General features: G+C 63.1%; 52 protein-coding genes and 1 tRNA gene (1 of these 53 cut by a window edge). 24 read left to right on the top strand and 29 right to left on the bottom strand.

The annotated features are described in order from the left end of the window. Nucleotides 1–2 precede the first annotated feature (2 nt). Genes E8E95_RS23180 through E8E95_RS23170 form a run of 3 tightly spaced genes read left to right on the top strand, consistent with a single transcriptional unit; the run spans nt 3 to nt 1612 of the window. Nucleotides 3–587, top strand: a complete 585-nt coding sequence (locus tag E8E95_RS23180; protein ID WP_280354393.1) for a PilZ domain-containing protein — start codon at nt 3–5, stop codon at nt 585–587. Nucleotides 588–596: 9 nt separating this feature from the next. Next, nucleotides 597–887 carry a phosphodiesterase gene (locus tag E8E95_RS23175; protein ID WP_179059999.1) on the top strand — a complete coding sequence of 97 codons (291 nt, stop codon included), beginning with the start codon at nt 597–599 and terminating at the stop codon, nt 885–887. Nucleotides 888–889: 2 nt separating this feature from the next. Beyond that, nucleotides 890–1612, top strand: coding sequence for a glycerophosphodiester phosphodiesterase (locus tag E8E95_RS23170; RefSeq protein WP_280354199.1), 723 nt, complete (start codon nt 890–892; stop codon nt 1610–1612). A 166-nt stretch (nt 1613–1778) separates the two neighbouring features. On the opposite strand, the gene sthA is transcribed toward E8E95_RS23170, so the two are convergent. The 4 genes from sthA to E8E95_RS23150 form a co-directional block, all read right to left on the bottom strand. Next, entirely contained in the window at nt 1779–3173 is a 1395-nt protein-coding gene (gene sthA, locus E8E95_RS23165; protein WP_077525338.1) for a Si-specific NAD(P)(+) transhydrogenase, read from the bottom strand. A 219-nt stretch (nt 3174–3392) separates the two neighbouring features. After that, nucleotides 3393–4397, bottom strand: coding sequence for an FAD:protein FMN transferase (locus tag E8E95_RS23160; RefSeq protein WP_280354197.1), 1005 nt, complete (start codon nt 4395–4397; stop codon nt 3393–3395). 12 nt (nt 4398–4409) lie between these two features. After that, nucleotides 4410–5807: an amino acid permease gene (locus tag E8E95_RS23155; protein WP_280354195.1), complete on the bottom strand. Its 1398-nt coding sequence runs from the start codon at nt 5805–5807 to the stop codon at nt 4410–4412. A gap of 94 nt (nt 5808–5901) precedes the next feature. Continuing rightward, nucleotides 5902–7368: a glyceraldehyde-3-phosphate dehydrogenase gene (locus E8E95_RS23150; protein WP_280354391.1), complete on the bottom strand. Its 1467-nt coding sequence runs from the start codon at nt 7366–7368 to the stop codon at nt 5902–5904. A 135-nt stretch (nt 7369–7503) separates the two neighbouring features. Between E8E95_RS23150 and mfd the strand changes: the two genes are divergently transcribed. From mfd to E8E95_RS23135, 3 genes are read left to right on the top strand one after another with little or no spacing between them, the layout of a single operon-like run. Further along, nucleotides 7504–10944: a transcription-repair coupling factor gene (mfd, locus tag E8E95_RS23145; protein WP_280354194.1), complete on the top strand. Its 3441-nt coding sequence runs from the start codon at nt 7504–7506 to the stop codon at nt 10942–10944. 34 nt (nt 10945–10978) lie between these two features. After that, a complete protein-coding gene (locus E8E95_RS23140) occupies nt 10979–11500 on the top strand; it encodes a CsiV family protein (protein WP_280354192.1) in 522 nt (173 codons plus the stop codon). A 6-nt stretch (nt 11501–11506) separates the two neighbouring features. Further along, nucleotides 11507–14137, top strand: coding sequence for a DEAD/DEAH box helicase (locus E8E95_RS23135; RefSeq protein WP_280354191.1), 2631 nt, complete (start codon nt 11507–11509; stop codon nt 14135–14137). Nucleotides 14138–14194: 57 nt separating this feature from the next. Here the strand turns inward: E8E95_RS23135 and E8E95_RS23130 are convergent, their stop codons facing one another. From E8E95_RS23130 to E8E95_RS23115, 4 genes are read right to left on the bottom strand one after another with little or no spacing between them, the layout of a single operon-like run. Beyond that, nucleotides 14195–14932 (bottom strand): S-methyl-5'-thioinosine phosphorylase, encoded by a 738-nt coding sequence (locus E8E95_RS23130; RefSeq protein WP_280354190.1) that lies wholly within the window; start codon nt 14930–14932, stop codon nt 14195–14197. Between the two features lie 9 nt (nt 14933–14941). After that, on the bottom strand, nt 14942–15940 hold the full coding sequence (nagZ, locus tag E8E95_RS23125; protein ID WP_280354188.1) for a beta-N-acetylhexosaminidase: 999 nt from the start codon (nt 15938–15940) through the stop codon (nt 14942–14944). A gap of 9 nt (nt 15941–15949) precedes the next feature. Next, nucleotides 15950–16474 (bottom strand): L,D-transpeptidase, encoded by a 525-nt coding sequence (locus tag E8E95_RS23120; protein WP_280354186.1) that lies wholly within the window; start codon nt 16472–16474, stop codon nt 15950–15952. 44 nt (nt 16475–16518) lie between these two features. Beyond that, on the bottom strand, nt 16519–17226 hold the full coding sequence (locus tag E8E95_RS23115) for a TetR/AcrR family transcriptional regulator (protein WP_280354184.1): 708 nt from the start codon (nt 17224–17226) through the stop codon (nt 16519–16521). A 231-nt stretch (nt 17227–17457) separates the two neighbouring features. Here E8E95_RS23115 and lexA point away from each other — a divergent pair, with 231 nt between their 5' ends. Beyond that, nucleotides 17458–18069: a transcriptional repressor LexA gene (gene lexA / locus E8E95_RS23110; RefSeq protein WP_077525346.1), complete on the top strand. Its 612-nt coding sequence runs from the start codon at nt 17458–17460 to the stop codon at nt 18067–18069. 10 nt (nt 18070–18079) lie between these two features. Then, nucleotides 18080–18553 carry an SOS-induced cell division inhibitor SulA gene (gene sulA / locus E8E95_RS23105; RefSeq protein WP_077525347.1) on the top strand — a complete coding sequence of 158 codons (474 nt, stop codon included), beginning with the start codon at nt 18080–18082 and terminating at the stop codon, nt 18551–18553. A gap of 81 nt (nt 18554–18634) precedes the next feature. On the opposite strand, the gene E8E95_RS23100 is transcribed toward sulA, so the two are convergent. The 6 genes from E8E95_RS23100 to fadB all read right to left on the bottom strand — a co-directional run bounded on the left by E8E95_RS23100 (nt 18635) and on the right by fadB (nt 25989). Beyond that, nucleotides 18635–18868 (bottom strand): hypothetical protein, encoded by a 234-nt coding sequence (locus E8E95_RS23100; RefSeq protein WP_077525348.1) that lies wholly within the window; start codon nt 18866–18868, stop codon nt 18635–18637. 71 nt (nt 18869–18939) lie between these two features. Next, on the bottom strand, nt 18940–19458 hold the full coding sequence (locus E8E95_RS23095) for a DUF6586 family protein (RefSeq protein WP_280354181.1): 519 nt from the start codon (nt 19456–19458) through the stop codon (nt 18940–18942). Between the two features lie 66 nt (nt 19459–19524). Continuing rightward, nucleotides 19525–22131, bottom strand: a complete 2607-nt coding sequence (gene topA / locus E8E95_RS23090) for a type I DNA topoisomerase (RefSeq protein ID WP_280354180.1) — start codon at nt 22129–22131, stop codon at nt 19525–19527. A gap of 116 nt (nt 22132–22247) precedes the next feature. Next, nucleotides 22248–22484 carry a DUF1653 domain-containing protein gene (locus tag E8E95_RS23085; protein ID WP_280354178.1) on the bottom strand — a complete coding sequence of 79 codons (237 nt, stop codon included), beginning with the start codon at nt 22482–22484 and terminating at the stop codon, nt 22248–22250. Between the two features lie 162 nt (nt 22485–22646). Then, nucleotides 22647–23822, bottom strand: coding sequence for an acetyl-CoA C-acyltransferase FadA (gene fadA, locus E8E95_RS23080; protein WP_179060014.1), 1176 nt, complete (start codon nt 23820–23822; stop codon nt 22647–22649). Between the two features lie 19 nt (nt 23823–23841). Continuing rightward, a complete protein-coding gene (gene fadB, locus E8E95_RS23075; RefSeq protein WP_280354175.1) occupies nt 23842–25989 on the bottom strand; it encodes a fatty acid oxidation complex subunit alpha FadB in 2148 nt (715 codons plus the stop codon). Between the two features lie 471 nt (nt 25990–26460). Here fadB and E8E95_RS23070 point away from each other — a divergent pair, with 471 nt between their 5' ends. Then, nucleotides 26461–27267, top strand: coding sequence for a hypothetical protein (locus E8E95_RS23070; protein ID WP_280354173.1), 807 nt, complete (start codon nt 26461–26463; stop codon nt 27265–27267). Between the two features lie 41 nt (nt 27268–27308). Here the strand turns inward: E8E95_RS23070 and E8E95_RS23065 are convergent, their stop codons facing one another. After that, nucleotides 27309–27743 carry a hypothetical protein gene (locus tag E8E95_RS23065; RefSeq protein ID WP_280354171.1) on the bottom strand — a complete coding sequence of 145 codons (435 nt, stop codon included), beginning with the start codon at nt 27741–27743 and terminating at the stop codon, nt 27309–27311. A gap of 86 nt (nt 27744–27829) precedes the next feature. Between E8E95_RS23065 and E8E95_RS23060 the strand changes: the two genes are divergently transcribed. Beyond that, nucleotides 27830–28270: a universal stress protein gene (locus E8E95_RS23060; RefSeq protein ID WP_077525355.1), complete on the top strand. Its 441-nt coding sequence runs from the start codon at nt 27830–27832 to the stop codon at nt 28268–28270. Nucleotides 28271–28297: 27 nt separating this feature from the next. Here the strand turns inward: E8E95_RS23060 and E8E95_RS23055 are convergent, their stop codons facing one another. Continuing rightward, nucleotides 28298–28984, bottom strand: coding sequence for a hypothetical protein (locus E8E95_RS23055; RefSeq protein ID WP_280354169.1), 687 nt, complete (start codon nt 28982–28984; stop codon nt 28298–28300). Nucleotides 28985–29004: 20 nt separating this feature from the next. Continuing rightward, entirely contained in the window at nt 29005–30918 is a 1914-nt protein-coding gene (locus E8E95_RS23050) for an ATP-binding cassette domain-containing protein (RefSeq protein WP_280354167.1), read from the bottom strand. A 185-nt stretch (nt 30919–31103) separates the two neighbouring features. On the opposite strand from E8E95_RS23050, the gene E8E95_RS23045 reads away from it, so the two are divergent. Beyond that, a complete protein-coding gene (locus E8E95_RS23045) occupies nt 31104–33038 on the top strand; it encodes a transglycosylase SLT domain-containing protein (protein ID WP_280354166.1) in 1935 nt (644 codons plus the stop codon). 111 nt (nt 33039–33149) lie between these two features. On the opposite strand, the gene E8E95_RS23040 is transcribed toward E8E95_RS23045, so the two are convergent. From E8E95_RS23040 to yegS, 3 genes are all read right to left on the bottom strand, one after another. Beyond that, the gene (locus tag E8E95_RS23040) at nt 33150–33953 is read right to left on the bottom strand and encodes an MOSC domain-containing protein (protein ID WP_280354164.1); all 804 of its coding nucleotides are present in this window, start codon (nt 33951–33953) and stop codon (nt 33150–33152) included. 68 nt (nt 33954–34021) lie between these two features. After that, nucleotides 34022–34948, bottom strand: coding sequence for a chemotaxis protein CheV (locus E8E95_RS23035; protein ID WP_120651667.1), 927 nt, complete (start codon nt 34946–34948; stop codon nt 34022–34024). Nucleotides 34949–35082: 134 nt separating this feature from the next. After that, on the bottom strand, nt 35083–35982 hold the full coding sequence (gene yegS / locus E8E95_RS23030) for a lipid kinase YegS (RefSeq protein WP_280354162.1): 900 nt from the start codon (nt 35980–35982) through the stop codon (nt 35083–35085). Nucleotides 35983–36188: 206 nt separating this feature from the next. On the opposite strand from yegS, the gene E8E95_RS23025 reads away from it, so the two are divergent. Further along, nucleotides 36189–36887 carry a pirin family protein gene (locus E8E95_RS23025; protein WP_280354161.1) on the top strand — a complete coding sequence of 233 codons (699 nt, stop codon included), beginning with the start codon at nt 36189–36191 and terminating at the stop codon, nt 36885–36887. A 111-nt stretch (nt 36888–36998) separates the two neighbouring features. On the opposite strand, the gene E8E95_RS23020 is transcribed toward E8E95_RS23025, so the two are convergent. From E8E95_RS23020 to E8E95_RS23010, 3 genes are read right to left on the bottom strand one after another with little or no spacing between them, the layout of a single operon-like run. Continuing rightward, nucleotides 36999–38558 carry an FGGY-family carbohydrate kinase gene (locus E8E95_RS23020; protein WP_280354160.1) on the bottom strand — a complete coding sequence of 520 codons (1560 nt, stop codon included), beginning with the start codon at nt 38556–38558 and terminating at the stop codon, nt 36999–37001. A gap of 18 nt (nt 38559–38576) precedes the next feature. Continuing rightward, on the bottom strand, nt 38577–40151 hold the full coding sequence (locus E8E95_RS23015) for a glycerol-3-phosphate dehydrogenase/oxidase (protein ID WP_280354158.1): 1575 nt from the start codon (nt 40149–40151) through the stop codon (nt 38577–38579). Nucleotides 40152–40153: 2 nt separating this feature from the next. Beyond that, nucleotides 40154–41749, bottom strand: a complete 1596-nt coding sequence (locus tag E8E95_RS23010) for an FAD-binding oxidoreductase (protein ID WP_280354157.1) — start codon at nt 41747–41749, stop codon at nt 40154–40156. 126 nt (nt 41750–41875) lie between these two features. Here E8E95_RS23010 and E8E95_RS23005 point away from each other — a divergent pair, with 126 nt between their 5' ends. After that, nucleotides 41876–42898, top strand: a complete 1023-nt coding sequence (locus E8E95_RS23005) for an AraC family transcriptional regulator (RefSeq protein ID WP_280354155.1) — start codon at nt 41876–41878, stop codon at nt 42896–42898. A 137-nt stretch (nt 42899–43035) separates the two neighbouring features. Here E8E95_RS23005 and glp read toward each other — a convergent pair whose 3' ends face one another. Together glp and moaB are read right to left on the bottom strand one after the other, a co-directional pair. After that, the gene (glp, locus tag E8E95_RS23000) at nt 43036–44250 is read right to left on the bottom strand and encodes a gephyrin-like molybdotransferase Glp (RefSeq protein WP_280354154.1); all 1215 of its coding nucleotides are present in this window, start codon (nt 44248–44250) and stop codon (nt 43036–43038) included. Beyond that, nucleotides 44247–44786, bottom strand: a complete 540-nt coding sequence (gene moaB / locus E8E95_RS22995; RefSeq protein ID WP_179060030.1) for a molybdenum cofactor biosynthesis protein B — start codon at nt 44784–44786, stop codon at nt 44247–44249. Before moaB ends, glp begins: the two co-directional genes overlap by 4 nt. Before the next feature lie 67 nt (nt 44787–44853). Between moaB and mobA the strand changes: the two genes are divergently transcribed. From mobA to E8E95_RS22980, 3 genes are all read left to right on the top strand, one after another. After that, the gene (mobA, locus tag E8E95_RS22990) at nt 44854–45441 is read left to right on the top strand and encodes a molybdenum cofactor guanylyltransferase MobA (protein ID WP_280354153.1); all 588 of its coding nucleotides are present in this window, start codon (nt 44854–44856) and stop codon (nt 45439–45441) included. A 77-nt stretch (nt 45442–45518) separates the two neighbouring features. Further along, entirely contained in the window at nt 45519–45740 is a 222-nt protein-coding gene (locus E8E95_RS22985; RefSeq protein WP_179060032.1) for a YgdI/YgdR family lipoprotein, read from the top strand. Between the two features lie 163 nt (nt 45741–45903). Beyond that, nucleotides 45904–45980 (top strand) — tRNA-Pro (locus E8E95_RS22980). Between the two features lie 172 nt (nt 45981–46152). Here E8E95_RS22980 and E8E95_RS22975 read toward each other — a convergent pair. The 3 genes from E8E95_RS22975 to E8E95_RS22965 form a co-directional block, all read right to left on the bottom strand. Beyond that, nucleotides 46153–46389: a glutaredoxin family protein gene (locus E8E95_RS22975; protein WP_280354151.1), complete on the bottom strand. Its 237-nt coding sequence runs from the start codon at nt 46387–46389 to the stop codon at nt 46153–46155. 46 nt (nt 46390–46435) lie between these two features. Further along, nucleotides 46436–47587 (bottom strand): DUF5610 domain-containing protein, encoded by a 1152-nt coding sequence (locus E8E95_RS22970; RefSeq protein WP_280354150.1) that lies wholly within the window; start codon nt 47585–47587, stop codon nt 46436–46438. Between the two features lie 84 nt (nt 47588–47671). Then, the gene (locus tag E8E95_RS22965; RefSeq protein WP_280354148.1) at nt 47672–48229 is read right to left on the bottom strand and encodes a TetR family transcriptional regulator; all 558 of its coding nucleotides are present in this window, start codon (nt 48227–48229) and stop codon (nt 47672–47674) included. 154 nt (nt 48230–48383) lie between these two features. On the opposite strand from E8E95_RS22965, the gene E8E95_RS22960 reads away from it, so the two are divergent. From E8E95_RS22960 to E8E95_RS22950, 3 genes are all read left to right on the top strand, one after another. Next, nucleotides 48384–48977 carry a glutathione S-transferase family protein gene (locus E8E95_RS22960; RefSeq protein WP_280354147.1) on the top strand — a complete coding sequence of 198 codons (594 nt, stop codon included), beginning with the start codon at nt 48384–48386 and terminating at the stop codon, nt 48975–48977. 105 nt (nt 48978–49082) lie between these two features. Further along, nucleotides 49083–49949 (top strand): MBL fold metallo-hydrolase, encoded by an 867-nt coding sequence (locus E8E95_RS22955; protein WP_280354146.1) that lies wholly within the window; start codon nt 49083–49085, stop codon nt 49947–49949. A gap of 107 nt (nt 49950–50056) precedes the next feature. Continuing rightward, nucleotides 50057–51325, top strand: coding sequence for an OprD family porin (locus E8E95_RS22950; protein ID WP_280354143.1), 1269 nt, complete (start codon nt 50057–50059; stop codon nt 51323–51325). Nucleotides 51326–51434: 109 nt separating this feature from the next. Here E8E95_RS22950 and E8E95_RS22945 read toward each other — a convergent pair whose 3' ends face one another. Continuing rightward, a complete protein-coding gene (locus tag E8E95_RS22945; protein ID WP_280354141.1) occupies nt 51435–52643 on the bottom strand; it encodes an ammonium transporter in 1209 nt (402 codons plus the stop codon). A 356-nt stretch (nt 52644–52999) separates the two neighbouring features. On the opposite strand from E8E95_RS22945, the gene E8E95_RS22940 reads away from it, so the two are divergent. The 5 genes from E8E95_RS22940 to E8E95_RS22920 all read left to right on the top strand — a co-directional run. Further along, complete coding sequence (locus tag E8E95_RS22940; RefSeq protein ID WP_179060039.1) at nt 53000–53314, top strand: DUF883 family protein; 315 nt, start codon at nt 53000–53002, stop codon at nt 53312–53314. 2 nt (nt 53315–53316) lie between these two features. After that, the gene (locus tag E8E95_RS22935; protein ID WP_280354139.1) at nt 53317–53706 is read left to right on the top strand and encodes a phage holin family protein; all 390 of its coding nucleotides are present in this window, start codon (nt 53317–53319) and stop codon (nt 53704–53706) included. Further along, the gene (locus E8E95_RS22930) at nt 53703–54020 is read left to right on the top strand and encodes a hypothetical protein (protein WP_179060041.1); all 318 of its coding nucleotides are present in this window, start codon (nt 53703–53705) and stop codon (nt 54018–54020) included. The genes E8E95_RS22935 and E8E95_RS22930 overlap by 4 nt, the downstream gene beginning before the upstream one ends. A 121-nt stretch (nt 54021–54141) precedes the next feature. Continuing rightward, nucleotides 54142–55314 (top strand): EAL domain-containing protein, encoded by a 1173-nt coding sequence (locus E8E95_RS22925; protein WP_280354136.1) that lies wholly within the window; start codon nt 54142–54144, stop codon nt 55312–55314. A 61-nt stretch (nt 55315–55375) separates the two neighbouring features. Then, a protein-coding gene (locus E8E95_RS22920) for a deoxyguanosinetriphosphate triphosphohydrolase (protein WP_280354135.1) crosses the window boundary here: on the top strand, nt 55376–55428 show its 5' portion. 1279 nt of this gene lie beyond the right edge of the window; the window shows 53 of its 1332 coding nt (coding positions 1–53); the start codon lies at nt 55376–55378; its stop codon lies off the right edge, out of view.

The following is a 55428-nucleotide window of genomic DNA, read 5'->3' as shown; positions in this document are numbered from 1 at the left end:
CCATGTCGACACGAGACGCGGATGACCGCCGCGAATACTACCGCATCGAAGATACGATCGCACTGGAATTTCGCCCGCTGAAACAGGGCGAAACAGCTGATGAAAGCGGCGCGGACAGTGGCTCCCAACTGTTCGGACTGCTTAGCGAATTGCATCTGATGGACTTCGAATCGCAGCACCTGCTGCGGCATATCCATGAGCGCGATCGAACCCTGGCGAACTACCTCAAGGTCATCAACAAGCGCATCGACCTGCTTGGCCAGGCGCTTGCGCAGAGCTTGCTGCGCGACATCGGCCCGGCACGCCAGATCACCCTGTCCGAGGGCGGCCTCGGCTTCACCAGCGACCAGCCCATCGAAATCGGCACCCACCTGGCGATCAAGATGGTGTTGATGCCGCAGGCGCTTGGCCTTTTGCTGAGCGCCATCGTCATCCACAGCCAGGTCCGCGATGACGGCCGGTTCGATATCGGCACGGAATTCGACGCCTTGACCGACGCCCAGCGCCAGTTGCTGGCGCGCCACATACTGCAGAAGCAGGCCCAGCAGCGACGCCAGGCCCGTGAACGCGCCTCTCCTTCCACCTGAGAAACCCGCATGAAGCGTCCCGGACTGCTGCTGACCTGCCTCCTCCTTGCACTGCCCGTAGGCGCGGAAACCATAGAGATTCCTGTTGGCGAGCAAGGCGACCTGGGTCTTCGGCTGCCCGTGCGCGGGGAAAGCCAACGCGCGGTACTGGAACGCTTCGGCCTTCCCGATAAGGAACATCCCGCAGTAGGCAAGCCACCGATCAGTCGCTGGGACTACCGGGAATTCTCGGTCTATTTCGAAAGCGGACAGGTCATCGACAGCGTTCGCCACCATCAACCCAGAGCACCAAGGGAATAAACGTGACCCTGATCTACGGCCATCGAGGCGCCAAGGGCGAATGCCCGGAAAATACCTTGGCCAGCTTCAAGCACTGTCTTTCACATGGCGTGAAGCGTTGCGAGCTGGACCTGCATCTCTCCCGTGACGGCGAGCTGATGGTAATCCACGACCCCAGCCTGAAGCGCACAACCGGCCGCCGGGGCAAGGTGGCGGAACACGACGCCGGGGAGCTGGAGGGATATGACGCCCGCCTGGGCGGACCCGGCTGGCACCAGCCCTGCCCCATCCCACGCCTGGCGAGCCTGTTCGAACACTGCGACTTCGATCACTGGCAACTCGAAGTGAAGAGCGCTTCGCGGGTTCGCGCAGCGCGGACCGTGCTGGCGATCCAGGAGCTGGCTGAACGCCACGGCCTGCTGGACAAGGTGACCGTCACCTCCAGCTCCCGTGAGGTCCTGCGTGCCCTCAACCGGCTGACACCGAATCTGTCGCGCGGGCTGGTGGCGGAATACGCCTGGCTCGACCCGCTGAAAGTAGCCAAGCACCACGGCTGCAATCTGCTGGCCCTGAACTGGACGCTCTGTACCCCGGAGCGCCTGCTGAAAGCACAGAAGGAAGGCCTGCACGTGTCGGTCTGGACAGTCAATGAGCCAGCCCTGATGCGGCGTCTTGCCGACTTTGGCGTAGACAGCATCATCACCGACTTCCCTGGCCTGGCCAGCACCTCCATTGGGAGGCGGTGATTCCCGCCACGGCCTCATTCGCCACCATGAAAAAAACCGGCCACAAGGGCCGGTTTTTTCTTTTAGGCGTCGCCTGATCAGAAGCTCTCCCGGTTCGGCCAGCGCCATAGGCGCGTGTCGCCGAGAGGGTCCTCCCCGGCCGGTTCAGGCGCCCGGCCGGTGCCGCTCAAAAAAGCCGGTTGAGACCGTCGAACGCCGCCACGCGATAGGCTTCTGCCATGGTCGGGTAGTTGAAGGTGGTGTTGATAAAGTACTTGATCGAGTTCGCCTCACCCTTCTGGTTCATGATCGCCTGACCGATGTGGACGATCTCCGAGGCCTGATAGCCGAAGCAGTGGACGCCGAGAATTTCCAGGGTCTCGCGGTGGAACAGAATCTTCAGCATGCCCACCGGCTCATGGGAAATCTGCGCGCGCGCCATGCCCTTGAAGAAGGCCTTGCCCACTTCGTAGGGGATCTTCGCCTGGGTCAGCTCGCGCTCGTTCTTGCCGATGGAGCTGATCTCCGGAATGGTGTAGATGCCGGTCGGCACGTCATCGACGAAGCGCCAGCTGTCGTTCTCCACCGCACTTCCGGCGGCCGAGCGGCCCTGGTCGGCGGCGGCACTGGCCAGGCTTGGCCAGCCGATCACATCACCGGCCGCGAAGATGTTGCTGACTTCGGTGCGGTAGTACTGGTCGACGTTGATCTGGCCACGGCTGTTGACCTTGATGCCGATGTTCTCCAGCCCCAGCTTGTCGGTATTGCCGGTACGGCCGTTGCACCACAGCAGGCAGTCGGCCTTGATCTTCTTGCCGGACTTGAGGTGCAGGATCACGCCGTTCTCCAGACCCTCGATGCGCTCGTACTCTTCGTTATGGCGAATCAGCACGTTGTTGTTGCGCAGGTGGTAGCTGAGGGCGTCGGAGATTTCGTCGTCGAGGAAGCTGAGCAGCTGGTCGCGGTTATCGATCAGGTCGACCAGCACGCCCAGGCCGCTGAAGATCGAGGCGTACTCGGAACCGATCACGCCAGCTCCGTAGATGATGATGCGGCGCGGCGTGTGGGTCAGGCTGAGGATGGTGTCGCTGTCGTAGATTCGCGGATGGTTGAAGTCGACGTCCGCGGGACGATAGGGGCGCGAGCCGGTGGCGACGATGACCTGCTTGGCCACCAGTTTCTCCACCACGCCGCTGGCGCACACCACTTCCACGGTCTGCTCGTCATGGAAGCTGGCGGTACCGAAGAACACGTCGACACGGTTACGGGCATAGAAGCCGGTGCGTGACGCGACCTGCTTGGAAATTACCCGCTCGGCGCTCTTCAGCACGTCGGGGAAGGAGAACCAGCGCGGCTCGCCGATCTGGCGGAACAGCGGGTTGGTGTTGTACTGCATGATCTGCCGAACGGAATGACGCAGTGCCTTGGACGGGATCGTCCCCAGGTGGGTGCAGTTGCCGCCGACCAGGGGACGGTTGTCTACCACCGCCACCTTGCGTCCTGCCTTGGCGGCGTTCATTGCCGCGCCCTCCCCCGCCGGGCCCGAACCCAGCACCACTACGTCGTAGTTGTAGACAGCCATGCTTACTCCTCATAACGGGCCGGGGCGCCCTCTGGCGCCCCCGGCAAGGTCCGCGGCAGTCGACACCGCGGAAATCGGAACCTGTTTCGGCGGTCCTGGACGGGACCTTGAACTGGCGTGCAGCTTAGTCCAGCCGCCTGGCGCTGCACATTAGCGCTTGGTCGCGTCGTAGGCGAGAGTTGAATCCACTACATCACACGCGCGGCACACTTCCGGGACTCAGTCGCCCTCTTGGTCGAACAGCTCGCGGAAGCGGCTACTGCCATGACTGCGAAAACCCTGGTCTTCGCGAATCACGAAAAACGCCGCGATGCCATGGCGTTCAGCGTAGACCCGGCCCGCCTCCGGCCCCAGCACCAGCAGCAAGGTGGACAAACCGTCCGCCCTCAGCACCGACTCATCCACCACGGTTACCGCCGCGAGGTTGTGGCTGATCGGCGCTCCCGTGGCCGGATCGAGGGTGTGCGAGTAGCGCCTGCCGTCCTTCTCAAAATAGTTGCGATAGTCGCCCGATGTGGAAACGCCGAGCCCATCGAGCTGGATGATCCTTTGCGCCACCTGACGATCATCTCGCGGCGCTTCGATAGCGATGCGCCAGGGCGAACCATCGGGCTTGCGCCCCACAGCCTTCAACTCACCGGTTATTTCCACCAGTGCACTGCCAACTCCCAGTTCACCGAGGCGCGTCACCACGCGATCAACCGCATAGCCGGCAGCGATGCTGTTGAAGTCCAGTTGCACTGGCGCGTCCTTGCACAGCTCCTGGCCACGAATCGACAGGTGCTGGTGGCCAATCTCGGCTTTCGCAGCGGCGATGGCTTCGGCGCTGGGTACCTGATCGCCGCGGGACTGCGGGCCGAAGCCCCAGAGATCGAGCAGCGGTTCCACCGTCATGTCGAAGGCACCACCGCTGTCCTTCGACAGGTCGCTCGCAAATGACACCAGTTCCAGCATCGGACCCGGCAGCGCCGTACAACTGCCGGCTGGCAAGGCATTGAAGCGCACCACTTCGGAATCGGCGCGGTAGGTGGACATCTGGCTGTCGACTTCCGCCAGGATGCCTTCCACCTCGCGGCGGACCTGCTCCACCGAGGGGCCGGACGCGCTGCGCACGTACCTGACGGAGTAGCTGCTGCCCATGGTAGGGCCGCCGAATTGCTCCAGGCGATCGCCACACCCGGCCAGCAGGACGCTGGCCGAGAGCAGCACGATGAGCCTAGTCATCGAAATCAAGCGTCAGAGGGCGGTGACCCGCGAGGCAGAGCGCTTGAAGTAGTAGCAGACACCGATCAGTGCCAGCCAGAACGGAATGGCGTACACCGAAACATTGATGCCCGGAATCATCAGCATCACGCCGAGGATCAGCGCCACAAAGGCCAGGCACAGGTAGTTGCCTACCGGGTACCAAAGGGCCTTGAAGAACGGCTGGATACCCTGGGATTGCATGGACTTGCGGAACTTCAGGTGCGACAGGCTGATCATCGCCCAGTTGATCACCAGCGCCGCCACCACCAGGGCCATCAGCAGCTCCAGCGCTTTCTGCGGGGCCAGATAGTTGACCACCACGCAGAGGAGCGTGATCAGGGCCGAGACCCCGATAGCCAGAACCGGCACGCCGCGGTCGTCGACCTTCATCAGCGCTTTGGGCGCATCGCCTTGCTCGGCCAGGCCGTAGAGCATCCGGCTGTTGCAGTACACGCCGCTGTTGTAGACGGAGAGCGCTGCCGTCAGCACCACGAAATTGAGGATGTGCGCTGCAGTGTCGCTACCGATCAGCGAGAAGATCTGCACGAAGGGGCTACCACTGTAGGGATCGCCAGCGGCGCCCAGGGTTTCCAGCAGCTTGTCCCACGGATAGAGCATCAGCAGCACGCTGAGGGCGCCGATGTAGAAGATCAGGATGCGGTAGATCACCTGGTTGATGGCCTTGGGAATCACCTTCTTCGGCTCGCTGGCCTCGGCGGCGGTAATACCTATCAGCTCCAGGCCGCCGAACGAGAACATGATGATGGCCAGCACCATCACCAGACCTTCGATGCCGTTGGGGAAGAAGCCGCCGTGGCTCCAGAGGTTGTCCACCGCCGCCTGGGGCCCGCCCTCACCGCTGACCAGCAGGTAGATACCCAGGATGATCATGCCGATGATGGCGACGACCTTGATCAGCGCGAACCAGAACTCTGCTTCACCGAATACTTTCACGTTGGCCAGGTTGATCAGGTTGATCAACACGAAGAACACTGCGGCCGACACCCAGGTCGGCACTTCCGGCCACCAGAACTGGATGTACTTGCCCACTGCGGTCAGCTCTGCCATGCCCACCAGGACGTAGAGCACCCAGTAGTTCCAGCCGGCGAGGAAGCCCGCGTAGCCGCCCCAGTACTTGTGGGCGAAGTGGCTGAAGGAACCGGCGACCGGCTCCTCGACGATCATCTCGCCCAGCTGGCGCATGATCAGGAAAGCAAAGAACCCGGCAATGGCGTAGCCGAGAATCATCGATGGCCCCGCCGACTTGAGCACCCCGGCCGAGCCCAGGAACAGGCCGGTGCCGATGGCGCCGCCCAGCGCGATAAGCTGGATGTGGCGGTTTTTCAGGCCCCTTTTGAGCGGCCCTTGGTGAAGGTGGTGTCCTTCCATCTGGGTAATCCCCAAGCGATTCTTGTTATCCGATTACAGACCCAATAAATGAAAAACGGGAGCCCGAGAGCTCCCGTTTTTCAATTTCATACGCTTAGCGCGGGAAAGACGGCGGGTTGACCCCTGCCATGTCTTCCATCACGCGAACCACCTGGCAGCTGTAACCGAATTCGTTGTCGTACCAGACGTACAGGACAACGCGGTTGTCATTGCAGATGGTGGCCTCGGCGTCTACCACGCCGGCATGGCGGGAGCCGACGAAGTCGGTGGAGACCACTTCCTGGGAAGAGACGAAGTCGATCTGCTTCTGCAGGTCAGAGTGCATGGCCATCTGGCGCAGGTACTCGTTGATTTCTTCGCGGTTGGTGGCCTTTTCCAGGTTCAGGTTCAGGATGGCCATGGAGACGTTCGGCGTCGGAACGCGGATCGCGTTGCCGGTCAGCTTGCCCTTCAGAACCGGCAGAGCCTTGGCGGCGGCGGTAGCGGCGCCAGTCTCGGTGATCACCATGTTCAACGGCGCGGCGCGACCACGACGGCTGCCCTTGTGGAAGTTGTCGATCAGGTTCTGGTCGTTGGTGAACGAGTGAACGGTTTCGACGTGGCCGTTGACGATGCCGTACTGGTCGTTGACAGCCTTCAGCACCGGCACGATGGCGTTGGTGGTGCAGGAAGCGGCCGAAACGATCCGGTCGTCAGCGGTGATCTCGCCATGGTTGATGCCGTGAACGATGTTCTTCAGGGCACCCTTGCCAGGAGCGGTCAGGATCACGCGGTCGATGCCGGCGCACTTCAGGTGCTGGCCCAGGCCATCGGCATCACGCCACTTGCCGGTGTTGTCGACCAGCAGGGCGTTCTTGATGCCGTACTGGGTGTAGTCGATCGATGCCGGGTCGTTGGAGTAGATCACCTGGATCAGGTTGCCGTTGGCGGTGATGGTGTTGTTGGCTTCATCGATGGTGATGGTGCCGTCGAACGGGCCATGCACGGAGTCGCGGCGCAGCAGGCTGGCACGCTTGACCAGGTCGTTGTCGGCACCCTTGCGGACAACGATGGCGCGCAGGCGCAGGCCGTCGCCGCCACCGGTCTTCTCGATCAGGATGCGAGCCAGCAGGCGGCCGATACGACCGAAGCCGTACAGGACCACGTCGGTGCCTTCACGGGCGCCGCCGTTCTGCTTGCCAACCACGTCGGCCAGTTCGTCCTTGGTGAACTGCTCGATGCTGCGGCCGTTACCTTCAGCCTTGAACTTGGCAACCATCTTGCCCAGGTCCACGGAAGCGCTGCCGAGCTTGAGCTCGCTCATCGCCTTGAGGATCGGGAAGGTTTCGTGAACCGAAAGCTCGGCTTCATCCGCCAGGCGGTGGCGAGCAAAACGGTGAGCCTTGAGGATGGCGATCACGGAGCGGTTGATCAGGCCACGGCCATAGATCGAAGTCACAACATTGTTGTTGCGATACAGCTGGCCAATCATCGGAATCATGGCTTCCGCGAGGGCTTCACGATCGATCCATTCACCGAGACACTGGTCGGGCTTCTGAGTCACGGGCAGTACCTTCCACATGTAGGGGATGAAAAAAGGGGCTACATTATGACGGCGCACGCAGGCGCCGGCAATCAGCAGCGGCCCCAACACTGACATCCGCTAGTCGGGATAGTTACAATCCGCCGATCTTTTTCCGACCGGAGCCTCTTGCCCGTGTCCGTATTGCGCCTCCCGCCCCTCCCCTCCGCCGCCGGCAAGCAGCATTGGGGCAACCTGCCCGGTGCCGCACTGAGCCTGGCCATTGCCGAAGCGGCCAGCGCCGGCAAGCGATTCACCCTGCTGCTGACCGCTGACAGCCAGACAGCCGAGCGACTGGAGCAGGAACTGGGTTTCTTCGCCCCGGACCTCGACGTCCTGCATTTCCCCGATTGGGAAACCCTGCCCTACGACCTCTTTTCGCCGCACCAGGACATCATTTCCCAGCGCGTCGACACCCTTTATCGGCTGCCGGGGGTCAAGCGCGGCGTATTGGTAGTCCCCATCACCACGGCCCTGCACCGCCTGGCGCCGACGCGTTTCCTGCTGGGCTCCAGCCTGGTGCTGGATGTCGGCCAGAAACTGGACGTGGAGCAGATGCGCCTGCGCCTGGAAGCGGCCGGTTATCGCTGCGTGGACACCGTCTACGAGCATGGCGAGTTCGCCGTGCGTGGCGCGCTGATCGACCTGTTCCCCATGGGCAGCGACCTGCCGTACCGCATCGACCTGTTCGATGACGAGATCGAAACCCTGCGAACCTTCGATCCGGAAACCCAGCGCTCGGTGGACAAGGTGGAGTCCATCCGCCTGCTGCCGGCGCGTGAGTTCCCGCTGGACAAGAAAGCGGTCACCGACTTCCGCGGCCGCTTCCGCGAGCGTTTCGACGTCGACTTCCGCCGCTGCCCGATCTACCAGGACCTGGCCAGCGGCATCACGCCAGCGGGCATCGAGTACTACCTGCCGCTGTTCTTCGAGGAGACCGCAACCCTCTTCGACTACCTGCCGACCGATACCCAGGTGTTCTCCCTGCCGGGCATCGAGCAAGCAGCCGAGCAGTTCTGGACCGACGTACGCAACCGTTACGAGGAACGCCGCGTCGACCCGGAACGCCCGCTGGTGCCGCCTGCCGAAGTGTTCCTGCCGGTGGAAGACTGCTTCGCCCGGCTGAAAGGTTCGCCCCGCCTGATCCTCAGCCAGGAAGACGTCGAGCCCGGCGTCGGCCGCGAGCGCTTCTCTGCCCGCGCCCTGCCTGACCTCGCGATCCAGGCCAAGGCCAGCGAACCGCTGGCAGCCCTACGGCGCTTCATCGAAGAATTCCCCGGACGGGTGCTGTTCAGCGCCGAGTCGGCCGGTCGCCGTGAAGTGCTGCTGGAAATGCTCGCACGCCTGAAACTGCGCCCGCAGGAAGTCGAGGGTTGGCCGGATTTCGTCACCAGTTCCGAGCGCCTGGCCATCACCATCGCACCACTGGATGAAGGCCTGCTGCTGGACGACCCCGGCCTTGCACTGATCGCCGAAAGTCCGCTGTTCGGCCAGCGCGTGATGCAACGCCGCCGTCGCGAACGCCGCGGCGATGCCGGCGACAACATGATCAAGAACCTGGCGGAACTCCGCGAAGGCGCACCCGTCGTGCATATCGATCACGGCGTGGGGCGCTATCTGGGACTGATCACCTTGGAAATCGAAGGTCAGGCCGCCGAGTTCCTCGCCCTGCAATACGCCGAGGAAGCCAAGCTGTACGTCCCGGTGGCCAGCCTGCACCTGATCGCGCGCTACACCGGCAGCGACGATGCCCTGGCACCGCTGCACCGCCTCGGCTCCGAAGCTTGGCAGAAAGCCAAGCGCAAGGCCGCCGAGCAGGTCCGCGACGTTGCCGCCGAGCTGCTGGACATCTATGCCCGGCGCGCGGCCCGCGAGGGTTATGCGTTCAAGGACCCGACGGTCGATTACGCGACCTTCTCAGCCGGCTTCCCCTTCGAGGAAACCCCGGACCAGCAGTCCGCCATCGAGGCCGTACTGGCCGACATGCTGGCCCCCAAGCCGATGGACCGCCTGGTTTGCGGCGACGTCGGCTTCGGCAAGACCGAAGTGGCCATGCGCGCGGCTTTCGTTGCCGTACACAGCGGCAAACAGGTCGCGGTGCTCGTGCCCACCACCCTGCTCGCCCAGCAGCACTACAACAGCTTCCGCGACCGATTCGCCGACTGGCCGGTGACCGTGGAAGTGATGAGTCGCTTCAAGTCCGCCAAGGAAGTGGAAGGCGCGGCGCAGCAGCTCTCCGAAGGCAAGATCGACATCATCATCGGCACCCATAAGCTGCTGCAGGGCGATGTGCGCTTCAAGAATCTGGGCCTGGCGATCATTGATGAGGAACACCGCTTCGGCGTGCGCCAGAAGGAGCAGCTGAAGTCCCTGCGCAGCGAAGTCGACATCCTCACGCTTACCGCCACGCCCATCCCGCGCACCCTGAACATGGCGGTGGCGGGCATGCGTGACCTGTCGATCATCGCCACGCCGCCGGCGCGTCGCCTGTCGGTGCGCACCTTCGTCATGGAGCGGCAGAAGACTGCGATCAAGGAAGCCCTGCTCCGCGAGCTGCTGCGCGGTGGCCAGGTCTACTACCTGCACAACGAGGTGGCGACCATCGAGAAATGCGCCGCGGAACTGGCTGAGCTGGTACCGGAGGCACGCATCGCCGTCGGCCACGGACAGATGCGCGAGCGCGAACTCGAACAGGTGATGAGCGACTTCTACCACAAGCGTTTCAACGTGCTGGTGGCGTCCACCATCATCGAAACCGGTATCGACGTGCCCAGCGCCAACACGATCGTCATCGAGCGCGCCGACAAGTTCGGCCTGGCCCAGCTACACCAGTTGCGCGGCCGTGTTGGCCGTAGCCACCACCAGGCGTATGCCTACCTGCTGACACCACCCCGCAAGCAGATGACGCCAGACGCCGAGAAACGCCTGGAAGCCATCTCCAACGCCCAGGACCTGGGCGCCGGCTTCGTCCTCGCGACCCACGACCTGGAAATCCGTGGCGCCGGCGAACTGCTTGGCGACGGCCAGAGCGGGCAAATTCAGGCCGTCGGCTTCACCCTCTACATGGAAATGCTCGAACGTGCCGTGAAGGCGATCCGCAAGGGTGAGCAGCCCAACCTGGAGCAGCCACTGGGTGGCGGACCTGAAATCAACCTGCGCGTGCCGGCGCTGATCCCCGAGGACTACCTGCCGGACGTGCATGCACGCCTGATTCTCTACAAGCGCATTGCCTCGGCAGCCGACGAAGACGGACTGAAGGAACTGCAGGTGGAGATGATCGACCGCTTCGGCCTGCTGCCCGACCCCACCAAACATCTGGTGCGCCAGACCCTGCTCAAGCTGCAGGCGGAAAAGCTCGGCATCAAGAAAGTCGATGCCGGTCCGCAAGGCGGCCGCATCGAGTTCGATGCCACCACCAGTGTCGATCCGCTCGTGCTGATCAAACTGATCCAGGGCCAGCCCAAGCGCTACAAGTTCGAAGGTGCCACCCTGTTCAAGTTCCAGGTGCCCATGGAGCGCCCGGAAGAACGTTTCAACACCCTTGAAGCCCTGTTCGAACGCCTGACCCCGCAGTAGTCTGCGGAATGATTGCCCCTATAAGGAACAACCCATGCGTGCCATCCGTAACTTCGCCCTGTTGCTCGCCCTGCTGGCTCCGGCTGCCTTCGCCGACGGCCTCTACTCGGTGGAGATGATCATCTTCCGCCAGGCCGGCGACCCCATCCCCACCAGCCAGCCGGCTCCGGACGACTGGGCGGCAGGCAGCCCGTCCATCGCCGGCAGCGAGCGCGGCACCGCACTGGATGGCGAAGCAGCCAAGCTCAACCCCAATGCGGGCTACGAGGTGCTGCTGCACAAGGCCTGGTCGCAGAACCTGTCCGCCATGGAAAACAAGGTTTCGGTCACTTCCGGCGAGCAGCAGCTGGGGCATTTCCCGGTCGAAGGCACCCTGGCCCTCACCCTCGATCGCAGCGTCGACGCCCAGGCCGACTTCTGGATCAACCAGTTCGACGGCAGCGGCCTCATCAGCAGCAGCGAGCGCCTGCGCCAGGGCACCCGCCTGAAGAATGGCGAGCTCACCTACCTCGACCACGGCAACCTGGGCATCCTGATCCGCATCAGCCCGCTCTAAGGCGCCATGAGTGCCCTGCTCGACCAACTGAGGCAACTGGATTGGCGCCTGGATTTCGATCCAGGCGCGCTTTCCCGTGGCCTCAAATACTCCACGGAAGACCGCATCCGGCTGCTCAGCCTTAGCGACAAGGCCATCGAAACCAGTTGCGAAGGCTCCGAAGGCCACTTCTACACCCAGCGAATCCGCCTCGCCCCCAAAGGCCTGGGGGTGGTCGGCAATTGCAGCTGCCCGGTGAACTACAACTGCAAGCACTGCGTCGCCGCCATCATCGTTCTGCTGGCGCAGCCCGCCGACGGTTGGCAGCCACCGCCTCCGCCAGCCGAGCGCCTGGTGGACGACCTGCAACCCATTCCACACCTGATTCTCGGCAGTCACGCGCAGAGCCAGTACGACCTGCGCAGCGGGCGCATGGTCGGTAGCCAGCAGCATCGCGCCGGACTGGTGTTCGACTACGGCGGCGCCCATACCCACGGCAAGATGGCGAAACCGGAGCGATTGCATCACCGCAGCAATGGCGAACGACTGGCCATTGCGCGCCACCCGAAAGCAGAACAGACCCTGCGTGACACCCTGCGCCAGCACGGTTTCAAGGAAGCCTTGCGGCAGAGCCTGGCGCTGCCCGCCAACAGCGCGGAGATGTTCGAGCTGCCCGGCGACGAGCAATGGCTGCACTTCATGCGGGAGCAATTGCCGGCGCTACGCGAGCAGGGCTGGCAAATCGATATTCGTCCGGGCTTCCAGTTCGATCTATCCCAGGTCGAAGGCTGGTATGCCGAAGTGGAAGAAGCGCCCGGCCGTGAATGGTTCGACCTGGAACTGGGCATCGTCGTCGAAGGCCGCCGCATCAGCCTGCTTCCAGTGCTGCTACGCCTGATCCAGCGCAACCCCGAACTGCTCGATCCGCAAAACCTGCAGCGCCGCAAAGACGACGAACAACTACGCCTGCAACTGGATGCCACCCGCGCGGCGGATGGTCGCCCCCTGCAAGTGATGCTGCCCTTCGCCCGCCTCAAGCCGGTGCTGACGACCCTGGGCGAGCTCTACCAGCGGGACCAGGACCCGGCCCAGAGCCTGCGCCTGGCACGCCCCGATGCAGCCCGCCTGAGTCAGCTCGAAGGGCTGGACCTGCATTGGCAAGGTGGTGAAGAACTGCGCGACCTTGCACGCAAGCTGCGCGACAGCAGCACGGCTCCCAGCAGCCCGCCGAAGGGCCTCAATGCCGAGCTGCGCCATTACCAGCTGGAAGGCCTGGCCTGGTTGCAAACCCTCCGCGAAGTGGGAGCTGGCGGCATCCTCGGCGACGACATGGGCCTGGGCAAGACCCTGCAGACTCTCGCCCATCTGCTGCTGGAAAAGGAAGCTGGACGACTCGACCGACCGGCCCTGGTGGTCATGCCCACGAGCCTGATCCCCAACTGGCTGGACGAAGCGGCACGCTTCGCGCCGGACCTGCGCGTCCTCGCCTTGCATGGTCCGGGTCGGAAAAAGGCCTTCGCACGGATGGCCGAGCATGATCTGTTGCTGACCACCTACGCCCTGCTACCACGCGACCTGGAACAGTTCGCCCAGTTGCCGCTGCACGCCCTGATCCTCGACGAAGCGCAGTACATCAAGAACCACGCCAGCAAGGCCGCCCAAGCCGCACGCCAACTGGAAGCACGGCAGCGCCTGTGCCTTACCGGCACGCCACTGGAAAATCACCTGGGCGAGCTCTGGTCGCTGTTCCACTTCCTCATGCCCGGCTGGCTGGGCGACAGCCAGGGCTTCCTGCGCAATTACCGGACGCCCATCGAGAAGCATGGCGACGCCACCCGCCTGGCACACCTCAACGCCCGCCTCAAGCCGTTCCTGTTGCGCCGCAGCAAGGAAGCGGTGGCCACCGAGCTACCCGCCAAAAGCGAGATCACCCAGTGGGTCGAGCTCAGCGACCGCCAACGCGACCTCTACGAAACCGTGCGCCTGGCCATGGACCACAAGGTCCGGGACGAGATCGATCGCAAAGGCCTGGCCCGCAGCCAGATCGTCATACTCGAAGCCCTGCTGAAGCTGCGCCAGGTGTGCTGCGACGCGCGCCTGATCGAGGAAAGCGGTTCACGCTCGCGCGGCAGCAGCTCGGGCAAGCTCGACAGCCTGATGGAAATGCTTGAGGAGTTGATTGCTGAAGGCCGCAAGGTGCTGCTGTTCTCGCAGTTCACCAGCATGCTGTCGCTGATCGAGGACGAGCTGCACAAGCGCTCGATCGAATACGTGCAGATCACCGGCGACACGCGCGACCGCAGGACACCGGTCCAGCGCTTCCAGAATGGCGAAGTTCCGCTGTTCCTGATCAGCCTGAAAGCGGGCGGCACCGGCCTGAACCTCACCGCCGCCGACACGGTGATCCACTACGATCCCTGGTGGAATCCAGCGGTGGAGCGCCAGGCGACCGACCGCGCCTATCGCATCGGCCAGGACAAGCCCGTGTTCGTCTATCGGATGATTTCGCGCGGAACGGTGGAAGAGAAGATCCAGCTGCTGCAAGCGCAGAAAGCCGCGCTCGCACGCGGGATTCTCGACGGCCGTGAAAAGGAAGGCTGGCGGTTGGCGGAAGAGGACATCGACGCCCTCTTCGCCCCTTTGCCCCGCTTCGCCTGAACCGGGGCACCGCAGGCAGGCATCACATCGAGATGCCTGCCTGCGGAAAGCGACGCGTCAGGCTTTCAGCACGTGGGCCAGGACACTGCGGACCTTGCCGATACCTTCGGCCAGCGCCGCTTCGATCTCGGCCATGGTAATGATGCCGTCGGATTTTCCGGCGGCTGGATTGACCACCAGCGACAGGCACGCATAAGGCAGGTTCAACTCGCGAGCGAGCGCCGCTTCAGGCATGCCGGTCATGCCGACGATGTCGCAGCCATCGCGTTCGAGACGGTTGATTTCGGCAACGGTTTCCAGGCGTGGCCCCTGGGTGCAGCCGTATACACCGAAGTCGCTGTGCGGGTAGTCGCAGGCATTCAGGGCGGCAAGCAGCTGGCCACGCAGCGCTTCGTCGTACGGGTGGCTGAAATCGATGTGGGTGACGTGGTCCAGGTCGCCCTCGAAGAAAGTGCCAATGCGGCCCTGGGTGTAATCGATCACCTGATGCGGCACCACCAGATGTCCGCTGCCCATGGCAGGGTGAATGCCACCCACCGCGTTCACCGCGATCACCGCCTCGGCGCCGGAATGTTTGAGGGCCCAGAGGTTGGCCCGGTAGTTCACCTGATGCGGAGGAATGCGATGCGGATGGCCATGGCGCGCCAGGAACAACACATCGTGCCCAGCGTACTCACCATGAACGATACCGGCCGAAGGCGAGCCGTAAGGCGTATCAGGGTGAAGCAGCGCTTTCATGCTCAGGCCCTCGAGCTGGGTCAGGCCTGTACCACCGATGATGGCGTAGACGGTCATGTCGGTTCCTCAATCGATCAATTGGGCTTCACGCAAGGCTGCAGTCGCCTGCAACCAGCGGGGGTCCTGGCGGTATTCGGTACCGGGGAACGCGCGGCGGCGCATGCGCGCGAGGCTGGCGGGCGGAGTTGCGCCCAGGCGCTGCAAGCGCTCCAGGGCCAGCTCGGCAGCGGCGCGGTCATTGCACACCAACCCCATGTCGCAACCAGCCGTCAGCGCAGCTTCGATACGCTCGGCGGCATCGCCCACCACATGAGCACCGGCCATGGACAGGTCATCGCTGAAGATGACGCCGGAGAATTTCAGTTCGCCACGCAGAATGTCCTGCAACCAGCGCCGAGAGAAACCGGCCGGCTGGCTATCCACCTGCGGGTAGATGACATGGGCCGGCATCACGCCGTCCAGTTCGGCTGCCAGGCTTGCGAAGGGAATCAGATCGCTCGTGCGAATCTGCTCCAGACTGCGCTCGTCGGTAGGAATCGCAACATGGGAGTCGGCCTCGGCCCAGCCATGCCCCGGAAAATGCTTGCCAGTAGCAGCCATGCCGGCCTGGCGCAGTCCACGAATGAACGCCCCCGCCAATCGAGCGGCGCGCTGGGGATCACCTTCGAACGCGCGACTGCCCACCACGGCACTGCGCTGGTGGTCGAGATCGAGGACGGGGGCAAAGCTGATATCCAGCCCTACTGCCAGCACTTCGGTCGCCATCAACCAGCCGCACTGCTCGGCCAACTGCTCGGCGTTATCGTTGTCGGCCAATGCCCGCATCGCGGGAAGGCGCAGGAAACCCTGTCGCAGGCGTTGTACGCGGCCGCCTTCCTGATCGACAGCCAGGATCAGGTCCGGACGAACGGCACGAATGGACGCACAAAGCTCACGCACCTGGCGCGGGCTTTCGATGTTGCGGGCAAAGATGATCAGGCCGGCAACTTCCGGCTGACGAAGGATCTGCCGATCCTCAGCGGTCAGCCAGGTGCCGCCGATATCCAGCATCAGGGAACCTTGCATTAAAAATCCTTAAGAGAGTTGCGTCGCCGCCCAATCCGGGCAGGGCGCTTCGTCAATGCGTACCGCACAGTGGACGGGTACTCGATCGAAGAGTTCCAGCACATCCGTATTGCGCAGACGAATGCACCCGTGAGAACGGGGAACGCCCATGGGCTCGGTGTCGGGCGTACCGTGCAGGTAGATATAGCGGCGGAAGCTGTCCACGCTGCCGAGGCGATTGCGGCCGGGCTCTCGTCCGCTGAGCCAGAGGATGCGGCTCAGGATCCAGTCCCGTCCCGGAAAGCGCTCGTGCAGCTCGGCGTTCCAGACCTCACCCGTCCAGCGTCGACCACGCAGCACCGCCCCCTGGGGCAAGGCGGCGCCAATCTTCGCGCGAACCTGGTGCAAGCCACGGGGCGTGCAATTGGAGCCGTTGGTTTCACCTGCACCGTTGAGCGCGGTGGAGACAGACATGCGCAGCACCAACTGCCCCTCGGCAAAGCCGTAGAGCTGTTGGTCAGCGATGGAGATATGCAGAAGATCGAGGTTTTGCATGGGCCGCAAGCTTAGCTGATCAGCCCGCTCGCGCCCATAGGGGATTAAGCCTTGGCGGGAGACGCCGCGGCCTTGTTGCGCGGCTTCAGCATGGCGCTCGCCAGTACCTCATCGGTCACGCCAGTCTCGGCACGCATGCCGGCTGCCAGGAATGGCACCATCAGGCGCATGACCTGCTCGATCGAGGTGTTCACGCCGAAGTCGTTCTCCGCCATCGCACGCAACGCCTTGATCCCGGACATGCTGAACGCTGCGGCGCCGAGCATGAAGTGCACCCGCCAGAACAGTTCCAGCGGTGGCACCCTTGGTGCGGATTCGTTCACCAGCAGCATGTATCGACGGAAGACCTTTCCATAAACCTCTTCCAGATACTTGCGCAAGTGCCCCTGGCTCTGACTGAATGCGAGCCCGAGTAGACGCATGAAGATAGAAAGGTCGTTGCCGCTGCGAGGTTTTACCGCAAGAGCCTGCTCAACGAGCATTTCCAATAGCTCTTCGAGGCTTGCCTTGCTTTCGGCCTTGGCCTGGCGGCGATCCAGTTCACGCTCCAGACTCTGGCAGAATGGACCAAGAAAGCGCGAGAAGACCGCCTGGATCAGCGCTTTCTTCGAGCCGAAGTGATAGTTCACCGCTGCCAGATTGACCCCAGCTTTGCTGGTGATAAGGCGCAACGAAGTCTCGGCGAAGCCCTTCTCCGCGAACAGCTGTTCCGCAGCATCCAGAATGCGTTCTACGGTTTCCGACTGGGCCATGGCTCCTCCGCCTGACAAACACTTGTTTGAAACATACGTTTCAGCCGGTCAGCTTGTCAAGCCGCCTTCACCACTATCTGACGCAACGGTCATTCTCGCCGCGCAGTCACGCGATGAAGCTTTCTCGCTCTTTCCGCGCCCTCCTTCTGCCCTCTCCCAAAAAAGAAGCGTTGCCAAGGGCGAATCACTGTATATAATCCCAGCAACTGTATAAAAAAACAGAGCGCCTCCATGCTGAAACTGACGCCCCGCCAAGCCGAGATTCTCGCATTCATCAAGCGCTGCCTTGAAGACAATGGCTTCCCGCCTACCCGCGCCGAGATCGCCCAGGAACTTGGCTTCAAGTCACCCAACGCCGCTGAAGAGCACCTCAAGGCACTGGCACGCAAAGGTGCGATTGAGATGACGCCGGGCGCTTCCCGAGGCATTCGCATCCCCGGCTTCGAACCCGGCAACAGCGAAGAAGACGGCCTGCCGGTAATTGGCCGGGTCGCTGCAGGCGCGCCGATCCTCGCACAGCAGAACATCGAGGAATCTTGCCGCATCAATCCCGATTTCTTCCATCCCCGCGCCGACTACCTGCTGCGTGTTCGCGGCATGTCGATGAAAGACATCGGCATCTATGACGGAGACCTGCTCGCCGTCCATAGCACTCGTGAGGTCCGCAACGGTCAGGTGGTCGTGGCCAGGTTGGGCGAAGAAGTCACGGTCAAACGTTTCAAGCGTGAAGGCGACAGGGTCTGGCTAATTGCCGAGAACCCGGAGTTCGCCCCAATCGAAGTCAACCTGGATGAACAGGATCTGGTGATCGAAGGTTTGAGTGTCGGCGTGATCCGCCGCTAAAGGAGGCGTTATGCAGTTCCCGCAGTCGCTTGGTCGGTCGCAACTCCCCCTGTTCCACGACGCCATCCTGGCAAATCCCGTGGCGCCGTTGCTGACCGATGTGGTCGAAGAACCCAGCAAGGAAGAACCCGAAGCGTTCAGCGAACTGTCGCTACGCGGTGCAGCCGGGCATTGCCGCAGCCTGCTCGCCTCGATATTGCGGGAACTGAGCGAAGAGAAAGACGCGCGCTGGCTGACATTGATCGGCGCACCCGCGGGCCTGTCCCGCGACTGGCTGCGCGAGTCCGGCCTCAACCGCGAACGCATTCTGATTCTTCAACCACGGGGAGAACAAAGCGCTCTCGAACTGGCTTGCGAAGCCCTGCGTCTGGGCCGCAGCCATACCGTTGTGAGCTGGCTTCAATTGGGGCAACGAGCCAAACGCCAACTGGCCCAGGCAGCACGCCAGGGCGACGCGCAAAGCCTGAACATTCTTCTTGGCTAAAAAGTTACGGGCGCCTGGCGATTGCTGCGCCCATCTGACACAAGACGGTAACCGGATCAGTGGAAGATCTGGCTCCAGAGATCAGTGCAGGACGCGCGGACCATCCTGATGGTCCATCTCACCTTCAGCCAGTCGACCCGCCATCTGAACACCCACATTCAGCATGGCCTTGGCGACTTCCAGGTGATGCCCCTGAAGGAAAGCCTTGGCATCGGCGGAGAAGTCCAGCGTCACCAACGCCTCCTCGTCCTCAGCCCGGCGCAGAATGATGCGACCATCAGGCAGTTCGACTATTTCCAGAAAGGACGTAGGCATAATTTTAAATCTCCACGAAAGGCGGCCATTGTAGCAGCCAGCCGCCAGCACGCCCTAGCCCGTCGATCAAATCAGCACTCGCTCAGTGTTTCTCGGAAGCGCAATGCCAGCGATTTCAGATTCTGCCGCCACGATTCCAACACTTCGCGCGACAGTGGCATCTCTTCCTCATCTACGCTGACTGCGGTGATCAACGGTAGAGTCGGGTCGATCTTGGCCTGCTTCGGCGCCTGCGGCGGCTGGAACAATGCGCGATAGGCCGCAAGCAGTTCAGCCAGCCATGTTTCACGTTGCTGGGCCAACTCCACCAACTCAGCCAACTCGGGGCTGGGTGCGGCAGCCAGTACTTCCGGCGTCAGCAGCAACTCGACGCGCGGCGCGCCGGCCTCGGGAAGACGGTAGTAGCCGGCGATTTCATGACACAGGCCGAGCAGCGCGCCATAGAGATGGAACAACACCGCCTCGCGCTGGGACTGCACCAATGCCTGGGCATTCATCGCCCTGCTTTCTTCCACCTTGCCCCATGACTCCAGGGACAGGCCAGCGAAGAAGATCTTCTGGTTGGTGCGGGTGTAAAGCTCATGGGCCATGACGGCGCCCTCCACAGGTGACCCGGGCAGTATAAGCGCGCCCGGAACCGGGCACGCTACGGTCGGTCAGCGCTTGTCCTCGACCTTCCACTTGCCGCCATCGAAGAAAGCGCGCCAGCCGGTGGGCTTACCTTCGACCTCGGTCTGCACATATTGCTCCTTGGTCTTGCGACTGAAGCGGATCACCGCCGGGCGTCCTTCCGGGTCTTTCTTCGGCGCATCCAGCAGGTAGTGGTACTTGGCATCCAGCTCGTCCTTGTGCGGAATCAGCTCCTGCACCAAGGGTGCACGGGTTTCGCGATTCTTCGGGAACTGGCTGGCCGCCAGGAACAGCCCGGAAGCGCCATCACGCAGCACATAGATGTCGTCGACCTTCTCGCACTTCAGCTCGGGCATGCGGATCGGATCGATCTTCGGCGGAGCGGCTTCGCCGCTTTTCAGCAACTTGCGGGTGTTCTTGCAGCTGGCGTTGGTGCAACCGAAGAACTTGCCGAACCGGCCCGTCTTGAGCTGCATCTCACTACCGCACTTATCGCACTCCAGGCTCGGACCTTCGTAGCCCTTGATGCGGTACTGGCCCTGCTCGATCTCGTAACCGGAGCAATCCGGGTTGTTGCCGCAGATGTGCAGTTTGCGGGTTTCATCCAGCAGGTAGGCATCCATCGCAGTCGCGCAGATCGGGCAGCGATGCTTGCCGCGCAATACACGGGATTCCGACTCACCTTCGTCGTCCGCGGCGATTTCGTCGCCCGGGACCAGATTGATGGTGGCCTTGCAGCGCTCTTTCGGCGGCAGGCTGTAGCCCGAGCAACCGAGGAACACGCCGGTCGAGGCGGTACGGATCATCATCGGGCGACTGCACTCGCGGCAGGGAATGTCAGTCAGCGTTGGCTGATTGGCACGCATACCCTTGTCGGCGCCTTCGGCCAGTTCCAGCTTCTTCCTGAAGTCACCGTAGAATTCGTCCAGCAGGTGCTTCCAGTCGCGCTCGCCCTGGGCGACGTCGTCCAGGTGCTCCTCCATGCCGGCAGTGAAGCCATAGTCCATCAGGTTGGCGAAGCTTTCATTCAGGCGCTCGGTAACGATGTCGCCCATCTTCTCCGCGTAGAAACGACGGTTGTGCACCGTGACGTAGCCACGTTCCTGAATGGTGGAGATGATCGCCGCGTAAGTGGACGGGCGGCCAATGCCACGCTTTTCCAGCTCCTTGACCAGGCTGGCCTCGGAGTAACGCGCCGGCGGCTTGGTGAAGTGCTGGCTGGGCTCGAGATTGAGCAACTTGAGCAGTTCGCCCTCGTTCATTTCCGGCAGCACGTCGTCCTCACCGGGCTTGCTCTGCTGCGGCAGAACGCGAGTGTAACCATCGAACTTGAGAATACGGCCCTTGGCGCGCAGCTCGAACTTGCTGGCAGCGACGCTGACGCTGGTGGACAGGTACTCAGCCGGCGGCATCTGGCAAGCCACAAACTGGCGCCAGATCAGGTCGTACAGGCGCTCGGCATCACGCTCCATGCCAGACAGCTGGGTGGGACGCAGATTGACGTCGGACGGGCGAATGGCCTCGTGCGCCTCCTGGGCGCCTTCCTTGCTGGAATAGACGTTCGGCTTGGACGGCAGGTACTTCTCGCCGAACTCACCCTCGATGAAGCCACGCACCATGGTGATGGCGTCGGCCGAGAGGTTGGTCGAGTCGGTACGCATATAAGTGATGTAGCCGGCCTCGTAGAGACGCTGGGCCATCATCATGGTCTTCTTCACCCCGAAGCCCAGGCGATTGCTCGCAGCCTGCTGCAGGGTGGAGGTAATGAAGGGCGCGGACGGGCGACTGGAGGTCGGCTTGTCCTCGCGCTTGGCCACGGTGTAGCTGGAAGCCTTGAGCTTCTCCAGCGCCGCCATGGCCTGGGCTTCGTTCAGCGGCTTGAAGGCCTCGCCGTTCTCGCGCGCCACTTCGAAACGCACCTTGGCGCCCTTGGCGGTGCCGAGGTCGGCATGAACTTCCCAGTATTCTTCCGGAACGAATGCGCGAATTTCGCGCTCGCGCTCCACAACCAGCTTCACCGCTACCGACTGCACACGACCGGCCGACAGGCCGCGGGCGATCTTCTGCCAGAGCAGCGGCGAAACCATGTAGCCCACGACGCGGTCGAGGAAGCGGCGCGCCTGCTGAGCATTGACACGGTTGATGTCGAGGTCGCCGGGCTGGGAGAAGGCCTCCTGAATGGCCTTCTTGGTGATTTCGTTGAACACCACGCGCTTGTAGCGGCTGTCATCGCCGCCGATGGATTCCCGCAGGTGCCAGGCAATGGCCTCCCCTTCGCGGTCCAAGTCGGTTGCGAGATAGATGGTGTCGGCATCCTTGGCCAGGCGGCGCAGCTCGTCGATCACCTTTTCCTTGCCGGGCAGGATCTCGTACTTGGCCTTCCAGCCGTGCTCAGGGTCCACACCCATGCGTGCAACCAACTGACGCTTGGCCTTCTCCTTGGGGGACAGAGCCGGCGCTTCACCAGCAGTCTTGCCACGCTTGGCCGGCTCCTTGGCGGTACTGGCCGAACCGCTGGTGGGGAGGTCACGGATGTGGCCGATGCTCGACTTCACCACGTACTGGTTGCCCAGGTACTTGTTGATGGTCTTGGCCTTGGCCGGGGATTCCACGATGACCAGCGATTTGCCCATGGATCGGTGTGTTCCTGATTGAAGAATGTAAAAGGCGGGTGCCGCCCGTCGCGGCACCGCTATATATAGTGGCCAGCGCGACGCGGTCAAGCGCGCCCCGGCTGCCTCGATGCCCGTCAGGGCTGAGGATAGGGATTCGGCTCTGCACTCACCAAGGCGAAGCGCGCAATCTGCTCGCCATCCACCTGGACCGTTTCGGTGAACATGCTGAGCGGCCGCACCCAAAGGCCGAATTCGCCGTAGAGGGCCTGGTACACCACCAGTTCCTCCTCCGTCTCGGAATGTCGCGCAACACCGACGACACGGTACTGCTGACCCTTGTAGTGACGATAGAGACCCGGTTGCAGGCTCATGATTGCCTCACAGTGATAAATGCAGGCTATCCCGCAAAGGTTGCGCATGGTGCCGCGTGATGCGACTCGAAACCAGCCCTTGCATGAAAATTCCTGAGAAGTATCTCCACATAAAAGCAAAAACCGGGGCACTAGGCCCCGGTTTTCTCATCTTGCGTGCGCTCAGACGCGCTCGAAGATGGTGGTGATGCCCTGGCCGAGACCCACGCACATGGTGGACACGCCCAGATTACCGCCGTTCTGTTTCATCACGTTCAGCAGGGTGCCGGAGATACGGGCACCGGAGCAGCCGAACGGGTGACCCAGGGCGATGGCGCCGCCGTGCAGGTTGACCTTCTGCTCCATCTTGTCGAGGAGCTTGAGGTCCTTCAGCACCGGCAGGGCCTGGGCGGCGAAGGCTTCGTTGAGCTCGACGAAGTCGATGTCGTCCATGGTCAGGCCTGCGCGTTTCAGCGCTTTCTGGGTGGACGGCACAGGGCCGTAACCCATGATCGCCGGGTCAACGCCGGCAACCGCCATGGCGCGAACGACGGCCATCGGCTGGATACCCAGGTCCTGGGCACGCTGGGCGCTCATCACGATCATGCAGGAAGCGCCGTCGGTGATCTGCGAGGAAGTACCCGCAGTCACGGTGCCGCCTTTCGGGTTGAACGCCGGCTTCAGGCTGGCCAGGCTTTCCAGGGTGGTCTCCGGACGAATGGTTTCGTCGTAGTCGAACACCTTCAGGAAGCCGTTCTCGTCGTAGCCCTGCATCGGGATGATTTCATCCTTGAACTTGCCTTCGACGGTGGCCTTGTGGGCCAGCTGGTGCGAACGCACACCGAACTGATCCTGGGCTTCGCGGCTGATACCGTGCATCTTGCCGAGCATTTCAGCGGTCAGGCCCATCATGCCCGAGGCCTTGGCAGCGTACAGGGACATGTGCGGGTTCGGATCGACGCCGTGCATCATGCCGACGTGGCCCATGTGCTCCACGCCACCGACCACGAACACGTCGCCGTTACCGGTCTGGATGGCCTGCACGGCGGTGTGCAGGGCGCTCATGGAGGAACCGCACAGGCGGCTGACGGTCTGGCCAGCGCTGGTGTGAGGGATCTGGGTCATCAGCGACGCCATGCGTGCGATGTTCCAGCCCTGCTCCAGGGTCTGGTTCACGCAGCCCCAGATCACATCCTCGACTTCCGCCGGATCGACCTTGGTGTTGCGCTCCAGCAGCTTGCTGATCAGGTGCGCCGACATGTCCTCGGCGCGGGTATTGCGGTGCATGCCACCCTTGGAGCGACCCATCGGGGTGCGGCCGAAGTCGACAATGACTGCATCTCTAGGATTCAGGCTCATATTCTTCACTCTCGCTCAATTAGCCGAAAAACTTCTGGCCGTTCTTGGCCATTTCGCGAAGCTTGGCGGTCGGGTGGTACAGCGCGCCCAGGTCGGCGTACTTGTCGGCCAGGGCCACGAACTCGGCCACACCGATGCTGTCGATGTAGCGCAGCGCACCACCACGGAAGGGCGGGAAGCCGATGCCGTAGATCAGGCCCATATCAGCCTCGGCAGCGGTCGATACGATGCCGTCTTCCAGGCAGCGCACGGTTTCCAGGCACAGCGGGATCATCATGAAGTTGATGATGTCCTCGTCGGTCAGCTCACGCTGCTCCTTGACGATCGACTTCAGCACTTCGTAGGCAACCGGGTCAGTGACCTTCTTCGGCTTGCCGCGCTTATCGGTTTCGTAGGCGTAGAAGCCTTTGCCGTTCTTCTGACCCAGGCGGTTGGCGTCGTACATGACGTCAACGGCGGTCTTGCCTTCCACAGCCATGCGATCCGGGAAGCCTTCGGCCATTACATCGCGGCCGTGGTGGCCAGTGTCGATGCCGACTACGTCGGACAGGTACGCCGGGCCCATGGGCCAGCCGAACTTCTCCATGATCTTGTCGATGCGAACGAAGTCGACGCCGAATTCCAGCAGCTTGGCGAAACCGCCGAAGTACGGGAACAGCACGCGGTTGACCAGGAAGCCGGGGCAGTCGTTGACCACGATCGGGTTCTTGCCCATTTTCTTGGCGTAGGCAACGGTGGTGGCGACTGCCACTTCGCTGGACTTCTCGCCACGGATCACTTCAACCAGCGGCATCATGTGCACGGGGTTGAAGAAGTGCATGCCGACAAAGTTCTCCGGACGCTTCAGGGCTTGGGCCAGGTAGCTGATGGAGATGGTGGAGGTGTTGGAAGCGATGATGGCGTCTTCGCGAACATGGCCTTCCACCTCCGCCAGCACGGCGTGCTTGACCTTCGGGTTCTCAACCACGGCTTCAACAACGATGTCGACGTTGCCGAAATCGCCATAGGACATGGTCGGGCGAATCGCGTTCAGCGCTTCAGCCATCTTCTCGGGCTTCATACGGCCTTTCTCGACGCGCTTGCCGAGCAGCTTGGAAGCTTCGTTCAGACCCATCTGGATACCCTCTTCGCGGATATCCTTCATCAGGATCGGAGTGCCTTTGGAGGCGGACTGGTAGGCGATGCCGCCACCCATGATACCGGCGCCCAGAACGGCAGCCAGTTTCACGTCCTTGGCAGCTTCGTCGTACAGCTTGCCCTTTTTCTTCAGCTCCTGATCGTTCAGGAACAGGCCGATCAGGCTGGTGGCGACCGAAGTCTTGGCCAGCTTCACGAAACCGGCAGCTTCCACTTCCAGAGCCTTGTCACGACCGAAGTTCGCGGCCTTCTGGATGGTCTTGATGGCTTCGACCGGAGCCGGGTAGTTCGGGCCGGCCTGGCCAGCAACGAAGCCCTTGGCGGTTTCGAAGGCCATCATCTGCTCGATGGCATTGAGCTTCAGCTTCTCCAGCTTGGGCTGACGCTTGGCCTTGAAGTCCAGCTCGCCGGAAATGGCACGCTTGACCAGGTCCAGGGCGCCGGCCTGCAGCAGGGCGGGAGCGACAACGGCATCGACGGCGCCGACTTTCAGGGCGTCCTCGGCACGGTTCTCCTTACCGGAGGCGATCCACTCGATGGCGTTGTCGGTACCGATGAGGCGCGGCAGGCGCACGGTGCCGCCGAAGCCCGGGTAGATACCCAGCTTGACTTCCGGCAGGCCGATCTTGGCGGTGGCGCTCATCACGCGATAGTCGGCCGCCAGGCACATTTCCAGGCCGCCACCCAGGGCGATGCCGTTGATTGCGGCAACGGTGGGAACTTCGAGGTCTTCGAAGGCGCTGAAGATCTTGTTGGCTTCGAGGTTGCCGGCCACCAGCTCTTCATCAGGCAGCTGGAAGTTTTCGACGAATTCGGTGATATCGGCGCCGACGATGAACACGTCCTTGCCGCTGCTGACGATAACGCCTTTGACCGAAGCGTCGGCCTTGATGGCTGCAACTGCATCCCGCAGTTCATTCAGGGTGAGGCGGTTGAACTTGTTGACGGACTCACCCTTGAGGTCGAATTTCAGTTCGACGATACCGCCCTCAAGAGCCTTAACCGTGATGGCTTTACCTTCGTAAATCATCAACTGATCTCCACGGTTTGGGAAACTGGACTGTACGCATCGGAGCCAACCGGCGGACTCGCTTCCCGGCGCTGCCGGAGCATAGTCCCGATCGATCCGGCACACCCACCGATGCGATATTCGGGCTGTATGGCTAGAAACGTCATACAAGACAAACGCTTGATTCATACGCCCGTTTGATTTGGGTGAGCGCAGATTCAGGGAAAAGTCAGCGCTTGTCAATCGCGCAGCGTGACCGGTCGGCCACGATAAAACGGCTCTGCCACCAGCCTCGCCGCAACTCGGGCTCCACGGTCGAGACAAATTCACAAATTTGATTGCATCTCATCACGCTCACCGCGCATTGGCGGAAGAGCCGCCGGTAGGCCGCTGGCAAATTGCCTGTTCCACGGGTACATTCGTGCCACTCGATCCGCCAGGATTCGAACAAAACAACAACAATCAAGGCCAATGGCCCACGGAGTCGTACCAATGACGAGCCGCCTGCTTGCCATTCTTCTGGGTACCCTGCTCACCCTTCCCGCTTTCGCCTCTGCTCAGGCTTCCTCGGCTGACAGCCTGCTCAAGCTCCATCAGATGCGCCTCGCCGCCCAGCGCAGCCTTGGCGACTTCTATATGTACAACGGCATGGAAGGCGATCAGCGCTACGCGCGCCTGATCGACGAGTCGGTGCAGAAGGCGGATGCGCGCCTGAAGGAATTGGGCGAAATGCCCGGGGAAGCGTCGAAAGCCCTGCACGCCCAGTTGACCCAGGAATGGCAGCACTACAACAGCGAGCTGACCGGTCTGGTCACCTCACTCAAGCAACAAGGCTATACCGACCTGCAACCGGTGGCTGACCTGACCGCGCGCAACAAGCGCCTGATGGACCTCTCCAACGAGCTCTACGCCAGGATCCAGCAGGAAGGTTCGACCCAGGTTCCGTCCCTGACCCAACGCAGCCGCGACCAGAGCCTGCTGATGCAAACCATCGCGGTGGACTACGCCTCTCGCAGCGCATCCATTGGTGGCAGTTTCATTGGCAGCAACGGCGGCAAGGGCATTGATGAGCTGGCCGGCCAGTTCGCCAACCAGTTGACCAACCTGGAACAGGCCCCGCAAAACACGCCGGAGATTCGCCAGGCGCTGGATGGCATCAGCACCAAATGGCGTTACATCGAAAAATCGCTGAAGAACTACAACGAAAACAGCGTGCCGTTCCTCATCAACAAGTACTCGGACCGCATCATCGACGGTCTCGAAGACGTCTCCGCACGCTACTCCGCCGCCCAGAGCTAGACAGCAACCGGCGCGATGGCAATCACCGTCGCGCCCTCCCCTCAGGCCAGCGCCTTCAGCGTGTCGGCAATGCGCTGCAGGTCCTCCGCGGTCCCCCGCTCCCCCCAGTAGAGGGCAATCATCTGCGAGCTCGCTTCGACCTTGTAGACATCCTTCGGCAAGCCAGCCAGATGCGCCAGCACCGCTGCATCCTCGCAGGGCTCGCGCCACTGGTTCAGCCAGCTGCCTGGCTCGTTCTGCCAATAGCACCAGGCCTCGCGCCCGCGCACGCGCGGCCGATGGTACTGCGCGCAGGAATGGGGAGGCTCCTGGACCAGCCAGTGCGGCCAGTCCTGGCGCGACAGCTGCATGGCCAATCCCATTCGCCGCGCTTGCAGTCGCAGCTCCATTCGACCTCGCTGCCCCTTGGACGGCACCAGCCAGACCAATGGACTGAGCATCGCCAGAAGCAGCAACAGGACGATCCAGAGGGTCATAACGGTTATCTCCGCGCAAAAGCCTGTGTTAAACGTTTCGGAAAGCCATACTTGTGATCATGCGCAACCTTAAGGAGGAGTCACCCATGACCTACCAGCACATTCTGGTCGCCGTAGACCTGACCGATGAATGCCATCCTGTGGTGCGTCGTGCCCAGGCGCTGGCCCAGGCCAGCAATGCCAAGCTGTCGCTGGTGCATATCGTCGAACCGATGGCCATGGCCTTCGGCGGTGACGTACCCATGGACCTGTCCATGCTCCAGCAGCAGCAGTTCGAACAGGCCCGGGAGCGCCTGCAGGGCTTCGCCGGCATCTACTCCGAACTGAGCGCTGACCAGCGCCACCTGGCGTACGGCCAGCCTCGTCAGGAAATTCACCGCCTTGCAGAGGAACAGGGCTGCGACCTGATCGTTGTCGGCAGCCACGGCCGTCACGGCCTTGCCCTGCTGCTCGGCTCCACCGCCAACGACGTGCTCCACGGCGCGCCCTGTGACGTGCTCGCGGTCCGCCTGAAGAAACCTGAATAAACCGACGCGACTCCGCGGGCGGAGGCTTCAGTCGAAGCCTTCGCCCGCGCTCATCACCAGCGGTCGAATCTTCTGCAACTGGGTTTCCAGCGAATAGGTCATGCTGGATGCCATGGAGAAGAAGGTCAGGAAAGCCTTGAGGTTGGAGTCCCCTTCGCAGGTATCGTGGATACGCTGCCAGAAGGCCTGGTTCACCAACTGCAATTGCTGGAACAGCCGCACCAGCCCCTTCAGTTCCCAGTCCGCATGACGCCCTTCCCGAAGGTTGAAATACTGCCGCGCGAGGTAAAGCGAAACCGCCCGCAGGATGAACTCCTGATTGCTGGCGAATGGCAGGTGCTGCTGCGCCATCGGCTTGAGCTTGCCCAGGACCGGGCAGGCGCTGGTAGCCATGATGACCCCCAGCAGGGCGCGCAGCCCCTCCTCCAACCCGACAACCTTGGCGTATTCACGATCCGGCGTACGCACCCAGACCTGCACCTTCTTGAAGGCCGGCAATCCCTGGAAGTCCTCGATCACCCGGTGCAGGTCCACCGCAGCCGGGCAATGACTGTGGGTCTCCCGGCGTAGCGGGCAGTTGCTGCACTGTTGGTGTTCCAGACGCGTCCACTTCGGCGCGCCAGTAGCGAGCTCCTGGTCGTACTCACGATCCAGCTCGATGCGATAGCTGAACTCATGCACGTCATCCAGGCTGATGCGGTATTCGATGGCCATGGGCTCTCCGGCTCACTTCCTCAACTGTCTTCCAGTTCCGCCCAGCGTTCGATCAGGCGGTCCAGTTCCTTCTGCAAGCCATCCAGCCGTTCCAGCACCACGCGAGTCTGCTCCGGCGGGCGCTGATAGAAGGCCGGGTCGGAAATCTCTTCCTGCAACTTCGCCTGCTCGGCCTCCAGGGCTTCGATCTGCCCCGGAATCGCTTCCAGTTCGCGCTGAAGCTTATAGCTCAGCTTCTGTTTCGGAGCTTCGGCTACCGCCGCCTTGGCCACCGGCGCAGGCTCGGCAGCCTTGGGTGTCTCGGCCTTGGCCTCGCGACCTTCGCCAACGCCCAGCAGGCGCGGCGAACCACCCTGGCGCAGCCAGTCCTGATAACCGCCGACGTACTCGCGCACGCGGCCATTACCTTCGAACACCAGGGTGCTGGTGACCACGTTGTCGAGGAATGCCCGATCGTGACTGACCATCAGCACGGTGCCAGGGAAGCTCAGCAGCACCTCTTCAAGCAGCTCCAGGGTTTCCACGTCCAGGTCGTTGGTCGGTTCGTCCAGCACCAACAGGTTGGCCGGCTTGCTGAACAGCTTCGCCAGCAACAGGCGTGCCCGTTCTCCTCCGGATAGCGCCTTCACTGGAGTGCGAGCACGCTGCGGACTGAACAGGAAGTCACCGAGATAGCTCAGCACGTGACGGTTCTGGCCGTCGATGGTGATGAAATCGCGACCTTCGGCGAGGTTGTCGATAACAGTCTTTTCCAGATCGAGCTGGTGACGCAGCTGGTCGAAATACGCCACTTCGAGGCGAGTGCCGGCCTCGATGCTGCCACTGGTGGGTTGCAAGTCGCCGAGCAGCAGTTTGAGCAGGGTGGTCTTGCCGGTCCCGTTGGCACCCAACAGGCCGATCCGGTCGGAGCGCTGCAGCACCAGGTTGAAATCGTGGATCAGCGCGTCGCCACCCGGATGGGCGAAACCAACGTTCTCGGCCACGATCACCTGCTTGCCGGATTTTTCAGCCGATTCCAGCTGGAAACTGGCCTTGCCCTGGCGCTCGCGACGTTCGGCGCGCTCGACACGCATTGCCTTGAGCGCACGGACACGGCCTTCGTTACGGGTACGACGGGCCTTGATGCCCTGGCGAATCCAAACCTCTTCCTGCGCCAGGCGCTTGTCGAATAGCGCGTTGGCGGTTTCTTCCGCAGCCAGCTGCTGCTCCTTGTGAACCAGGAAGCTTGCGTAATCACCGTTCCAGTCAATCAGGTGACCGCGATCCAGTTCGAGGATGCGCGTGGCCAGGTTCTGCAGGAAGGAACGGTCGTGGGTGATGAACAGCACCGCGCCGTTGAAGCCCAGCAGAGCCTCTTCCAGCCAGGCAATCGCGCCGATATCAAGATGGTTGGTGGGCTCGTCGAGCAGCAGCAGATCGGGCTCGGCCACCAGCGCCTGGGCCAGCAATACGCGGCGACGCCAGCCACCGGAAAGCTCGGCCAGGGTCTTGTCCGCCGGCAACTGCAAGCGACTCAGGGTACTGTCCACCAACTGCTGCAAACGCCAGCCGTCGCGGGCCTCGAGTTCCTGCTGGACGTGGGCCAGCTTGGTCAGGTCGGCCTCGGACTGGATGTGCAAGCTGAGGTGATGATATTCAGCCAGCAGCGCACCAACGCCAGCCAGACCTTCGGCGACCACGTCGAACACGGTGCGGTCGTCGGCAAGCGGCAGTTCCTGGGGCAATTCGCCGATCTTCAATGCGGGTGCACGCCAGATTTCGCCGTCATCGGCGAACTGGTCGCCCTTGACCAGACGCAGCAGGCTGGACTTGCCGGTGCCGTTGCGGCCGATGATGCACACGCGCTCGCCACGGGCGATCTGCCAGGACACCTGATCCAGCAGCGGCATGGCGCCGTAGGCAAGAGATACGTCGGTGAACTTGAGCAGCGTCATGTGGGGCCTCCGGGATAAGGGCGCGCATTCTACCCGACTTGCCACACCGTCTCTCGGGCATTTTTTACCGCTGGTTTCCCCTGCTGGCGCAATGCTTTAACCGGCTCGTCGCAGAAGCTAAGCTAGGCGCTATTCGATGTCCCGAAACGGGGCATTCATAACGATATATCTGCCTCGGAAGTGTCATGCGCGGTCGTCTGCTCAGCCTGTTTTCCTGTTTGCTCCTGTCTACGGTCGGCCTGCAAAGCGCTCAGGCCGCCTCGGCTTCCCTCACACAACAACGACTGATGTACGACGAGGCCAAGCGCGCCCTGGCCAAGGGCGATTCCGGCCCCTACCAGCGTTATGCCAATGCGCTGCGCGATTACCCGCTGGAGCCGTACCTGGCCTATGACGAGCTGACCGCCCGTCTGAAATGGGCAAGCAACGACGAAATCGAGAAATTCCTCGCCGAACACGGCGACCTTCCCCAGGCTGGCTGGATGAAGTTGCGCTGGTTGCGCTGGCTGGCCGAGCGCGGCGAATGGCAGACCTTCGTCAACTACTACGATCCCAAGCTCAACTTCACCGAATTGGACTGCCTGTTCGGCCAGTACCAGCTCAAGCACGGCATGAAGAAGGAAGGCTACGCCACCGCCAAGAAGCTCTGGCTGGTAGGCAAATCCCAACCCGAGGCGTGTGATGTGCTGTTCGGCATGTGGAGCGCCGAAGGACAACTGACCGAGGAGTTGCGCTGGAAGCGCGCCAAGCTGGCGGCTGAAGCGCGCAATTACGGCCTGGCCAACCACCTGGTGAAAACCATGCCGCGCCTGGGCACCCAGGGCAAACTGATGGTGGAAGTGGCGCAGAAGCCGCAGATATTGAGCCAGACCGGGCGCTTCGTCCCCGCCGATCGCCACACCGCCGATGCGGCCGGCCTCGGCTTGCGCCGCCTGGCACGCCAGGACCCGGAGAAAGCGCTGAGCCTGCTGGAGGTCTATACGGCCCGCCTGCCTTTCTCCAAGGACGAGAAGGTCGCCATCGCCCGCGAAATCGGCCTGACCCTGGCCAAGCGTTTCGATTCACGCGCCCTGAAGGTCATGGCCCAGTACGACCCCGAGCTGCGTGACAACACCGTCAGCGAATGGCGCGCGCGCCTGCTACTGCGCCTGGGTCGCTGGGATGACGCCTACCAACTGACCCGGCAGATGCCCGAAGACCTGGCCAAGACCAACCGCTGGCGCTATTGGCAGGCCCGCACTCTGCAACTGGCGCAGCCCCAGAGCCAGCAACCGGTTCCGCTGTACCAGCCGGTGGCCCGCGAACGCGACTTCTACGGCTTCATGGCCGCCGACCGTATCCAGGCGCCCTATCAGTTGAACAACAAACCTCTGGCCATTGATCCGAAGGTCATGCAGAAGGTGCGCAACACCGCCGGCATCCGCCGTGCGCTGGAGTTCCATGATCGCGGCGAGATCGTCAACGGTCGCCGCGAGTGGTACCACGTCAGCCGCCTGTTCGACCGCGATGAGATGGTGGCCCAGGCCAAGATCGCCTACGACCTGCAATGGTACTTCCCGGCTATCCGCACCATCAGCCAGGCGCAGTACTGGGATGACCTGGATATCCGTTTCCCGATGGCCCACCGCTCGGCTCTCACTCAGCAGGCGAAGATTCGTGGCCTGCATTCCAGCTGGGTGTTCGCCATCACTCGCCAGGAAAGCGCCTTCATGGCCGACGCACGCTCCGGTGTCGGCGCCATGGGCCTGATGCAGTTGATGCCCGGTACGGCCAAGGAAACCGCACGCAAGTTCGGCATTCCTCTGGGCTCTCCGAAGCAGGCGTTCAACCCCGACGTCAACATCCAGCTCGGCGCCGCCTACCTGAGCCAGGTTCACGGCCAGTTCAACGGCAACCGCGTGCTCGCTTCGGCCGCTTACAACGCGGGCCCGGGTCGCGTGCGCCAGTGGCTGAAGGGTGCTGACCACCTGTCCTACGATGTCTGGGTGGAATCCATTCCCTTCGACGAAACCCGCCAGTACGTGCAGAACGTGTTGTCCTACTCGGTGATCTACGGGCACAAGCTGAACGCCCCGCAGCCCCTTGTGGACTGGCACGAGCGGTATTTCGACGATCAGTAAGAAACAGAAAAGGGCGCCCGTTGGCGCCCTTTTTCATAATGGTCGCGGAGGGTGTCTGAAGTCAGCTCGTAGGGTGGGCTTCAGCCCACCAACACACCCTGCACCGATCCGCTACTCCAGCACTTCGACTTCCATCCCCACTTCCAGCACGCCTGCGCTGCGGTTGATCAGGTTCTGTCCGAAGTAAACCTCGCCTTCCCGCTCGCGGTAGGTCTTGAGAGTGGTCAACGGCTCGCGGTCGGAGCTGCGTTCGCCGGTAGCCGGATCGATGGTGGTCAGGATGCAGCGGCTGCAGCCCTTGGCCACGCTGAACTCGATGCCGCCGATGCGGATGCGCTTCCAGCCGTCCTCGGCATAAGCCTCACTGCCCTCCACCACCAGGTTCGGACGGAAGCGCAGCATTTCCAGAGGCCGCCCTACCCGCTTACTGAGGTCATCCAGCGAAGCCTGGCCGATCAGCAGCAGCGGATAACCGTCGGCAAAGCCCACCTTCTCTTCCGGCAGCAAGCTGCCGGGAATGTCCCGCGCACGATGATCCGGCACATGGACCAGGCGGCAGGCCTTGCCGAGGAAACCGCTGAGCCATTCCGCCGCCACGTCGCCGGCGTCCGGCACATGCATCGGTGCGCCCCAGACGAAGGTGCCGCGCAGGTTGGCGTCGGGCTCCGGCAGCGACACCTCCAGGGTGGGCAGGCCTGCGGCACTCAAGGTCAGACCACCGGCGTCGTTCCAGCGCGCCGAGAGTTGGGACATCTGGGAAAAGGCGCGCTGGGTCAGGAATCGGCCGTTTTCCGCATCCACCAGCATCCAGCGCCGGTCACCTGCCAGGCCCAGGCCATCCAGCCGGGCTTGTTGCAGGGGTTCGCCAATGGCGGATTTCATGGGGAAACGATAGAGGGACGAGAGACGCAACATGGCCAGCTTCCTGATCGGCGTTCGAGCGAAGTGCCCGTTATACGCAGCCGGCCCCGCTCACCTCAAGCTCATTGATCTCGCTTGAGGCGGTCCATCACCACGTCCACCAGCCTGTCGGGCTGGAATTTGGAGAGGAAGTTGTCGCAGCCGACTTTCTTCACCATGGCGTCGTTGAAGCTGCCGGACAGCGACGTGTGCATCACCACGTAGAGGTCGCGCAGACGCGGGTCGTTGCGAATTTCGGTGGTCAGTCGATAGCCGTCCATTTCCGGCATTTCCGCATCGGTGAAGATCATCAGCAGCTTCTCGGTCATGTCTTCACCGCTATCCGCCCAGGCCTTGAGCATCTTCAATGCCTTCAGGCCATCGCTGGCCATGTGCATGCGCATGCCGAGCTGCGAAAGGGTCTCCCGCAACTGCGTCAGGGCCACACTGGAATCGTCCACCAGCAGCACCTCGCGCCCCACGGCCATCTGCAGCAACGGATTGCCCAGGCGATCAGCGGATACCCGGGTGCTCATCGGCACGATCTCCGCCAGTACTTTTTCCACGTCTATGACTTCGACGATCTGCTCGTCCACCTTGGTGATGGCCGTCAGGTAATGCTGGCGGCCCGCGCCACCGGGCGGCGGCATGATGGACTCCCAGTTGAGATTGAGAATGCGATCCACGCCGCCGACCAGGAATGCCTGCACCGAGCGGTTGTACTCGGTGACGATGATGGTGCTGCGCTCGTCCGGCACCAGCGGACGCATGCCGATGGCCTGGGACAGGTCGATTACCGGCAGCGTCTGACCCCGCAGATTGACCACGCCGCACACGAAGGGATGGCGCTGCGGGATCAGCGTCATCTTGGGCAGTTGAAGAACTTCCTGCACCTTGAACACGTTGATGGCGAACAGCTGACGACCACTGAGGCGGAACATCAGGATTTCCAGGCGGTTTTCACCCACCAGTTGGGTGCGTTGATCGACGGTGTCGAGAATGCCGGCCATGGAACTTCCTCTGCTGCGAATGCGGTGTGGGCAGGACTGCCATGGCAGCGTTTCGGCAAAGCGCCGAAAAACTGAAGACATGGCACTGCGCCATCATGCCGCAGCCAACCCTATGACGCCAGCACGCCCAGGGCTCAGCCTGGCAGCAGCAGTGGAGAGTCTTCGGGAAGATGCAATCGCAGCGCCCCCACCCGTGCGGAGACGCGCAAGCGCGAGCTTTCCAGCGGTTCGCCATCGAGGTTAAGGTCCAGCCCTTCCGCAGCTTCCACTTCTACCCACGGCAGGCGCGCGCTCACGGAAACCGCCTCCAGACCGAGGATGCCGCCGGACAGCAGTGTCGTCAGGGTGCCCACCACATCCTGGGGAGCCGGGATGATGCAGAGGTCCAGCAACCCATCGTTCAGCACCGCCTGCGGACACAGCGGATGGCCGCCGCCGGCCTGCCGCCCATTGCCGATACCGAGCGCCAGGAATTCGCCCTCCCAGAAGAAATCCGGCCCGCGAAAACTACCCATGGCCGAATGCACTTCGGCGAAATGGGTAAGGCCGGTAAGGAAATAGGCAGCCCCACCGAGCACCTTCTTCAGGTCTTCGGAGGTGTTGGCCGTGATCTTCGAGCCGAATCCCCCCGTCACCATGTTGAGGAACAGGTGTCCGCCGGCATCGCCCAGGTCGATCGCACGCGGCGCCACATCCAGCAGAGCCAGTGCTTCGCGGGGTTCAAGGGGTACTCCAGCGGCACGCGCGAAATCGTTGGCCGTGCCCAAGGGCAACAGCGCCAGGCTGGCATCGCTATCCGCCTGGACCATGGCTTCCGCCACCTCGCGCAAAGTGCCGTCACCGCCACCGGCGATCAGCGTCCGATAGCCCGCTGCCAACGCCTCCCCCACCAGTCGGCGAGCATCACCCGCTTCCCAGGTGACGCGCACGGCCAACTCCCACCCGTCCTCCCGGCGTGCTTCCACCGCCGTTCTAACGTCGTCGTTGGTTGCCTGTTTGCCGTGCAGGATCAGCAAGGCTTTGCGCTCGCCCATATCACCTCCATCGATCAGGAATGGCCGGAGTATAGGACCGCAAGACTTCGACAATGACGCCCGCGCCGATTGTTCCAACGTCAAACCAATCGAGTATTTAGATATCAATTGCGGAAAAATTGCGCTTTTGCACAGTTATATGATGATTGATCATGCCACCCATTCCTCCGGAGAACTCCCTCCGCGAGCAGACTGGAGAACTGAACATGATCGAAGTACGCCCCTTCGCTGAACTGGGTGGAGCCCACCACGGCTGGCTCAATGCCCGTCATCACTTTTCCTTCGCCAGCTATTACGACAGCCAGCGGATGAACTGGGGCCAACTGCGGGTATGGAACGACGACGAGATCGCTCCCCACAGTGGCTTCCCGCCGCATCCGCACCAGGACATGGAAATCATCACCTACGTCCGCGAGGGTGCCATCACCCATAAGGACAACCTCGGCAACCAGGGCCGCACCGAAGCCGGTGACGTGCAAGTGATGAGCGCCGGCACGGGCATCGCCCACAGCGAGTACAACCTGGAAGATGAAACCACCAAGATCTTCCAGATCTGGATCATGCCTACCGAGTACGGTGCTGCGCCGTCCTGGGGCGCCCGTCCCTTCCCCAAGGGAGAGCGTGCAGGCAGCTTCGTCACCCTGGCGAGCGGGATCGATGAAGGCACCGACGCCCTGCACATCCGCGCCAACGCACGACTCGTCGCCGCGACCCTGAAGGCAGGACAAAGCGCCGAGTACCGCCTGGAGAAAGGCCGCAAGGCCTACCTGGTGGCAGCCAAGGGCAAATACGAGGTGAACGGCGTTGCTGCCGAAGCCCGCGACGGCGTGGCGGTGCACGATGTGGAAGTGCTCAGCTTCACCGCCAGCGAGGACAGCGAAATCGTCCTGGTGGATGTGGCCTGATCTGCCATCGATGGGTACACAGCACGTTGTGGGAGCGAATTCATTCGCGATGGAACTCGCCGGGGGCTGCGATGCAGCCCTTTCGCGAATGAGTTCGCTCCTACAGATTTGCTACGCCGGGTAGCCGGTGATGTCCCGAATCTTGCGGTACAACGGCCGCAACTGCTTGTACATCCCTTGGTAAACCTCGCGGTATAGCCGGTCATAGGTCCGCTGTGCCTGCGGGTCCGGCTGGAACACCTGACCTACCCGCGTCATGGCGCCAATGGCCGTCGGAAAGTCCGGGTGCAAGCCCAGGCCCACCGCGCAGTCGATCGCCGCACCGAGCCCCGAAGTTTCGTAGACGTGCGGCCGCTCAGCCGGCAGACCGAAGATGTCGGCGGTCAGTTGCATGGCGGCATCGCTCTGGGAACCGCCGCCGGAAACCCGCAATCGCGTAATGTGAGTGCCGGAACGTTTCTCGATCTGCTCCTTGCCCTGGCGGAGGGCATACGCAAGACCTTCGAGAATGGCGCGATAGATATGCGCGCGGGTATGAACATCGCCGAAGCCAATGATCGATCCCTTCGCCTCCAGACCCGGCTCGCGGATGCCCGGCGACCAGTAGGGCTGTAGCATCAACCCCATAGAACCGGGCGGCACGCTGTTGACCAGCTCGTCGAAAAGCGCCTCCGGCTCAACCCCCAGCTCCTTTGCCCGCTGCATTTCACGCAGGCCGAACTCCTGCTTGAACCAACTGACCATCCAGAAGCCCCGGTAGATCATCACTTCGGTGTTGAAGTGATCGGGAATCGCCGCCGGATAGGGCGGAATCAGCGGGATGGTTTCCAGGTACTTGCGTCGCGTGGTGTTGATCGTCGCGGTCGTGCCATAGGACAGACAGGCCATGCTTGGCTCCACCCCGCCGGCACCAATCACTTCACAGGCCTTGTCGGCACCCGCGGCAATCAGCGGCAGACCTTCCGGGATTCCAGTATGGCGGCTGGCCTCGGCGGTGATGCTTCCCAAGCGCTCGCCGGGCTTGAAGAGTTCCGGCAACTGCTCGCGGCGCACCGGCATGGACTGCCATTTCCAGTCACGCGGCGCGGCCCACTGCAGGCGCTTGTAATCGAATGGCAGATAGGCGACCTGGCACGCCACCGAATCGACGAAGCGGCCACACAGCCGGTGACTGAGGAAGCCTGACAGCAGCAGCACCTTGTGCGTTCTCGACCAGAGTTCCGGCTGGTTCTGCGCCACCCAGTTGGCCTCCGCCTGGGCACGGAAATAGTCCACTGTGCCCTCCAGACCGATCGCCTTGAACAGCCATCCCCAGGGCCCCTTGATCCGCCCCTCCACCTCGGCCTGACGCTGGTCGAGCCAGAGAATGGCCGGGCGCAATGGCTTGCCCTGTTCGTCGACATTAATGACGGTGCCGCGCTGGGTGGTCAGGGACACACCGCGAATCAGACTGCGGTCGATGTCCACTGACGCCCACAATAGCCGGCAAGCTTCACCCAGGCTGTTCCAGTAGTAGTCAGGGTCCTGTTCGGCCCAGCCAGGCTGGCTGGAGTAATAGGCTTCCAGCGGCACCTTGCCCTTGCCCACCAGGTTGCCTTGCAGGTCGAACAGCAGGGCGCGAACGCTCTGGGTGCCGTTGTCGATGGCCAGCAGATAACTCTTTTCGCTCACGATGCGTCCTTGTTCTTGTTATTCCGGCAAGCTGTAGCAGTGTCGCCAGAGCGCCAGGTAGGCCGCCTCTTCCTCTGCCCAGCGGGAATCGCCCCACCCCAGCAGCGGCTGGCACAGCGAGCGAATGCGCGGCAGCTCCGCGCGGGCCCCTTCCGGCAGCAACAGACCGAGGCGCGTCCGACGCAGCAACAGATCATCCAGATGCAGGACCAATTCGCCCTCCGCCGCCCAGGCCAGTTCGGCCCAAAGCGTATTGCTGCTTCCGACGCGCCCGTTGCCAAGCTTCACGGCCCAGCGCGCCACTTCGGCAGCACTTCGCCCATGCCGCCCCACCAGACGCAGACGCTGGGCGGGCGAAAGGTTCGTAGCGTCCGGAGCTGCGCAGGGCCGAAACACCAGGTCATCGCCCTCCTCCACAGTCCGGTCGACGAAGCCTGCGCAGGCATGCAGCACCTCCAGGGCCAGCAGACGGAAAGTGGTCAGCTTGCCGCCGGCCAGGGTGACGCAGCCGGGCTCCGTCCAGAGGACGTGCTCGCGCTTCTCATCCGAGGGTTTCAACCGCGCCTCGCCATCGCTCACCACCGGCCGGACCCCCGCCCAGGTGGACAGCACATCGCAACGGCCAATCTGGGCTGCGGGGAATTGCAGGGCGCAGGCATCCAGCAGGTAGCTGACTTCCGCCTCGGTGATGCGCGCGTCCCGATCCAGGTCCTCTCGGTGGTCAAGGTCGGTGGTGCCAATCACGGTCGCCCCTTCCCAGGGGAAGACGAAGACCGGCCGACCGTCGGTGGGATGCATGAAACTAATCGCGTGAGCCAGCGGCAGACGCCAGGCCGGAAGCAGGAGATGACTGCCGCGCAGCGGGCGAATGTGTTCCGTGCCCTGTGCAGCGCGCAGACGATCGGCCCAGGCACCCGTGGCCTGGGCCACCGCACGGCTGCGGAACGTGAAGCGCTCGCCAGTCTCCAGGTCCTCGGCTTCCAGGCCGGTCACCCTGCCCTGGTCCCGCCGCAAACTCACCACACGCACGCCGTTCAGGGCCTCGCCACCTTCGGCGCGAGCCTCGCCCAGCACTCGCATCACCAGACGGGCATCGTCGGTGACGGCATCGAAGAAACGGGTGCCACCCTGTAAGCCACCTTCGGCCAGGCCAGGCACCAGATAGCGCAGTTGCTGCAGCGGGTAGTAAAAGTGATTGCGGTGCCCGGCGAGCGCGTCGTACACCGCCAGCAGGCCGCCGAAGATCCGCGGCCCTGGAAAACCGCCGCGGTGCGGCATGACGAAACTCAACGGTTCCACCAGTCCTGGCGCTTCGGCCAGCAGACGCTGGCGTTCACGCACCGAGGCGCGGGTAAGGCCGAACTGGCCCTTGGCGATGTAGCGCAAACCGCCGTGGACCATCTTCGAGGACCGGCTCGACGTTCCCCAGGCGAAGTCCCGCTGCTCCAGCAGCAGGCATTTCCAGCCACGCCTGGCCGCTTCCCGCAGGATGCCGGCACCACAAATGCCGCCGCCGACCACGATCAGATCCCACTCGCGGCTGGCCAGTTCGGGCAAGGCAGCGGCGCGCCAACCGGCGTTCCAGGCACCCATGTTCAATCCTCGAGCAGAACGCCGGGAGCGAGACGCCCCTCGGGGTCGAAGTGCTGCGCCAGACTACGCAGCACAGACATGCCCAGAGGCCCTTTCTCCACCGGCAACCAGGGGGCGTGGTCGCGGCCAACGCCATGTTGATGGCTGATGGTGCCGCGATTCTGCGCGATCACTTCGCTGGCAACGCGTTTGAGTTTGCTCCAGCGCGCCAGGGCCTCGGCGTAACTCGCACCGGGACGATAGACGTAGGTGGTGTAGATGCTCGATCCCTCGCCATAGACATGGGACAGGTGCGTGAACACGTGGACGCGCTCGCCTTCATCCGCCAGCCCGGTGCGCAGGCTGGCCTCGATCTTGCCGAGCAGGCTGTCGACATTGACCCAGTCGGTAGCGGTCTCCAACGTGTCCACCACATAGCCCGCGCTCCACAGCGCGTGGCGCAGATAGGGGAAACGGAAGCGGTTGTGCTCCCACTTCTTGCCCAGCAGAGTACCGGTGAAGACCCCGCCGAATCCCTTCAACAGGCGCCGGGCCTGCTTCAGCGACGCGGCGTTCTGCGCGCGGTTGCCGGTCACGCCGAAGGTCAGCATGCATTTGCCGGCGCCGGCGCCACGCAGGGCCAGGTACTTTTCCAGCAGCGCGATCTGTCCCGGATGGCCAGCTAGGGCCAGCTGGGTTTCCGTTTCAATAGCGTTCGACAGGCGCAACATGGACAGCGGCACCCGCGCCTGGGCAAGGCAGCGGATACCCTCGAGTGCCTGCGTCCAGTTGGGCAGGAAAACCGCGTAGAAGGATTCCTGGTCGGCCAGCGGAGTGACACGCACCCGCACTTCGGAAATCACCCCGAAGCGCCCTTCGGAGCCGAGCACAATTTCACGCAGGTCCGGCCCCGCCGCCGACGCCGGGAAGGTCGGCAGTTCCATGGGACCGGCAAAGGTCTCCAGCGTACCGCCGGCGAACAGCTGTTCGATGCGTCCATAACGCAAGGATTGCTGGCCACTGGAGCGACTGGCCACCCAGCCGCCCAGGGTGGAGAGCTCCCAGGACTGCGGGAAATGACCAAGCGTATAGCCACGGGCACGAAGCTGGCTTTCCACCTGAGGGCCGTTGGCGCCAGGGCCGAAGGTTGCGATCTGGCTTTCCTCGTCCAGCTCCAGCAAGCGATTCATGCGCGCCAGGGAAAGCGTCAGCACCGGCCGCTCGCCGGCCTGGGGGTTGATATGCCCCGCCACCGACGTGCCGCCGCCATAGGGAATCAGCACCAGATCGCGTTCAGCCGCCAGGGTCAGCAGCTCGCGGATCTGCTCCGGGGTTTCCGGGAAGGCCACGCCGTCAGGGAACAGGCCGAAATCGCCCTCGCGCATGGCCAGCCAGTCCGGCAGGCTCTGGCCACGAGCGTGGCGCACGCGGGTCTCGGCATCCAGGCTGATCAGCGGGTGCGCCGCCAGGCGCGAGGCCGGCACGCGCGCCAGTACCTGCTCAAGAGTCGCATCAGCCAGCGGCTGGCCCATGCTGATGCGTTCGGCCAGGAAGGCCGCTCCATTGGCCGGCAGTTCCACCACCGTCGCCTCATCGCCCCAGCCGTTCCAGCGTCGCATGCCGTTCTCCTTGTTCGGGTTGTTTCGAAGGTCTTGGATGGCTGCCTATACTAGCCAGCCGCCCAAAGGCGTCACTGTCGAATCGGGACAGTGGCCATCGCCAATCAGGACATAACAAGAAAACGCATGCACGCCCTCGGCTATACCTCCGTTCCCGCCCTTCTCAAGTACCTGCGCCATGCGGAACAGCTTGGTCTGGAACAGGCCACCGTTCTCGCCGCGGCCGGGCTCAGCCCCGAAGACCTTGCGGACAACGGGCGACGCCTTCCCAGTGAAGTCCACGAGCGCCTGCTGGGCCATCTGATTCGCGAGTCCGGCGATCCGCTCTTCGGCCTGCATTCAGCGCGCTATGTACAGCCCGGCTCCTGGAGCGTGCTGGGCTACATCACCATGAACTGCGCCACCCTCGGCGAAGCCATGAGTCGCATCGCGCCTTACGAGAAGCTGGTGGGTGACATGGGCGTGAGTCGCATCGAGGCCGAGGGCGACCTGGTGCGAATGATCTGGAGTTGCCGCCACCAGGACCCGGCCATCCGCCGCCACATGGTGGAAAACGTACTGGCCTCCTGGCTGCTCTATGCCCGCTGGATCGCCGACATGCAACGCTCACCAAGGGAAGTGTGGTTCGAACACGCCCAGCCCGAGGGAACCCGCATCGAAGACTACGAAGCAGTGTTCGGCTGCCCGGTCCATTTCGAACAGCCCTGCAACGCCCTGCTGGTCCCCCTTGAGTACCTCGCCGTGCCACTGCGTCAGGCCGACGCCAACCTGCTGCGCACACTGGAGGAACATGCCCTGGCACTGATGGCGGGGCTGGATGACGACGAGCCGCTTCCGCAGCGGGTCAAGAATGCGCTGCGTCTGCTGCTCAAGGACGGCCTGCCGCGCAAGGAACGGGTGGCAGAGAAATTCCATATGACCGTTCGCACCCTGCAGCGCCACCTGCAACAGGCGGGTACGAGCTACCAGCAGATTCTCGACGAACTACGCCGCGAACTGGCGGAGCACTACCTGCTGCGCAGCGACCTGCCGATCCAGGACATCGCCTGTTACCTGGGCTTCACCGAATCGCGCTCCTTCCACCGCAGCTTCAAGGCCTGGACCGGGCAGACGCCGGGGGAGTATCGGGAGGCGAAGAGGCAAGGGTGAGGCAGGAGCAAACCTGTGGGGGCGATTTCAATCGCTAAGCAGGACGCAGTCCTGCCATATGGGCTTGCATGGGGCAGCTGTGCTGCCCTTAGCGAATAAATTCGCCCCCACAAAGAGAGGCAGAATCCGCACAACCGCTAGGCCTGCAACTCACTCAACGGAATGAAGCGCAAGGTATCGCCCTCGGCCAGGGTGGTGCCTTCCAGTACTTCCACCAGCCCCTCGGCCCAGGCGGCACTGCGCAGCACACCGGAGCTCTGGTTCGGGTAGATCACCGCGCGGCCATTCTCCAGTCGCGCACGCAGGTACTCGCGACGGTTACCCGGTTTCTTCCAGGTGAAGCCGGCAGGCACCACGAACCCCAGCGGTTCCACCTCTTCGACGCCGAGGCGACGCAGCAGATAGGGCCGCGCCAGAAGGCCGAAAGTCACCAGGGTCGACGCCGGATTGCCCGGCAGGCCGATCACCGGCACCCCACGGAAATGCCCGAAGGTCAGGGGCTTGCCCGGCTTGATCGCCAGCTTCCACAGCGCCAGCTCGCCCGCTTCGCGCAGCGCTTCGCCCAGGAAGTCCGCCTCGCCTACGGAAACCCCGCCGGTGGAAAGAATCAGGTCCACCTGGCCCAGTTCGGTCAGTGCCTTGCGGGTCAGCTCCAGATCGTCAGCGAGGATGCCGGCGTCCACCACCGAGCACCCCAGGCGCTTGAGCCAGGCGATCAGCAGGCTGCGGTTGCTGTTGTAGATCTGCCCCGGCCCCAGCGGCTGGCCGGGCGGTACCAGTTCGTCGCCGGTGGAGATCACCGCCACGACGGGGCGACGGCGCACCAGCAATTCGGCGGCGCCGAGGGAGGCACACAGCCCCATCTCGATGGGGCCCAACCGCGTGCCGGCCGGCAGCACGCTATCGCCGGTACGGGTTTCCTGCCCGCGCGGGCGGACGTTCTGACCAGCCTTGAGTGGTTCGAGAAAGCGCACCCTGCCATCGGACAGGACTTCGGCGTTCTCCTGCATCTCCACCAGGTCCGCGCCTTCGGGCAGCGGTGCACCGGTGAAAATACGCGCGCAGGTGCCAGGCTTCAGCGGCTCCGGTGCGCTGCCGGCGAGAATGCGCTGGCTCACCACCAGCGGCTCGCCCTGCCAGTCGGCCAACCGCAGCGCGTAACCATCCATCGCACTGTTGTCCCACGGAGGCAGGTCGAGGCCAGCCACCAGCGGTTCGGCCAGTACACGGCCGTCGGCGTCAGCCAGCCTCACGGTCTCGCATGCGTCGATCGGGGCAGCCGCCGCCAGCGCCAGCAGACGCGCCAGTGCGTCCTCCACCGGCATCAGGCCGGGATGGTCGCAACCACTCATCCGCGGCTCTCGCAGGCATTGGCCTGGGTCAGATGCGGCACGAAATTGCAGGGACGATGACGATTGTCCAGTTGCTCGGCGAGGATGCCGTCCCAGGCGGTGCGGCAGGCATTGGTGGAGCCCGGCAGGCAGCACACGAGGGTGCCGTTGGCCAGTCCGGCCAGGGCCCGGGACTGCATGGTGGAGGTGCCGATATCCGCCACGGAAATCTGCCGGAAGTACTCACCGAAGCCATCCACCTGCTTATCCAGCAGACAGGCCACCGCTTCGGGTGTGCTGTCGCGGCCGGTGAAGCCGGTGCCGCCGGTAATGAGTACCACCTGCACGTGATCGTCGGCGATCCAGGTGGCGACCTGGGCGCGGATCTTGTACAGGTCGTCCTTCAGCAGCACGCGCGCGGCCAGATTGTGTCCGGCGGCGGTCAGGCGATCGACGAAGAGCTGGCCGGAGGTGTCGGTCTCCAGGCTGCGGGTATCACTGACGGTTAGAACGGCGATATTGAGCGGCACGAACACCGCCTCGGCCTTGTGACTCATGGCAGGCTTCCAGTTGTAGGTGTGAATGCCCGGTGTTATATCACAGCGCCGTCCCGGAGACCTTTCCATGACCGACCAGCCCCTGCCGCCCTGTTCCGTACTGCTGCTTTCCGGCGGTCGCGGCCAGCGCATGGGCGGCCGCGACAAAGGCCTGGTCGAATGGCGCGGTCGCCCCCTGATCGCCTGGCTGCACGAGCGGGTCCGCCCGCTCACCGACGACCTGATCATCTCCTGCAATCGCAACGGCGAGCGCTACGCCACCTGGGCCGACCAACTCGTGCAGGACGACAGCCCGGACTACCCGGGACCGCTGGCCGGCATCCGCGCAGGTCTGGCAGTGGCCCGCCACGAGCACCTACTGATCCTGCCCTGCGACGCCCCGCAAGTGGACGACACGCTGATCGCCAGCCTCCTCGCCGCCGCCTGCGAGCGCCCGGTCATGGTCCGTCAGGGTGAATTCTGGGAGCCGCTGTTCTGCGTCCTGCCCCGTGCCGTGCTGCCGATACTGGAAGCCGGTTGGCAGGCCGGAGAGCGCAGCCCGCAGCGCATCCTCCGGAAACTGGACCCGGTCGCGGTGGTCTGCGCGGAAGGCGATCCGCGGCTCGCCAACCTGAATACGCCCGATCTGCTGGGCCGCTCGCATCCTGGGAACTGAGTCAGATTTCTGGAACTTTGCCCGGAAGTTCTTCGTCAGAAGCTCCGTTAACCAGCGTACTCATCAAGGAGATGACGATGAACCAGCGGATAGTCCCCGCTTTCCTGCTCGCAATGGGTCTTTTCACTCTGGCCGGCTGCTCTTCGCCGACCGTGATCACCCTCAACGACGGGCGTGAAATCCAGGCCGTGGACAAACCCGATTTCGACGATGACACGGGCTTCTACGAGTTCGAACAACTGGACGGCAAGCGTGCCAAGGTGAACAAGGATCAGGTCCGCACCATCAAAGAACTTTGATTCTCGCGGCCCGCTCGCACTCTTCCAGCGAGGCGGGCCTTCACCCTCCCCAGCAATCCCGCGTCATTCTTCGCCTCCTCACCCCGCAATGCAGCGAAATTAAAAAATTTCTCGCTAACCCCTTGTAGGCCAAAAGTTTTTCTGTAGAATGCGCGCCACACAACGGAGCGTAGCGCAGCTTGGTAGCGCGTCTCGTTCGGGACGAGAAGGTCGCTGGTTCGAATCCAGTCGCTCCGACCAAATCCCGAAAAACCCGCCTAAATGGCGGGTTTTTTATTGCCTGCGATTTTTGTCAGCGGCATACGCGACGAGGATTCCAGGGTGTGGAAGCGGAACGATCAGCGTCGGTCCGCGTGGCGGGCATTACTGCCTGACGCCAAGCGGCCGGAAGCGCTACGTCAGGAAATGGCGGTCAGGACAGGAAGGAAGCCACGGCGGCTGCATCGAAGGGCCAGCCCAGTTCACCGCCGGTATCGCAACGACGCAGCACCGGAATGCGCAGGCCATAGACTTCGACCCACTCTTCGCGCTCGGCTATGTCCACCACCTCCACCAACAGGCCGCGTTCGACGAAGGGCATGAGCACGCCCTCGGCGACCTCGCAGAGGTGGCAGCCGAGGGTGCCGAAGAGTTGGCATTCAGGAAGCATGGGGACGCGCCTCGAAGATCAGCGAGGCGCGAAGTCTAGCACGCGATCAGGCGTCGGTGGACTTGCCCTGACCCTTGTCCAGCAAGGGTTGCAGGCCATCCAGCAGTCGATTGTTCAACGCCTCGGCCTTGGCCAGTTGAGCCGGATTGAAGCGCTCATCCAGGTCGAATCCACCCTTGAGCAGCTGCTTCAGCGTGTCACGGCCGTTATCGGCCAGCTCCCCGGCACTGCGCAGGGCTTCCAGCAGGCTATCGGCATAGTCCTTGAGGTTGCCATTGACCGCACTGGCCGCCTGGCCGCCCTGCTGGGCGACTGCGCCATACGCATCGGTGGCCTGCATGACCTTGGCCTGGGTGAGGTGCAAGGACATGGATGCCAGTTGCTCGCCATCCATGTCCAGCGTCATGGCACGGTCGAAAGCGCCGGCGAGGTCACCGGAGTAGAACTTGCTGGAGATGTCCTGGACCTGGCCGAGCAGGTCGCTCAGTGCGGCCTTTTCCTCGTCGTCCAGCTCGCCTTGCACCTCGATCTGCCAGGCGCCGATCTGCAGGCTGGAAGACTGGCTGCTGCCCATCAGCAGTGACGTCTTGCCATCGCTGGCCGCCGCCAGGCTGCTCCGAGAGTAGCTGGCCGATGCCTGGGCGATCGAGATGCGCAGTTTGTCGCCGTCGCGGGTCTTCACTTCCAGGTCGAAGGTTTCCGCCTGGGCCTGGAATCGCTCGCTGTAGCCGGCAACAGCCACGGTGCCACCGGGTTCGGTGGTGACCGCAGGCTGCAGATAGGACTTCTGCAACTGGCCCAGGCCGTCCTGGATACGGTCGAAGGTGTCGTCGATATCCTCGGCCACCTTGCCGCCGAGCACGCCCAGTCCATCGAGAATCTTGCGCGCGTCATCGAAGCCTTTCTGAATTCCGACGCGGGCCTGATCGAGCAGCCCCTGCAACTTGGCTGGGTCGCCGCCATTGGCCGACTCGCTGCGCAGGCGCTGGTCGATGAAGCCGAGCACTTTTTCCGCGACTTTCTCGGGAGTGTATTTGGAGGCCATGTCGCTCAGAGCGTCCGGTTCCAGCCCCAACTGCTTGCCGAGTCGACCAGCCAGGGTTTCCTGCGCATCCACCTGCTTTCGCGCCAGGGCAGCGGGCAAACCGGAAACAGCGGAACGCTGGGTGGAGGAAGCGAACGGGGCCAGGGCATTCATAGCGGGGAATCCGGAGTCGGCGGCGTCCCCTCTTTGGCGGCCGACGGCCGAAGAACTTGAGCAGCTGTCGACGAGCGGATTGCGTCAGATACCGGCGGCGCGCATCAGTTGATCAGCCGCCTCCTTGGCCTCCAGTGCCTGGTCGCTCGGTCCCTCGATGTGGGCCATGCTGATCGCCCCCTCCATCAGATACTGGAGCTGGCGGGCCAGGCGCTCGGGCTGGGCAACCTCCAGTCGTGCCAGCGCCTCACGGAAGTAGCGCTGGGTTGCCAGCTTGTAGGACGCCGCGAGGCGATGCACCGGATGGTCGCGATCATGGAATTCGCCCGCCGCATTGATGAAGGCGCAGCCGCAGAACGGCTCCTGCCTCAGCCACTCGGCCAGGCCATCGAAAACCCGCAGGATGGCTTCCCGCGGCGGCAAATGCTCGAACGCCGCAGCCATGCGCTCGGCTGCCGGTGCGAAGCGTGATTCCAGGGCGGCGATGATCAGCTCGTCCTTGGATTTGAAATGCTTGTAGAGGGTCATCTTGGCCACGCCGGACTCGGCCAGGATGCGGTCGATACCCGTGGCGTGGAAACCTTCGCGATAGAAAAGCGCGATGGCGGTGTTGACCAGTTGATCGCGTTTGCTCGATGCCATTGCTGTCTCCTGAACCGCCGCATTATGCGCACCCGGCCTGGTCGACTCAAACCGCGCGGGACGCGAGTCCGGGATGTCGCGAGCTTTGCGCTTGAAATATACAGACAGGTCTGTCTACTATCCAGCGCATTCCAACCAACGCGAGGGACTCGCCATGCAACTCCACGACTTCTATCTCTCCGGCAACTGCTACAAGGTCCGGCTGTTTCTCGGCCTGATAGCTCAACCGGCCGAACTGGTGAACGTCGACCTGCCCCGCGGCGCGCAGAAGCGTCCGGAGTTCCTGGCGCTGAATCCGCGAGGCCAGGTCCCGGTGCTGGTGGACGATGGCCAGCCGCTGGTCGACTCCCAGGCGATACTCGTCTACCTCGCGCGACGCTATGCGGATACACACTGGCATCCGCAGGACGCCTTTTCCCAGGGGCAGATCGCGGGTTGGCTAAGCCTCACCGCCAACGAAATCCATAACGGTGTGGCACGTGCGCGAGTCGGCCTGAAGTTCGGCCGGCCGGTGGACCTGGAGGACGCCCAGGCCCGTGGCCGGCAGGTTCTGGAACTGGTGAATGCCCACCTGGCCAATCGCTCCTGGCTGGTCGGCGAGCAGCCCACCATCGCCGACGTGGCGGTTTACCCCTATCTGGCGATGGCCGAAGAAGGTGGCCTGGAGCTTGCGCCCTATCCGCACCTGAACAGCTGGATCGCACGGATCCGCGCCCTGCCCGGCTACGTCGACCTGCCCCGGTTCTAAGGGCCGGACGCCAACGTGACCTTTCCATTCCACCCCGGGAGCCGCCGGCAGTGATTTCAGAAGCTGCACGCCCCTCTCGCTTCCTGCCTCGAGGACACTGATCAAATGCGCCTGCGTTCGTACTGCCTGCTCTTCCTGCTCGGCACCTTCAGCGCCATCTCCCAGGCCGATGGCCTGCGCTTCGCCCTGGTGAAGACCTCGGAAACCGAAACCCTGGACGCCTTTACCGTGGCAGACGGCAAATGGACGGAAAAGGTGAAGGCGAACCACGTGGCGGTGCTGATCCAGCATCACGCCGCTACCCTGCTGTTCGACACTGGACTCGGCCGTCAGGTGGATAGCCAGTTCACCCGCGAGATGCCCTGGTGGGACAAGCCGCTGATGCAGTACGGCGCCGTGAGTCCGGCCCGCGATCAACTGGACCGTGATGGCGTTCAGGTGGACCGCATCATCCTCAGCCATGCCCACTGGGACCACGCCTCGGCCCTGGTGGACTTTCCCGAAGTACCGGTCTGGGCGCCTTACGACGAAATCGAATTCACTGAAATCGCGACGCCGCCTGCGGTCCTGCCCAGCCAGTTCGCCCACAAGGTGAAATGGCACCCCTTCACCTTCCTGCCGGTTCCCTTCATGGGCTTCGAGGAAAGCCTCGACCTCTTTGGGGATCGCAGCCTGGTCCTGGTGCCGCTGAGTGGCCATACACCGGGTTCGGTGGGCCTGTTCGTGACCCTGGACGACGGACGGCGCTTCTTCTTCACCGGTGATACCAGCTGGCGTCTGGAAGGTTTTACCGGGCCGAAGGAGAAGTTCTGGGTCAGCCGCAGAATGGTCGACAACGATCGCGAAGCCACCCGCGCTCAACTGCAGAAGGTCCACGACCTGCTCCAGCAGGAACCCGGGCTCACCGTGGTTCCTGCCCACGATGCCGGTGTGCAGGACAAGCTCGGCTACTACCCGCAATGGGTGCAGTAGACGGCCGACCATCGTCTAACAGACAGGAAATGTAACGAAATGCTTTAGTCAAATTGTTGTAACAGGACGACCCGACCGACCTGCAATCCAACGAGGAGACAATAACAATGAGCAATACCTCGCTTGCACGAGCCGTGGCCCTGGCCGCGCTCGGCGCCAGTTTTACTCTGCCGGGCATCGCCCAGGCCGAGTTCATCAAGGACAGCAAGGCCAGCCTGGAGCTACGCAACTTCTACTTCAACCGCGACTTCCGCCAGGACAACGCTCCCCAGTCCAAGGCCGAAGAATGGGCCCAGGGCTTTCTCCTGCGCTATGAGTCCGGCTTTACCGAAGGCACTGTCGGCGTTGGCGTCGATGCCCTCGGCCTGCTCGGCGTCAAGCTCGACTCCAGCCCGGATCGCAGCAATACCGGCCTGCTCAAGCGCGACCGCGAAACCGGCCGCGCCCAGGACGATTACGGCGAACTCGGCCTGACTGCCAAGCTGCGCGCCTCCAAGAGCGTGCTGAAGGTCGGTACCCTGCTGCCCAAGCTGCCGGTGGTCCAGTACAACGATTCACGCCTGCTGCCACAGACCTTCAAGGGCGGCCATCTGAACTCGCTGGAGCTCGACGGCCTCACCTTCGACGGCGGCCAGCTCAAGCAGGTCAACCAGCGTGACTCGTCCGACTACGAGGACATGACCATCGCCAGTGGCGCTGCCCGCGCCATCACCTTCCGCACCGGCACCACCAGCGACGAGTTCAACTTTGGCGGCGCCACCTACAAGTGGACCGACAGCCTCTCCACCGGCTACCACTACGGCGAACTCGACGAGTTCTACAAGCAGCACTACTTCACTGTCCTGCATGTACTGCCGCTGGGCGACAAGCAATCGCTGAAGAGCGACCTCCGCTTCGCCCGCTCCACCGATGAAGGCACCAGCAACGTCGACAACAAGGCCTTCGGCGCCATGTTCACCTATGCCCTCGGCGGTCACGCCTTCGGCCTCGGCTACCAGAGCATGAGTGGCGATACCGGTTTCGCCTACATCAACGGTACCGACCCCTTCCTGGTGAACTACGTGCAGATCGGCGACTTCGCCAACAAGGACGAGAAGTCCTGGCAGGCCCGCTACGACTATAACTTCGCCAGCATCGGCATCCCCGGGCTGACCTTCATGACCCGCTACCTCTCCGGCGACAACATCGACCTGGGCGTGGGCCGCGAAGACGGCAAGGAGTGGGAACGCAACATGGACATCGCCTATGTGTTCCAGGAAGGCGCGCTGAAGAACTTCGGCGTGAAGTGGCGCAACGCGACCGTGCGCTCCACCAACTTCGGCAGCGACATCGACGAGAACCGCCTGATCCTCAGCTACGTGCTACCGCTCTGGTAACGCCGCTCCCAACGAAAAAGCCCGCCAATCGGCGGGCTTTTTCATGTGCTCACTGTAGGTTGGGCAGAGCGCAGCGAAGCCCAACGCTTCAGGAATAGAACCGCGGACCTCAATCCTGCGAAGTCGCCCCGATCTTGTGGATCGACAGGTCCGCGCCGTAGTACTCCTCCTCCTGGCTCAGACGAATGCCCCAGGTCGCCTTGAGCAGGCCATAGACCACGAAGCCGCCTACCAGCGCCACCAGCACGCCGAGGCCGGTACCGATCAGTTGGCTCACGAGGCTGACGCCGCCCAGCCCGCCCAAGGCCTCCTGGCCGAAGATGCCGCAGGCGATACCGCCCCAAACGCCGCAAAGCCCATGCAACGGCCAGACGCCGAGGACGTCATCGATCTTCCATTTGACCTGGGTAGCGGTGAACGCCCAGACGAACAGGCCCCCGGCGATGGCGCCGGTCACCAGCGCGCCAACCGGGTGCATCAGGTCGGAACCGGCACAGACTGCCACCAGACCGGCGAGCGGTCCGTTGTGCAGGAAGCCGGGGTCATTGCGTCCTACCAGCAGCGCCGCGACGGTACCGCCGACCATGGCCATCAGGGAGTTCACCGCAACCAGGCCGCTGACACCCTGCAGGGTTTGCGCGCTCATCACGTTGAAGCCGAACCAACCCACGATAAGGATCCACGAACCAAGCGCCAGGAAGGGGATATTCGAAGGTGCGAATGCCACCAGACGGCCCTCGCGATAGCGCCCGTTGCGGTGCCCCAGCAGCACCACGGCACCGAAGGCCAGCCAGCCGCCCACGGCATGCACCACCACCGAACCGGCGAAGTCATGGAAGCTGGCACCGAAGCTGCTCTTCAGCCAGTCCTGCAGGCCGAAGTTGCCATTCCAGATCAAACCCTCGAAGAAGGGATAAATGAAGGCAACGATCAGCAACGTGGCACAGAGTTGCGGGCAGAAGCGCGCACGCTCGGCGATGCCGCCGGAGATGATGGCCGGAATCGCGGCGGCGAAGGTCAGCAGGAAGAAGAACTTCACCAGGGCATAGCCGTGGTCGGCAGCGAGCACGCTGGCCGGCTCCAGGAACGTCACGCCATAGGCGATCCAGTAGCCGATGAAGAAGTAGGCCAGGGTCGAAACGGCGAAATCGGACAGGATTTTCGACAGGGCGTTGACTTGGTTTTTCTGCCGCACGGTGCCGACCTCGAGGAAGGCGAAGCCCGCGTGCATGGCCAGCACCATCACGGCGCCCATGAGGATGAACAGGGTATTGGAGCCGTGGATGAGGGTCTCCACGGCGCTGTTGAGGTTTTCCATTGGCGAAGGCAACTCCGGCAGCGAGGAAAAAAGCACCAAAGCAGTTCAAGTCAGGTTCCGCGCGCACCATCCTGAAGCCGCCCCGCACCGCAACGGATCGCAGCGATCCCCCGATTTGGTGCAGGCCAGCTGGCGCAAGAAGTCCCTCGAACGGCATTTCTTTTTGATTTTCATAGGGTTGACCTTCGGGTTGACGTGCCGGAAAGCCCTCCAGGGCGCCCCGTACCAGCGCATTCCGCCGCAACCGCGCACCAGCCCGATGCAAGCGCTATACCAGAGAGGCAAGTGGAAATTCCCCGTGAACCTTGGCAGATGGCACCTACTCTTAGGCATTGAGTCCTACAAGGAGAATCGACATGCCCCGTAAGACCGCAGCAAGTGCCCAGGACGAACTGCTGGCCGACTTCCAGACTCTGGTCAGCGATACCGAGAAACTCCTCCAAGACACCGCCAGCCTGGCAGGCGAACAAGCCGATGAGCTTCGCCTGCAAATCCACGACAGCCTCAAGCGCGCCCGTGACACCCTTCGCGATACCGAGAAGAACCTGCGTGAACGCGGCGAGGCGGCTTTTCAGGCCACTGAGGACTACGTCCAGGAACATCCCTGGCAGAGCGTCGGCCTCGCCGCAGGCCTCGGCTTCCTGCTTGGCCTTCTGGCCGCGCGGCGTTGACCATGAGCGAGGAAAACCCTTCCGCCCAGGAGGCGGGACGCGGTCCGTCGCCCAAGCGTCTGAGCGCGTCGCTGCTCGGCTTGCTGCACGGTCACGTGGAGCTGTTCGGTATCGAATTGCAGGAGCAGAAGGCCAACAGTCTCTATCTGTTGCTATTCGGCGGACTCACGCTGGTCTTTGCCCTGCTCCTGCTGATCTGTCTGTCCGCCCTGGTCCTGGTCATGTTCTGGGACACCTGGCGTTTCGAAGCGGTCGGTGGTCTCTGTGTGTTCTACCTGTTGGCGACCATCTATTGCGGCTTGCGGCTGCGCGCCGCGGTGGACGATGACGAATCGCCGTTCAGCGCTACGCTCGAAGAACTGGCCCGAGACCGGGAGCGCCTCTTGCCATGAGCCTGCCGGAACTACCTCGCAAGGCGACCCGCCGTGACATGCGCAAGGCGTTGATACGCCTGCGCCTGGAAATGCAGCGCCAGGAACTACGCCACGAAACCCTGTTGCTGACGCAACCGATACGCCAGGCGCGGGACTTCACCCGTCAACTGGACATCCCTCACGCCCCGCTTTGGGGCATGGCGGCGGTGGCTGTCCTGGGATTCCTCGTTGCGCGCAAGGGCAGTCTGCGGCGCGGTCTGCGCCTGGGCGGCGCGCTTTACCCCTTGCTGCAAGCCCTGTTGAAGCACCCTCCACGAAGCGGACCGGGGTGATTCGCCAGGAACAGGAAGGCAACTGGCCACATTCTTGCTACGGGTGAGCGGCCCGTCGCACTCGGGATGGGCAACGCCCTGCGCCATGCGCAGTCCCCTGGCCGTCCACTAAGGAGTCAACGTGATCGATGGGCAACCGCTCGCCTGCTTCCAGCCCTTCATCGATACCGCTACGGGGCTGATCGCCGGCGTCGAAGCCCTGGGGCGGCTGCGCCAGCCGGACGGTAGCCTGCAATCGGTCGGCCCACTCTTCGTCGATAACAGAATCTCCCCGGCAGCCCTGCGCCGCCTCGACCGACAACTGCGGGAAGACGCCTTGCGGCGCCTGCATGACGCACCGCCGGACTGGTTCCTCAGCCTGAACATCTCCCCGCGCTGGATAAGCCGCCTGCGCCCCGGTCAACCCTTGCCCAGCCTCAAGCAACTGCGGCGGTACGGGATTCCGGCCGAACGCATCGTCTTCGAAATCACCGAGCTTGGCGGCGCCAGCCAGCGGTTGGCAGACGTCGTGGCACGTTACCGGGAGGCCGGTGCGCGAATCGCTATCGACGATTTCGGTGCCGGCTACTCCCAGCTCGACCGGGTGCTGGCCTTGCAACCGGACATCCTCAAGCTCGACATGCGCCTGTTCCAGGCCGCTGCCCGTGGCGGCCCCAGCGGCGAAGTGGTGAAAGCACTGGCGCAGATGGCCGAGAAGACCGGCTGCTGGATCATCGCCGAAGGGGTCGAAACCGAAGCCGAACTGGACTTCGCCCTGGAATGCGGCTCGCGCTACGTGCAGGGCTACCTGTTTGCCGCACCGCGCCTGGAGTTCTTCGAGCCCCAGGCATTCGTCCAGCGTTTCGCCCTGCTCCGCGATCGCTACGTGCAAAGCAAACTGGCCGAACGTGCACGTCTGATGACACTGCGCCGCAGTCTCAACCAGTTGATGGCGCGGCTACGTGAATGGGCCGAAAGCGGTGCACCGGCATCGAGCCTGGCCAGCCCGGTGGATTACCCCTGGCTGCTGCGCATCTACCAGTGCGACCGCAACGGTACGCAAATCACGCCCAACCTGCATTGGCAGCCAGGCGGCTGGCAGGAGGATGCAAGCTATCGGGGGCACAACTGGTCCTGGCGTCCCTACTTCTATCAACTGCTGGCCGAAGGCTGGGAAGAGCGCCGTCTGACCCTGTCCACGACTTACCGCGATGCCACCACCAACCAGTACTGCCTGACGGCCGGACAATTCATCGACAATGGTCGCCGGCTCCTGTTGGTGGACGTGGACGCCGCCTGCCTGGCAATGGACTGAGTCGCCGGCAACCGCTTGGGTTAGAGTAGGCTCTTCGGCCACTGAACGGCGAGGACAGGCCTTGGACTGGCAGACCCTGCTCACCCGCGAACGCCTTGGCAAACCGGTGCACAG

It is taken from the genome of Pseudomonas sp. BN414 (assembly GCF_029871275.1).
GTDB lineage: Bacteria > Pseudomonadota > Gammaproteobacteria > Pseudomonadales > Pseudomonadaceae > Metapseudomonas > Metapseudomonas resinovorans_C.
The sequence above is the reverse complement of the archived record's forward strand: the minus strand, read 5'-3'. Positions and strand labels throughout refer to the sequence as shown.

What these genes read in the sequence shown, in the direction of transcription:
- sulA (WP_077525347.1), top strand. Translation starts at nt 18,080, where the DNA reads ATGCAGTTCCCGCAGTCGCTTGGTCGGTCGCAACTCCCCCTGTTCCAC.
- E8E95_RS23180 (WP_280354393.1), top strand. Translation starts at nt 3, where the DNA reads ATGTCGACACGAGACGCGGATGACCGCCGCGAATACTACCGCATCGAA.
- E8E95_RS23115 (WP_280354184.1), bottom strand. Translation starts at nt 17,226, where the DNA reads ATGGCCCAGTCGGAAACCGTAGAACGCATTCTGGATGCTGCGGAACAG.
- E8E95_RS22970 (WP_280354150.1), bottom strand. Translation starts at nt 47,587, where the DNA reads ATGAATGCCCTGGCCCCGTTCGCTTCCTCCACCCAGCGTTCCGCTGTT.
- E8E95_RS23095 (WP_280354181.1), bottom strand. Translation starts at nt 19,458, where the DNA reads ATGGCCCATGAGCTTTACACCCGCACCAACCAGAAGATCTTCTTCGCT.
- E8E95_RS23135 (WP_280354191.1), top strand. Translation starts at nt 11,507, where the DNA reads ATGAGTGCCCTGCTCGACCAACTGAGGCAACTGGATTGGCGCCTGGAT.
- mobA (WP_280354153.1), top strand. Translation starts at nt 44,854, where the DNA reads ATGACCGACCAGCCCCTGCCGCCCTGTTCCGTACTGCTGCTTTCCGGC.
- E8E95_RS22950 (WP_280354143.1), top strand. Translation starts at nt 50,057, where the DNA reads ATGAGCAATACCTCGCTTGCACGAGCCGTGGCCCTGGCCGCGCTCGGC.
- fadA (WP_179060014.1), bottom strand. Translation starts at nt 23,822, where the DNA reads ATGAGCCTGAATCCTAGAGATGCAGTCATTGTCGACTTCGGCCGCACC.
- E8E95_RS23065 (WP_280354171.1), bottom strand. Translation starts at nt 27,743, where the DNA reads ATGACCCTCTGGATCGTCCTGTTGCTGCTTCTGGCGATGCTCAGTCCA.
- topA (WP_280354180.1), bottom strand. Translation starts at nt 22,131, where the DNA reads ATGGGCAAATCGCTGGTCATCGTGGAATCCCCGGCCAAGGCCAAGACC.
- E8E95_RS23100 (WP_077525348.1), bottom strand. Translation starts at nt 18,868, where the DNA reads ATGCCTACGTCCTTTCTGGAAATAGTCGAACTGCCTGATGGTCGCATC.
- E8E95_RS22940 (WP_179060039.1), top strand. Translation starts at nt 53,000, where the DNA reads ATGCCCCGTAAGACCGCAGCAAGTGCCCAGGACGAACTGCTGGCCGAC.
- E8E95_RS22945 (WP_280354141.1), bottom strand. Translation starts at nt 52,643, where the DNA reads ATGGAAAACCTCAACAGCGCCGTGGAGACCCTCATCCACGGCTCCAAT.
- E8E95_RS23175 (WP_179059999.1), top strand. Translation starts at nt 597, where the DNA reads ATGAAGCGTCCCGGACTGCTGCTGACCTGCCTCCTCCTTGCACTGCCC.
- E8E95_RS22975 (WP_280354151.1), bottom strand. Translation starts at nt 46,389, where the DNA reads ATGCTTCCTGAATGCCAACTCTTCGGCACCCTCGGCTGCCACCTCTGC.
- E8E95_RS23055 (WP_280354169.1), bottom strand. Translation starts at nt 28,984, where the DNA reads ATGGCCATCGAATACCGCATCAGCCTGGATGACGTGCATGAGTTCAGC.
- E8E95_RS23085 (WP_280354178.1), bottom strand. Translation starts at nt 22,484, where the DNA reads ATGAGCCTGCAACCGGGTCTCTATCGTCACTACAAGGGTCAGCAGTAC.
- yegS (WP_280354162.1), bottom strand. Translation starts at nt 35,982, where the DNA reads ATGGGCGAGCGCAAAGCCTTGCTGATCCTGCACGGCAAACAGGCAACC.
- E8E95_RS22985 (WP_179060032.1), top strand. Translation starts at nt 45,519, where the DNA reads ATGAACCAGCGGATAGTCCCCGCTTTCCTGCTCGCAATGGGTCTTTTC.
- E8E95_RS22935 (WP_280354139.1), top strand. Translation starts at nt 53,317, where the DNA reads ATGAGCGAGGAAAACCCTTCCGCCCAGGAGGCGGGACGCGGTCCGTCG.
- E8E95_RS22965 (WP_280354148.1), bottom strand. Translation starts at nt 48,229, where the DNA reads ATGGCATCGAGCAAACGCGATCAACTGGTCAACACCGCCATCGCGCTT.
- E8E95_RS22955 (WP_280354146.1), top strand. Translation starts at nt 49,083, where the DNA reads ATGCGCCTGCGTTCGTACTGCCTGCTCTTCCTGCTCGGCACCTTCAGC.
- E8E95_RS23120 (WP_280354186.1), bottom strand. Translation starts at nt 16,474, where the DNA reads ATGCAAAACCTCGATCTTCTGCATATCTCCATCGCTGACCAACAGCTC.
- E8E95_RS23035 (WP_120651667.1), bottom strand. Translation starts at nt 34,948, where the DNA reads ATGGCCGGCATTCTCGACACCGTCGATCAACGCACCCAACTGGTGGGT.
- E8E95_RS23025 (WP_280354161.1), top strand. Translation starts at nt 36,189, where the DNA reads ATGATCGAAGTACGCCCCTTCGCTGAACTGGGTGGAGCCCACCACGGC.
- sthA (WP_077525338.1), bottom strand. Translation starts at nt 3,173, where the DNA reads ATGGCTGTCTACAACTACGACGTAGTGGTGCTGGGTTCGGGCCCGGCG.
- E8E95_RS23010 (WP_280354157.1), bottom strand. Translation starts at nt 41,749, where the DNA reads ATGCGACGCTGGAACGGCTGGGGCGATGAGGCGACGGTGGTGGAACTG.
- E8E95_RS23140 (WP_280354192.1), top strand. Translation starts at nt 10,979, where the DNA reads ATGCGTGCCATCCGTAACTTCGCCCTGTTGCTCGCCCTGCTGGCTCCG.
- E8E95_RS23150 (WP_280354391.1), bottom strand. Translation starts at nt 7,368, where the DNA reads ATGTGGAAGGTACTGCCCGTGACTCAGAAGCCCGACCAGTGTCTCGGT.
- fadB (WP_280354175.1), bottom strand. Translation starts at nt 25,989, where the DNA reads ATGATTTACGAAGGTAAAGCCATCACGGTTAAGGCTCTTGAGGGCGGT.
- nagZ (WP_280354188.1), bottom strand. Translation starts at nt 15,940, where the DNA reads ATGCAAGGTTCCCTGATGCTGGATATCGGCGGCACCTGGCTGACCGCT.
- E8E95_RS23130 (WP_280354190.1), bottom strand. Translation starts at nt 14,932, where the DNA reads ATGACCGTCTACGCCATCATCGGTGGTACAGGCCTGACCCAGCTCGAG.
- E8E95_RS23005 (WP_280354155.1), top strand. Translation starts at nt 41,876, where the DNA reads ATGCACGCCCTCGGCTATACCTCCGTTCCCGCCCTTCTCAAGTACCTG.
- E8E95_RS23040 (WP_280354164.1), bottom strand. Translation starts at nt 33,953, where the DNA reads ATGTTGCGTCTCTCGTCCCTCTATCGTTTCCCCATGAAATCCGCCATT.
- E8E95_RS22930 (WP_179060041.1), top strand. Translation starts at nt 53,703, where the DNA reads ATGAGCCTGCCGGAACTACCTCGCAAGGCGACCCGCCGTGACATGCGC.
- E8E95_RS23070 (WP_280354173.1), top strand. Translation starts at nt 26,461, where the DNA reads ATGACGAGCCGCCTGCTTGCCATTCTTCTGGGTACCCTGCTCACCCTT.
- E8E95_RS23045 (WP_280354166.1), top strand. Translation starts at nt 31,104, where the DNA reads ATGCGCGGTCGTCTGCTCAGCCTGTTTTCCTGTTTGCTCCTGTCTACG.
- E8E95_RS22960 (WP_280354147.1), top strand. Translation starts at nt 48,384, where the DNA reads ATGCAACTCCACGACTTCTATCTCTCCGGCAACTGCTACAAGGTCCGG.
- E8E95_RS23015 (WP_280354158.1), bottom strand. Translation starts at nt 40,151, where the DNA reads ATGGGTGCCTGGAACGCCGGTTGGCGCGCCGCTGCCTTGCCCGAACTG.
- lexA (WP_077525346.1), top strand. Translation starts at nt 17,458, where the DNA reads ATGCTGAAACTGACGCCCCGCCAAGCCGAGATTCTCGCATTCATCAAG.
- E8E95_RS23050 (WP_280354167.1), bottom strand. Translation starts at nt 30,918, where the DNA reads ATGACGCTGCTCAAGTTCACCGACGTATCTCTTGCCTACGGCGCCATG.
- E8E95_RS23060 (WP_077525355.1), top strand. Translation starts at nt 27,830, where the DNA reads ATGACCTACCAGCACATTCTGGTCGCCGTAGACCTGACCGATGAATGC.
- moaB (WP_179060030.1), bottom strand. Translation starts at nt 44,786, where the DNA reads ATGAGTCACAAGGCCGAGGCGGTGTTCGTGCCGCTCAATATCGCCGTT.
- E8E95_RS23160 (WP_280354197.1), bottom strand. Translation starts at nt 4,397, where the DNA reads ATGACTAGGCTCATCGTGCTGCTCTCGGCCAGCGTCCTGCTGGCCGGG.
- E8E95_RS23155 (WP_280354195.1), bottom strand. Translation starts at nt 5,807, where the DNA reads ATGGAAGGACACCACCTTCACCAAGGGCCGCTCAAAAGGGGCCTGAAA.
- glp (WP_280354154.1), bottom strand. Translation starts at nt 44,250, where the DNA reads ATGAGTGGTTGCGACCATCCCGGCCTGATGCCGGTGGAGGACGCACTG.